The sequence below is a fragment of the Kineosporia babensis genome (genome assembly GCF_021129305.1).
Classification (GTDB): domain Bacteria; phylum Actinomycetota; class Actinomycetes; order Actinomycetales; family Kineosporiaceae; genus Kineosporia; species Kineosporia babensis.
On record NZ_JAJOMB010000010.1, the window covers coordinates 229,805 to 275,100 of the forward strand.

Here is a 45,296-nt window from a genome sequence, read left to right on the forward strand (position 1 = left end):
CGTCGCGCAGCGAGGCCGCCTTCTCGAAGTCCTGCGCGTCGATCGCGGACTCCTTGTCCCGGCGGGTCTGCGCGATCTTCTCGTCGAACTCGCGCAGGTCCGGCGGAGCGGTCATCCGGCGGATCCGCAACCGGGCGCCGGCCTCGTCGATCAGGTCGATCGCCTTGTCCGGCAGGAACCGGTCGTTGACGTACCGGTCGGCCAGCGTCGCCGCCGCGACCAGGGCCGCGTCGGTGATCGAGACCCGGTGGTGCGCCTCGTAGCGGTCGCGCAGGCCCTTGAGGATCTCGATGGCGTGGGCCAGCGAGGGCTCCTGCACCTGGACCGGCTGGAACCGGCGCTCCAGGGCGGCGTCCTTCTCGATGTGCTTGCGGTACTCGTCCAGCGTGGTCGCGCCGATGGTCTGCAGCTCACCGCGGGCCAGCATCGGCTTCAGGATGCTGGCGGCGTCGATCGCGCCCTCGGCGGCACCCGCACCCACCAGGGTGTGGATCTCGTCGATGAACAGGATGATGTCGCCGCGGGTGCGGATCTCCTTGAGCACCTTCTTCAGGCGCTCCTCGAAGTCACCGCGGTAGCGCGAGCCGGCCACCAGGGCACCGAGGTCAAGCGTGTACAGCTGCTTGTCCTTCAGCGTCTCGGGCACCTCGCCCTTGATGATCGCCTGGGACAGGCCCTCGACCACCGCCGTCTTACCGACCCCGGGCTCACCGATCAGGACCGGGTTGTTCTTGGTGCGCCGCGACAGCACCTGCATGACCCGCTCGATTTCCTTCTCCCGGCCGATCACCGGGTCGAGCTTGCCCTCGCGGGCGGCCTGCGTAAGGTTGCGGCCGAACTGGTCCAGCACCAGCGAACCGGACGGCGTGCCCTCGGCCGGACCGCCGGCCGCGGCCGGCTCCTTGCCCTGGTAGCCGGACAGCAGCTGGATGACCTGCTGGCGCACCCGGTTGAGGTCGGCGCCGAGCTTGACCAGAACCTGGGCGGCGACGCCCTCACCCTCGCGGATGAGGCCGAGCAGGATGTGCTCGGTGCCGATGTAGTTGTGCCCCAGCTGGAGCGCTTCCCGCAACGACAGTTCCAGCACCTTCTTGGCGCGGGGCGTGAACGGGATGTGGCCGGAGGGGGCCTGCTGTCCTTGACCGATGATCTCCTGCACCTGCTCGCGGACAGCGTCGAGCGAGATGCCGAGGGACTCCAGCGCCTTGGCTGCGACTCCCTCGCCCTCATGAATCAGCCCCAGCAGGATGTGCTCGGTACCGATGTAGTTGTGGTTGAGCATCCTGGCCTCCTCCTGGGCCAGGACAACAACACGGCGGGCGCGGTCGGTGAACCTCTCGAACATCTGCGCTCCTCGTGCGGTCAGTGGGGGTGAGACTGCGGTCTCGCTCTGACCTTATCGATGCTATCTGGGGCTACGGAAAGAAACACCCTGCGATCTGAGAGTGAGACTGTCCCTACACCCGTGCATCGGCCAACGGAGCTGGAACCTTACGTGTTCCAGGCTCGCTGCACAGCACTTCGATGTTCGCTGTTGGCGGACAGAAGCGGCCCCCTTACGGCCCGCACCGCGGCCCCGAGCCGCCGGGCACCACCGCCGGGCGGTCCTGGGGATCGACCCGCCAGAGGCCGAGGGCCCGGATCGGCGGCCGGGTGGACCGGCCCGGATCAGCTCGGTACCCAGAGTGCCATCCGCCTTCTTCCCGGCGTCAGCCGGATCACCCCTTCGGCGGCACCGCCGGCGCGCGGGCAACAGCAGAACATGACCAACGACACTTCTGCGGAATTCGGCCCGGGCGCATTTCTCATCACCGAACCGGGCGCCGAGCGAACGGGACATTGCACCGTTCACTGCACAAGCAATCCTTGCAAAGCAACGCCCAGCACCGGAACGATCACCGGAAGTACGTTGTCATCGACAACGCCCGCGGACATCTACCAGAAGGCCTTCACCGGGCGAACGCCGCCCCCTTCTGAAGAGAACAGCGCCGACCGCTTTGTCTCCCCCGGGTCACCACCGCGCCGACCGAAGGTTACGGGCAGGTCTAAACCACCGGTTTTTCCCGGCCGGTCCATTCACCACGACCTGTCGATTCGGGAAAATCCCGAATTGCCGGTCGGCCGAAACGCCCGGTCCGGACGCAAGAATCTCCCGGCAAAACGCCGACGGGCGCCGAACCGTCCGGCGGTTCGGCGCCCGTCCACGACTTCACCGTGATTTCCACGGGGGTGGCGCTGTCGTTCACCCTTTCGCCTCGCCCGCAGGCGCGGCGAAAAAGGCCTCAGGAGGGCTTAGTGCGCGCCCTCGTAGGCGGCCATCACCTCGGCCGAGACCCGGCCGCGGTCGCTGACCTGGTAACCGTTCTCGCGGGCCCACGAGCGCACGTCGCCGAGGTCGGCCTTGGCGGCGGAACGGCCTCGCGGACCACGGGTCCCCCGGGCGGCGCGGCCGCTGATCTTGCGGGCGTGCTCCACCCACGGCGTGATCGCTTCCCGCAATGCCTCCGCATTCGCTGCGGAGAGGTCAATTTCATAGTTGACCCCGTCCAGCGAGAACGACACCGACTCCTCGGCTTCGCCCCCGTCCAGGTCGTCAACAAGAATGACCTGCACCTTCTGCGCCATCAATTACTCCTAGAAACGCCACCGGAGTCCACCCCGGGCAGGCGAACCCATTCATCGGAATGATGGAGTCGACATTCCAGCATGTCAAGCCAACACCTCAGTATGGCCATATTTTCCGGCGCTTAGCAGATGTCCCCACCGGCAGCGGCATTCAAACCTTTCACCGCTACTTCGCCGACATGTTCGCCGTTGCGTCACCCGTTCGGCCGAACGGGTGACGCTTAGGTGTGCCCTAATCCTGGGCAGTGGGCCCGGCCGAATCCGGGCTGTCCCCCGGCGCAACCGTGGTTTTCTCGGCTGCTGCGACCCGGCGGTCCTGCGCCGCCTGGGCCAGGCGCTCACGCCGGTCGGCCTGAAAGATGGCCCGGATCGCGATCACGAACAGGAAGAGAACCCCGACCGAGGGAAAAATCGCCGCTACGTACTCCATGTCGACTCCTGTGCCTATTCCGGCTTGACCAACGGGAAGAGAATCGTCTCCCGGATACCGAGGCCGGTGACGGCCATCAGCAGCCGGTCCAGGCCCATGCCCATGCCCCCGGTCGGCGGCATGCCGTGCTCCATCGCCCGCAGGAAGTCCTCGTCCAGGCGCATCGCCTCGTCGTCACCGGCCGCCGCGGCCTGGGCCTGGGCCACGAAGCGCTCGCGCTGGATCACCGGGTCGACCAGCTCCGAGTAGCCGGTGCCGAGCTCGAACGAGCGCACGTACAGGTCCCACTTCTCGGTCACCCCGGGCGTGCTGCGGTGCGGGGCGACCAGCGTGGAGGTCTCCTCCGGGTAGTCGCGCACGAAGGTCGGCGCGTACAGGTCCGGCACCACCAGCTCCTCGAACAGCTCCTCGGCGAGCTTGCCGGGGCCGTACCAGGGCTCGACCTTCACGTCGTGCTTGGCGGCCAGCTCGACCAGCTCGGCCCGTTCGGTGGCGGCGGTGATCTCGCGGCCCGCGGCCTGGCTCAGCGAGCCGTACATGGTGACCTGCTGCCAGTCCCCGCCCAGGTCGTAGTCGGTGCCGTCGGCCAGGGTCACGGTGGTGCTGCCGGCCACCGCGAGCGCGGCGGACTGCACCAGCGAGCGGGTCAGCTCGGCCATCGTGTCGTAGTTGCCGTAGGCCTCGTAGGCCTCGATCATCGCGAATTCCGGGGAGTGCGTGGAGTCCGCGCCCTCGTTGCGGAAGTTGCGGTTGATCTCGAACACCCGGTCGATGCCGCCGACCACCGCGCGCTTGAGGAACAGCTCCGGGGCGATCCGCAGGAACAGCTCCAGGTCGAAGGCGTTCATGTGGGTCCTGAACGGCCGGGCCGCGGCGCCGCCGTGCAGGGTCTGCAGCATCGGGGTCTCGACCTCGATGAACTCACGGGCGTGGAAGGTCTCGCGCAGCGAGCGCACCACTGCCGCCCGGGTACGGACCACATCGCGCGCGGCCGGGCGCACGATCAGGTCGACGTACCGCTGGCGGACCCGGGCTTCCTCGGACATCTCCTTGTGCAGCACCGGAAGTGGGCGCAGTGCCTTGGCCGCCAGGGCCCAGCGGTCGGCCATCACCGACAGCTCACCACGCTTGGACGAGATCACCTCGCCGTGCACCGAGACGAAGTCACCCAGGTCGACGTCGGACTTGAAGGCGGCCAGGGCCTCGGCGCCGACCCCGTTGGCGGTGACCATCACCTGCAACTGGGAGCCGTCACCGTCCTGCAGCACGGCGAAGCAGAGCTTGCCGGCGTCGCGGAAACGCATCACCCGCCCCGCCACCGAGACGATCTCGCCGCTGGAGGCGCCGGTCTCCAGCTCGCCGTGGGCGGCGCGGATCTCGGCGAGGGAATGCGTGCGCTCGACCTGGACCGGGTAGACCGGCTTGCCCCCGGACAGGATGCGCGCCCGCTTCTCCGAGCGGATCCGCATCTGCTCGGGTAGGTCCTCCCCGTTCGGGACGGGCGCTTCTGCCTGGTGGGATGCCTGCTGTTCGGTCACGGCAAGTCATCCTAGACGGCCCGCCTAAGCGTTTTTACGCCCCGCCGTCAACCCCCGGACGCCCTCAGGTCTGCTCCAGGATGGCGCTGGTGGTCAGGGCCGCCCAGATCCGGGCCGCGGTCTCCCGCTCGGCCGGGGTCGGGCGGACCACCAGTTCCGGGTCCTCCGGGTGCTCGGCATCCTGGCCGCCGACGTGCTCGACCAGCGCCACGGCCAGATTCCGCAGCCGGATGTTGAAGTGCTGGCTGGCCCGGGCCAGGGCCGCGAAGGCGGCCGGGGCGTCGGCCCCGATCGCGCCCATCACCAGCCCTTTCGCCTGCTCGATGACCCGGCGGTACTGGGTCATCTGCAGCATCTGCTGGGCCACCTGCTCCTCGCCGGCGCAGTACTCGACCACGGCCAGGGCCTGGGTCACCAGCGGCTCGTAGCGGTCGATCTCGCGCAGCACCCGATCGTCCGGCGCCCGGTCCAGGTAGACCGAGAACACCGTGGGCAGGTCGGAGCCGAACTCGCCGGGCACGAAGATCGCCCCGCGCACCTGCTCCAGCACCGACTCCTGGACGTCGGGCAGGCCCTCCAGACCGGTGCTTTCGCCCTCGCCGGCGGGCCGGCTCACCACATTGTCCTTGCGGAACGACTCCCAGATCGGCCCGTGTGCATGTTTCCACTGCGCGGTGTCGAGCTCGGTGGCCACCCCGATCGCGGCCACCGTCTTGGGGGTGCCGCCCTCGTCCCGGCTGTCCGTCGCCACACTCAGCCCGACACCCAGACTTCCCGGCACGGACTGCAGCGTGAACTCGAGAAGGCTTGTCAGCAGTTCGTTCCCGAACTCGCGGATGGTCAAAGAAGATCCTTTCGCCGCGGCGGCCGGACGACCGCCGGTAGTCAAGCATCGGGCTTCAGCGCGCGCAAAGCGATCACAGCTGCCAGGCTCGAACGGTAAGGAAGGTCCGGCGGCCGACTTCCGCTGCGACGCAGCTTCGGGTCGAAGAGAGGAAGTTGATCAGGTTATGGTGACCACCTCGTCCAGGACAGGCGCGAGTTCCTCACCCGTCGGTGTCAGCAAGACCTCCCGAGAGGCGCCTGTGTCCCCCTCCCGTAAGCGACGTCGTGCATCTCCCGAGTGGGAGGGTCGCACGATCATCCGCGTCGCCGCACTACCCGGACGTGGTGTGTACGTCCGGCACCTGGGCCATCCCGAGGGTGTGGACGGTGTGCACCGGCCCACCGTGCAGATGCCCGGCTCCGCCCCGCGCCCGCCCGCGGCGTTCGATCCGGCCTGGCTGGCCAGCAATCTCGACGACATGCAGGTCGTCCACGTGCACGCCCTGGCCCCCCGGATGAACGCCGAGCACGCGCAGGCCGCGGTCGAGGCCACCCGCCGGGCCGGCCGTCCGCTGGTGGTCACCGCGTACCACCTGAGCGATCCGACCGGCCTGGACGAGGCGGGGTACGCGCAGCAGCTGGACGTGCTGCTGCCGGCCGCGGACCAGGTGATCACGCTGACCGAACCGGCCGCCGCGGAGATTGCCCGGCGCTGGTCGGTGGCCGCCGACGTGCAGCCGCACCCGCACGCCGTGGACTTCGTGCGGATGCGCCGCGAGCGCCCGGCCCGCAGCCAGAACGGCCCGTTCGTGGTCGGGGTGCACCTGGGCAGCCTGCGGTTGCCCAGCGACCCGGTCGCAGTGGTGGCGGCGCTGGCCCAGGCCGCCCGGGAGGTGGCTCAGGTCCGGCTGGTGGTGTTCGCCCACGACCACCTGCTGGACTCCGACTCCACCCGCTACGACCCGGCCACCATCCGCGAGATCGACCGGCTGGTGCAGGCCGCCGGGGGCACCGTGAAGGCGCACCGGCCGATGACCGATTCCCAGCTCTGGGACAACATCTTCGGTCTCGACGCTGCCCTGGTACCGCCCTTCTTCGGCTCGCACTCGGTGTGGCCGGAGGCCTGCTTCGACCTGGGTACCCAGGCGATCATGCCGGCCGCCAACCACGCCGCCCAGCAGCAGCCGCTGGCCGGGGGCCTGGCCTACGCCTGCGACGGCGCCGGAGTGCCGGACGTGGCCTCGCTGGCCGCCGCCTTCGGCAAGGCGGTGGCGGCCGGCGAGGTTGTCCGCGCCGACCCGACCGCCCGGTTCAACGAGCGGGTGAAGGTGGCCGAGTGGCTGCGCAACAACTACGAGCGGCTCCTGGCCGAAAAGGCCTGAGAACCGCTCCAGGCCTAGCAGTCCCGTCCGCCGAACCCGGTGGACGGGACCGCTGAGGTCACTCGTCGAGGAGGTCCACGGCGAGGTCGAGAATCGGGGACGAGTGGGTCAGGCCGCCGACCGAGAGGTAGTCGACGCCGGTGCGGGCGTAGGCGGCGGCCACCTCCAGCGTGAGCCCGCCGGTGGCCTCGATCTCGATCCGCTCCGCGGTGGCCTGCCGGGCCTGCTGCACGCTTTCGGCCAGGACCGCCGTGGACATGTTGTCCATCAGCAGGAACCGGGCGCCCACCCGCACCGCCTCGACCGCCTCGGCCGGGGTGGTCACCTCGACCTGCACCGCGACCTCGGGGAAGCGCTCGCGCACCCGCCGGTAGGCCCCGGCCACCGAACCGGCCGCGATCTTGTGGTTGTCCTTCACCATCGCGACGTCGTACAGGCCCATCCGCTTGTTCGTGCCGCCGCCGCAGCGCACCGCGTACTTCTCCAGCATCCGCAGGCCGGGCGTGGTCTTGCGGGTGTCCAGCACCTGCGCCCCGGTGCCGGTCAGCTCGTCCACCCAGCGCCGGGTGTGGGTGGCGATCCCGCTGGTCCGGCAGACCAGGTTGAGCAGGGTGCGCTCGGCGATCAGCAGTACCTGCACCGGGCCGTGCAGCACCGCCAGCACGTCGTCCCGCACCACCGCATCGCCGTCCTTGCGCAACAGCTCGACCCGCGCGGCGGGCAGCCCGGTCCAGGCCGCCACCTCGGCGAGAACCACCGGGATCAGCGGAATTCCGCCGATCACGCCCGGCGCCCGGGCCACCACGTGCGCGGTGCCCTCGGCTTCCGCCGCGATGGTCGATTCGCTGGTCACGTCATGCCCCGCAGCGGCCCCGGCCACCGTGGCCCCGCCGATGCCCAGGTCCTCGGCCAGCGCGTCGCGGACCACCGAGCGCACCCGCTGCGCGTCCAGCCCGGCCGCAATCAGCGCCTCCAGGGTGCCCTCGGGCCAAGCGGTTTCGGATTCCCAGCGGTTCACGATCAGCCTTCCAAGGGTTCGTACCGGGTGACGAGCTCGCCGTCCGGGTTCAGCCGGCTGATCAGCCGGCCGCGCCAGGCCGCATCGTCGCGCTGCGGGAAGTCCTCGCGGTAGTGCCCGCCCCGGGTCTCCTCGCGCAGGGCGGCCACCTGGGTCAGGGCAGTGGCGACGGAGTGCAGGTTGGTGGTCTCCCACTCGGCGGTCCCGTGGGCGATGTCGATCTTGTCCGCACCGGCCGGCACCTCCGTGCCACCGGCAGTGGAGAGCCGGGCCAGGCTCGCGGTGGCCTTCGTCAGGCCCTCCGCAGTCCGGATCACGCCCGGGCCGGAGGAGGCCGCGCGCTGCACCTTCACCCGCGCCGTGGCGGCGATCAGCCCGGCCGGACCGGGCCGGGGCACCGGCTCCAGCTGCGGTAGTTCCCCGCGCCCGAGCCGCGCGCTGACATCGTCCGCAATTCTGTGCGCAAAGACCAAACCCTCCAGCAGCGAGTTGCTGGCCAGCCGGTTCGCCCCGTGCACTCCGGTGCACGAGCACTCCCCCACCGCGTAGAGCCCGGGCACGCTGGAACGGCCGTCGGCGTCCACCCGGATCCCGCCGGAGTGGTAGTGCTGGGCCGGAGCCACCGGGATCAGGTCCTCGGCCAGGTCGAAACGGTGCCCGGCCAGGGCGTTCACGATCGTCGGGAACCGTTTGCGCAAGAACTTGCGGCCCAGGTGCCGGGTGTCCAGGAAGACGTGAGAAGTGCTGGTGGCGGCCATCTGCCGGACGATCGCCTTGGCCACCACGTCGCGCGGGGCCAGTTCGGCCATCTCGTGCACGCCGGTCATGAACCGCACGCCGTTCACGTCGAGCAGCTGCGCACCTTCGCCACGCACCGCCTCGGAGATCAAAGGCTGCTGCCCGCGGGCGTTCTGGCCGAGCCAGAGCACGGTCGGATGGAACTGCACGAACTCCAGATCGGCCAGTTCGGCACCCGCCCGCAGCGCCGCGGCAATACCGTCACCGGTGGCCTCGCGGGGGTTGGTGGAGGACTGGAACACCTGCCCGATACCGCCGGTGGCCAGCACGACCGCCCGGCCCAGGGCCGCCCCGACCCCGTCCCGGCTTCCCTCGCCGATGACGTGAAGGGTTACCCCGCAGGCGGTTCCGTCGGCACTGGTGAGCACGTCGAGCACCAGGGCCTGTTCCAGCACCTCGATGCCCGGATCGTCGCGCACCGCCTCCAGCGCGGCGATCAGCGCCCGGGAGATCTCGGCTCCGGTCGCATCCCCACCGGCGTGCGCGATCCGGTCGCGGTGATGCCCACCCTCGCGGGTCAAGGCGATCTCGCCGCTCGGCGTGAGGTCGAAATTCGCACCCAGCGCGACGAGTTCGCGCACTCGCTGGGGGCCTTCGGTGACCAGGGCGCGTACGGCGTCCTCGTCGCACAGCCCGACTCCGGCCACCAGCGTGTCGTCGAGGTGCTCGGCCGGCGAGTCCTCCGGGGCCAACGCCGCCGCGATTCCGCCCTGGGCCCAGCGGGTAGAACCAGAATCGAGGACGGTCTTGGTCACCAGAAGCACCCGGGGCACCCGGCGTCGCAGTTGCAGAGCGGCGGTCAGACCGGCGATGCCGGAGCCGACCACGACCACGTCGGCCTGGCTGGTCCAGCCGATCGCCGGCGTGGCCAGCCGGGTCGCCAGCCGCACCGGCGAGCCGGTGCTCACGCCGGGCCCCCGACCACCATCGGCAGGTTGTCGATCAGCCGGGTGGTGCCGACCTTGGCCGCGACCAGCAGCACCGCCTCACCCTGGAACCACTCCGGCACGTCGTCCAGCGAGGCCGGATCGACCAGCACCAGGTAGTCGACCAGCACCAGCGGCTCGGCCACCAGCACGTCCCGGGCCGCCCGCCGCACCGCGCTCGGCCCCTGCCTGCGCACCGCCTCGGCGGCCCGCAGCGCCCTGGACAGGGCCAGCGCGGTCTGCCGGTCCAGCTCGGTCAGGTAGCGGTTGCGGCTGCTCAGGGCCAGACCGTCGGTCTCCCGCACGGTCGGCACGGCGACGATCTCGCAGCCGAAGTCCAGGTCCTGCGACATCCGGCGGATCAGCAGCAGCTGCTGGGCGTCCTTCTGCCCGAAGAACGCCACCTGCGGCCGGGTCAGATGCAGCATCTTGGCCACGACCGTGAGAACTCCGTCGAAATGCCCCGGCCGGGAGGCCCCCTCGAGCTTGGCCCCCAGCGCACCGGCCGAGATCTTCACCCCCGGATCTCCACCGGGATAGATCACGTCCGGCGAGGGCGTGAACACCAGGTCCACCCCTTCCCGATCGCACAGCTCGAGGTCTGCCTCGAGGGTGCGCGGGTACTTGGCCAGGTCCTCGTTCGGGCCGAACTGCAGCGGATTCAGGAAGATCGTGACGATCACGCTGTCGGCCCGTTGCCGGGCCCGGCGGACCAGCTCGGCGTGCCCGGAATGCAGCGCCCCCATCGTCATCACGACGGCGACGGTGCCGGTCAGCTTCTCGCGGGCTACGGTCAGCTCGTCCCGGGTGCGAGCCACAACTGTGGACATGGCCTTAACCTACTCGCCGTCTTTCGCCCACCTGCCGGCCAGGCGCGTGACGCGCGCTACTCACCCGGCTGCGAGTTCAGCGCCGAAAGCAGCGCCTCGGCACTGGTGACCGGCAGCCGCCCCGAGGCCAGGGCCCGATCCGCGGTGGCCCGGGCCATCGCCCGGTAGGTCTCCAGCGTGCCCTCGCCGTTCTCGCCCGTCGCCCGGATGGCCGCCAGGTGCGAGGTCAGGGTGCCCGCATCGCCCCGCGCCACCGGACCGGTCAGCGCGCTGTCCCCGGCCCGCAGCGAGTTGTCCAGCGAGGCCGACAACAGCGGCGCCAGCAGCCGGGCCGGATCCTCCACCCCCGCGTCCCGCAGCAGGTCGAGCGCCTGAGAGACCAGGGTGACCAGGTGGTTCGAGCCGTGCGCGAGCGCCGCGTGGTAGAGCCCGCGCATCTGCTCGGCGATCACCACCGGCTCGGCGCCCATCTCCACCACCAGGGCCTGGGCGATCGGCAGCACCGGGCCGGGGGCGCTGACCCCGAAGCAGCAGTCCACCAGGCGGCTCAGGTCCAGGCTGGTCCCGGTGAAGGTCATCGCCGGGTGCAGGGCCAGCGGGATCGCCCCGCGGCCGACCGCCGGCTCCAGCACCTTCCAGCCGAAGCGCCCGCTGGTGTGCACCAGCAGCTGGCCGGGCTGCCAGGCCCCGGTCTCGGCCAGGCCGGAGACCAGCACCGGCAGAGCGTCGTCCGGGATCGCGATGAGCACCAGCTCGGCGCGCTCCACCACGTCCGGGATCTCCAGCACCGGCACCCCGGGCAGCAGCGCGTTGGCCCGCTCCAGGCTGTCTTCGGACACCGCGCTCACCCCGACCACGGCATGCCCGGCCGCGCGCAGGGCCGAGCCGAGTACCGCCCCGACCCGGCCGGCCCCGATCACGCCTACCCCGAGTCGGCCCGGGCGGTCAGCAGGATTATGGGTTTCAGACACCTCCGCAGAGTAACCGCCGGTCGGCGCCCGGTACGGCTGCCTGGCCGGGCAGCGGCACGGGCCGGACTCCGTACGAACAGGGCAGGGCGGGCTTCCTGGTCGGCCGCGTAGGGTTGCCGCGTGGGACGTCACGAACGCATTGCCGAACTGGCCGGCCTGGATCGACCGGGCCTGGAGATCGCCGATCTGGCCTCGGGGGCGGGGCGCACGGTCAGAGCCCTGCTGCGGGCCACCGCGACGACCGGGAACGAGCCGGGGCGGGTACACGCGGTCGATGCGGCCTCCAATCTGGACGACGAGGTGTTGCACGACGCCCGGGTCCGCTCCGTGCTGGCCGACCTGGACGAGCCGCTGCCGTTCGCCGACACCTCACTGGACCGGGTGATCTCGCTGAACGCGGCCGAGCACCTGGACGATCCGACCGCCCACCTGGCCGAGTGCTACCGGGTGCTGCGGCCGGGCGGGCTGCTGGTGCTGGCCCACAGCGACTGGGACACGGCGTTGTTCGCCAGTGCCGACGACGCGCTGACCCGGCTGCTGGTGGACCGTTTCGTCTCCACCGTGCCGCAGTTCGCCGAGCGGGCCGACGGTTTCATGGGCCGCAAGCTGCTCGGCCTGGCCACCCGCTCGCCGTTCGAGCTGGTCAGTGCGGACACCTGGGCGGACTGCCACCGGCGCTTCGACCAGGGGTCGGTCAGCTGGAAGGTGGCGATGGGGGTCCTGGCCGCCACCAAGAACGATCCAGAACTGGCCACCCGCGCGGTCACCTGGGTGGAAGGGCTGGCCGAGCTCGCGGCGGAGGGCAAGTTCCTGTTCGCGGTCACCGATGTCGCCCTGGTGCTCCGCCGTCCGGAGTGATGCTGCAGTGGCAAGACGCCTGGCAGAGAGCGCTTTACGGGCCGGGCGGCTTCTACCGGCGACCGGAAGGGCCGGCCGGGCACTTCCGGACCGCTTCGCACGCGGCCCCCGACGAGCTGGCCGAGGCGATCGCCCGGCTCGCCGTTTCGGTGGGGGCAAGCCGAATTGTAGACGTCGGTGCTGGGCGGGGTGAATTGCTCACCTCCCTGGTTTCCCAGGATCTGAAAGAGCTTTGGGGCGTCGACGTGGTGGCCCGCCCGCCGGGCCTACCCTCGTCCGTCCAATGGGCCGCGGGGCTGAACGTGCTGCCGGACGAAGCCTTTGAAGACGCTCTGGTGATCGTCTGGGAGCTTCTCGACGTGGTGCCGCTGCCGGTGCTGGAGATCGACGAAAGGGGTTGCCCGTCGCTCGTTCTGGTCGACCCGAGAACCGGACGCGAGAAACTGGCGGGACCACCTCGTCCGCAATTTCGGCTCTGGATCGACGAATGGTGGCCGCCGGACGCCCTGGAGGAGGGCGATCGGCTCGAGGTCGGCCTGCCCCGCGATCTCTTCTGGCGCGACCTGACCGAGCGCGCCTGGCGGGCCGGGGCCCGAGCCGCACTCTGCGTCGACTACGCCCACACCCGCTCCGAACGCCCTGCTCAGGGCAGCCTGACCGGTTTTCGCAGCGGCCGCGCGGTGCCGCCGCGACCGGACGGATCGATGGACCTCACCGCGCACGTCGCCATCGACTCGATCGCCGGGACGACCATGTGGACCACTCAGGCCGACGCCCTGGCCGAACTGGGCGTACGCGATCAGGAACTGCTCGACCCCGGCGGCCTAGGTGGGTTCGCCTGGCTGCTGCAGATGCCCTGACGCCTGGGGCCCGGACCTCTCCATCCAGCGTTCCGGGCCGGACGCCTTGCGCGCTTGCTCGGCCCGGATCGACTGCACCGCAATGAGTTCCGAGGCCTCGGCCTGATCCAGGTGCGAGGCGGTGGGCGAGACCGGGCCGGCGGTGGAATGCATGGTGAAAGACGCCAGCCCGAGCCGCCGCTGCAACGGGCCCTGGGTCAGGCCGAGGCTCTGGGTGCGGGCGTGCGGGACGATGTCGAGGTGCCGGTAGATCCGGCCGCTGCGGATCAGCACGGCCTGGTCGGTGACGCGAACCCCGGAGCGCCCCCAGGAGATCGGGTCCACCCAGCGCGAACGCCTCGGCGCGGTGAGGAAATTCGCGGCCGGCCCGGCCCCGGTCAGGCCGGCGTCGACCACGTCCCACGGGTTCTCGCCCGGCCGCACCCCCAGATCGGGCAGGACCAGCGCGAGCACGCCGACCGCCTCGACCTTGGGCCCGACCGGCAGCAGGGTGCTGCCGGACTCCGAGTCGTTGTCGTCGCCCCCGTACCCGGCGATGTTCACGTGCACCGTCCACCAGCCCAGCTGCCGCCAGAGCAGGCCCTGGCTGAGCCGGACCGCCTGCACCCGGCCCGGCGGCACCGTCTGGGTACGCTGCTCGAGCAGGCCGTAGCGCAGGCGCAGACCGTCGGGCGAGTCGGCGATCCGGAAGCCGAAGCCGTTGCTGAACCGGGTCCAGAGCATGCCCGCGGCGCCCAGCAGCGGGGCGAACGAACCGGCCAGCGGGCCCGGATGCCCGATCCACAGGCTGATCCCGGCGAGCACCAGCACCCCGCCCACGAAGCCGATCGCCGGGCCGCTGACCAGCAGCGAAAGGATCAGCCGGCCGACCGGGACCTCCAGGGTGGAGCGCTCGGGCGCCTCCGGGGCCTCCGGCCCGTCGTAACGCACCCCGGCGGCCGAGGCCAGCAGATGGTTGCGCAGCACCCGGGCGTCGTCCTCGCGCAGGAACGAGAGCGCGACGTTGGACTCCTTGCCGCCGGCCACCTCCACGGTGAGCCGGGCCAGGCCGAGCAGCCGGGCCAGGAACGGCTGCACCACGTCGACCGCCTGCATCCGGTCCAGCCGGGCCCGGCGCTGCTGCCGGAACAGGATGCCGGTGTGCAGTTCCAGCGCCTCGTCGAGCACCCGGAACCGGGTGGCCCGCCAGGACGCGAAGGCCAGGCCGACCCCGGCCAGCACGATCAGCAGCAGGACCGCCCCGCCGCCGAGCAGCCAGCGCCCGGCCACGTGCGGGCCCTCGAAGTCGGCGTCACCGGCGATGAAGTCGTTGCCGAAGCTCTGCACCACGAACAGCAGCACCACGGCGATGACCTGCCAGGAACGCAGCAGCGGGGTGGCCGGGTGCATCAGGTGCCACTCGCCGTCGGCCAGGCCGGAGTACGCCGGCAGCCCCGGTTCCGGCGGCGGCGGTGCGGTGCTGGAGCCGGGTTCGGGCGGCTGGGTCACAGCCCCGCCAGCCGGGCCTCGCCGCGGGAGGCCAGCCGGTCGCGTAACCGGGCCGCCTCCTGAGCATTCAGCCCCGGGATGCGGGCGTCGGTACCGGCCGAGGCGGTGTGCAGCTGGACGTGCGCCACGTCGAACAACCGGTCGATCGGGCCGGCCTGCACGTCCACGAACTGCATCCGGCCGTACGGCACCACCACCAGGGCCCGGAACATCACCCCGTGCCGGATCATCAGATCGTCGGCCCGCTCTGCGTAACCCCAGGCCCCGACCTGGCGCCCGATCAGCCACCATTCCCAGGCGAACGTGGCCACGAGCAGCGCGCTGCCGATCCACAGCCAGGGGGTGAACAGCACCGCGAGAACGCTGAACACAACCACGCCAACGGTGTTCAGCAAGGCCGCGATCAGGCGTCTGACCTTGGCCAGGCCCGGCGAGATCGGCGTCCAGACCACACCGTCGGCATCGAACACGTCGCCCAGAGTCCCGGCCATAGTCGCAGGATGTCACACCCGCCCCGGCATACCTATAGGACGGCTATGTACCCGTCCCGACGCCCGGATCGCACCTCCCGGCGCCTTCTGCGGCCCGGGTATCCCGCTTCCTGCTGCCGGATCCGCTCCATCCGGGTGGATGCGTGACAGACTCGTCCGGGTGACCTCGACGGAGCCGGCGAGCAGCAGCACGGACCCGCGCGCGCTGACCGTGGCGCTCGGCTCCACCGGCCTGAGCACCTCCGACATGGTCCTCAACATCGGCCCCCAGCATCCGGCCACGCACGGCGTGCTGCGGCTGCGGATCGTGGTGGACGGCGAGCGGGTGCTGAGCGCCGAGCCGGTCGTCGGTTACATGCACCGCGGCGCCGAGAAGCTGTTCGAGGTGCGCGACTACCGGCAGATCATCGTGCTGGCCAACCGGCACGACTGGCTCTCGGCGTTCGCCAACGAGCTCGGCGTGGTGCTGGCCGCCGAGCAGCTGCTGGGCACCGAGGTACCCGAGCGCGCGGTCTGGGCCCGCACCCTGCTGGCCGAGCTGAACCGCATCCTCAACCACCTGATGTTCCTCGGCTCCTACCCGCTCGAGCTGGGCGCGATCACCCCGGTCTTCTACTCCTTCACCGAGCGCGAGGAGCTGCAGGCGGTGATGGAGGAGATCGCCGGCGGCCGGATCCACTACATGTTCAACCGGGTCGGCGGGCTGAAGGAGGACCTGCCGGCCGGCTGGCTGGCCCGGGTGCAGAAGACCAGCGCTTCGGTGCGGCGGCGGTTGCCCCGGCTGGAGGGCCTGATCGTCGGTAACGAGATCCTGCAGGCCCGGACTCGAGGGGTCGGGGTGCTCGACCGGCAGACCGCGGCGGCCTACGGGGTGAGCGGACCGGTGGCGCGAGCCAGCGGGCTGGACGTGGATCTGCGGCGGGACGACCCGTACCTGGCCTACGGCGAGCTGTTCGCGCCGGGTGGGCCGGGCCGGGTGGTCACCCGCACCGAGGGCGACTGCCTGGCGCGGTTCCAGGTGCTGCTGGAACAGGTTCACGTCAGCCTGGACCTGGTGGATGCCTGCGTGGACCGGCTGCGCTCACTGCCGCCGGGGCCGATCAACGTGAAACTGCCCAAGGTGCTGAAGGTTCCGCCGGGTCACGTCTACCGGTGGACCGAGAACCCGCTGGGCCTGAACGGGTACTACCTGGTCTCGAAGGGCGACAAGGTGCCCTGGCGGCTGAAGCTGCGCTCGGCCTCGTTCAGCAACGTCCAGGTGCTCAGCCGGCTTCTGCCGGGAACCCTGCTCTCCGATCTGGTCGCGATCCTGGGGTCCACCTTCTTCGTGGTGGGGGACGTCGACAAATGACAACTGGGGACGCGGTCGAGGGTTGGTCGCTCAGCAACCCTCGACCGCGTCCCCAGTTCCCGGATCATTTACGGCACTTGACCGTGCTCGCCCCTTCGCCCGCGTTTCGCGCAGTGTTGTTGCAGCGCACCACGTTCCCGCTGTGCCGTTTCGTCACGTTGATCGCGTAGCCGTTGCCGCGCACGGTGGACCGGTTGGCGCTGAACAGGTTCCGCCAGCCCCAGCCGTCCAGGATCTCGATCACCTTGTAGCCGTCGGCCCGCGAGTCCACCCCGATGTTGCCCGAGATCAGCCAGCCATTGCCCTTCACGTCGACCCAGCTGTCGCCCTCGGTCATCGCCGAACCGTCGAAGCGGTTGCCGTTCAGCACGCCGCCGCTGGTGCCCTCTTTGATGTCGACGTTCTCGGCGGTGGTGCCGGAGATCCGGTTGTTCAGGATGAAGTTGTCGTTGCTGGGATCGGGCTTGCAGTCGGTGTACTCGCACCAGTTGCTCTCGGCCGTGCCGATGTAGATGCCCTCGCCGAACTTCGGCTTCCGGTTGCCGGTGTCGCGGATCGTCAGCCCGCGCACCACATTGCGCCGGCTGCTGGTGCGCAGGTGCACCGCCTCGTCACCGATCCGCTCGACCAGGAGGTTCTGCAGGCCGATCCCGCGCCCGCGGTCGACCATCACCCCCTTCTGCCCGTTGCGCACGGTGAAACCGTCCACCCGCCAGTTGGTCGCGCCGTCGAAGTGCAGCGCGTAGCCGCCCTTGATCGCCCCGGCGTCGATCACCGCGTTGCGGCTGCCGCACAGGTAGATCGGCTTGGCCGCGGAACCGTCGCGGGTGGTGCGGAACTCGCCGTTGTACAGACCGTCGGCGAGCTGGATCGAGGCACCGGGCTCGGCCGTGTCCAGGGCCTTCTGCAGCTGGTCGCTGGTGGCCACCTTGACCGTGGCCTTGGGGCAGGTGAAGACCCCGATCGGCGCCTTCTTCCACTTGTTCACGGCGGGGAGTTTGGCCCGGGCAGCGGCGGTTCCGACTTCCTCGCCACTGCCGTCGTCGAGTTGCTCGTACTCCATCGCGTCGCCGGAGCCGTCGGTGCTGCTGCTCTCGGTCGGAGCTGGGGTGGGAGGCATCACCGGGGCGGGGGTGGCGACGGTTCGCTCGGCGCTGTTCTTCTCGTCGTCACCGCTGTGCCCGACCGCCCAGCCGGCGCCGAACGTCACCACCATGCCAAGGGCGGCAGCGGCCATCAGGGGACGATTGACCGGGCTGCTCATCGGCCCACCACCCGACGGCGGCGCGGCGGCACCGGGTTGCGGCGGGACTCGGCGATGGCCAGGTCGATCACCGTGGTGCCAACCGCCGGGGTCAGTTCCGGCGAGGCCGCCTCCCGGCCCTCACGCACGTCGACCTCAGCGTCGGGCTGCTGGCGCGGCCGGGTGACCTGGTTGCGCCAGTCCGCGGCCACCGGAGGCTCCAGGTCCAGATCCAGGGCCGGGCGATGGGTGGGGTTACGCCGCGGTTTCAGCTTGGGCACCGAACGGCGCAGCGTCTCGTTCCGGGCGACCGCGGGTTCACGGGTCGGCTCGGGCTGTGGTTCGGGGTGACGGGTCGGCTGCGGTTCTGCCCGGCGCACCGGCCTGGACTCGGGCATGGGGGTGGTAGCGGGGTTGCGGGCCGGAGTCGGCTCCGGGGTGATGGGGTTCCGGGGCGGGGCGGCAGGGTTGCGGGGCAAGGTGGTGGGGTTGCGAACCGGGGTCGGTACCGGGACGGCCACCGGGTTCGGGGCCCAGGCGTCCGGGTCCTGCACCGAATCCGACGACGCGACCGGCTCGTTGGCCGGGTGGGGTGCGCGCATCGGCCGGGTGCCCCGGACCGGCCGGGGCTCCGGAACCTGTGCGTACTGATGCTGGTCGGGCCGATCGGGCTGGTCGAAGGGCAACAGGGTCGCGGGCTCCGGCTCGTACGTCCGCTCCTCACGCCGGCGCCGGTCGCGCTTGGCGGCCGGTTCTTCCTCGGGCTGCGGCATTTCGTACTGCGGCAGCTCGGACGGCTGAGGCTCGTCCTGGGGTGTTTCGTACGGCAGCTTCTCGTAGTGTGGCACTTCGGGCTTTTCGTGGGTCTGCACCGGGTTCTCCCGTTCCCGGGCGGCTTCGCTCGCCGGTGGGTGCTCGCCGGTCGGTCCGCCCTTACCCAGCAGTGGATCAGCCAGGTAGGGGGTTCGGGTACCGCCACGCCGGGGACGGCTCATCAGCAGCAGCAAAAGACCGACGCCGATCCAGACCATCGTGAGCGGATGCAGAAGAATGCTCAGGAGCGAGTCTTTCGTGACCGTCCGGGACCAACCGGAATCATCGATCTCGATCAGCTGCGGCTGGTCACCGGAAACCCGCACGGTGTCGATCGCCGAGGTGCCCGAACCACGTAACTGGTTCCCGTTGGCCACACTTCCGGCCACCGCCCCCACGAAGGTGAACGCGTGCAGGGTGGCGCCGGAGGTGGAGTTGTCCCGCAGCGTGGCCACCGCGTCCCGCACGTGCACCCCGGTCGCCGCGCCGATCACGTTGTTCGAGGTGAGCTCCACCTTGGACTCGTCGCGCACCTGGATCCCGTTGACCTTGGCGTCCTTGACCGTGTTGCTGCTCAGCAGGATGTCCTTGGCCCGGTCGGAGACCACGATCCCGGAGTGCCCGCCGGTGACCGTGTTTCCCTGCACGGTGAGCGCCACCCCACCGGCCACATGCACCCCGATCCGGCCGTTGTTGCTGCTCTTGCTCGTGGTCAGGACGTTGTTGCCGAACGGGCGGACCGCGGCGCCGCTGGGCGAGGGGCCGTCGGCCATCGGGCTGCCGGAGATCACCACCCCGTCGCGGCCGTTCTCGCGCACGTCCAGCAGATTCAGCACCGAGCCCTCGACGTTGCGGTTGATCACCACGCCGTCGACCGCCGATCGTTCCACCCGGACCCCGGTGACCGTCGCCGAGTCCACGTTCCGGTGCAGCACCAGGCCGTCGACCAGGCTCTTGCTGATCACCGAGTCGGTCACCCGGGGCCCGGAGGAGCCGGAGATGAACAGCCCGAAGGCGTTTCCGGTCATCGTGGCGTTCTGGATCGCGGAGGCGAACGAGCCGGACTCGTCCTCCTGCAGGGTGCTGGGCAGTTTGCCCGCGGGCAGGATGTCGGTGTGGCTGGTGGCCCGCTTGGCCACCGGATCGTCGGTGACCCCGGTGGCGGCGTTGCCGTTGAGTTCGGTGTTCGGCGTCGAGCTGGCCGAGACCACCGACACCCCACCGGTGCGCCCGCTCCAGAACCCGAGCCGGTTGAACTTCGTGTACGAGACCACCAGCTGGCCGCTGGCCCGCACGTAGGCCCGGCCGTCGGACAGCCGGGTGTCCGGCCGGCCGTGCGACTCGTCCCAGCTCTGGATGCTGATCGGCGCGGTCGCCGAGCCGTTCAGCCGGATCCGGCCGCCGTCGGTCACGATCGAGGTGAAACCCTCCGGCCCGGAGGACATCTTGATCTTCAGCGGGCGGCTGGGGCTGATCGACAGCGTGGCCCCGGGCCCGACCAGGATGTGCTCACGCAGCAGGAACGAGCCGTCGGCCTGCGGAACCAGCTTGTCGGCGGACAGCTTTCGCAGGTCGGTCCAGCTGTAGGGCTTGCGCCGGGCGGTCAGCACCAGGGTGAACTGGCCGTTCGGCTGGGCCCGGTACGGCCCGGTGATCTTCTTCTCCTTCTTGACCTGGGCGTTCAGCAGCGCCTGGGTGACCCGCCGGTCCTCCCCGGCCACGATCTCGGCCTGCCGGTCCGGATCTACTCGCGCAGACCGGGCCGCCAGCCCTTCGACCTCTTTACCCCCGGCGGGCCGCTCGGCCGCCGTCACCCCGGAGACCCCGAACGCGGTGACCAGACCACCGGCCAGCACCACCGCGGCCAGCCCCGAGATCACCCGAAAACGTTTAGCGGACATCGAGAACCACCCCGCGCCGCGGCTCGTCGAGCTGCTCCAGGCCGAGCGAGGCGTTGTCCTGCCCGTCGCCCCCGACCTGGTCGGAGTGCCGGGTCAGCCAGCCCTGCTTGTTCATCGTGACGAAGGCGTAGAGCTTGATCGGCAGCGAGATCATGATCACCACGAGGGTGACCACCGGCAGCAGGAAGATGTCGGCCGGGTGCCGGCGCAGGTGCGAGACGCTGCGCACCAGCCGCCCGGCCATCAGCCAGCACAGCGCCAGCAGCACGCCGCCCCAGCCCGGCGTCATCCGGGAGAGCACCAGGTAGGTCAGGGCCATGCCCATGGTCACCGGGGTGAGCAGGATCTGCAGCACGGTGATCTTGGAGACGAACGGCACGTCGCGCAGCCAGCCCTTCCACAGCGCGGTCAGGTAGCAACGGTAGGAGTTGCGACTCCAGCGCACCCGCTGCTTGACGAAGGCGCTGAAGGTGGCCGGGAACATCGACAGCGCCTGGGCGCTGGACTGGAACACGGTCTGGTAGCCGGAGGCCAGCACCAGCCAGGTCAGCCGGCCGTCGTCACCGGCCACGCAGCGCCGGCCCAGGAAGAACTCGTGCTCCAGGTTCTCCAGCACCGGCAGCACCGCCGCCCGCCGGTAGGCCGCGGTGCGGCCGGACACGCAGATCACCCCACCGGCCCGGCCCATCGCCGGCACGTAGTCGTAGTAGCGCAGGTCGATGATCCAGTCGGCGATCACCCGCCAGACGCTGGACCAGCGCTTGTACACCTTCTGCTGGGTGGCCACCGCCCCGACCTGCGGATCCTGGAACGGCATCTGCACGGCGGCGAGAAGGCCCGGCTCCCAGGCGGTGTCGGAATCGGTCAGGACCAGCACCTCGCCCCGCGCGGCCCGGATGCCCACGCCCAGCGCGGAACGCTTGCCCCGGTGCTCGAACGGCAGCACCCGCAGCCGGGGGTCGCCCACCCGGTTGAGCATCTCGATGCACTCGACGTCCTCGACGTCCGGCACCACGATCAGTTCGGAGGGCCCCTGCGACAGCCAGGTCGCCAGGCAGCGCTTCAGGATCTCGACGTCCTCCCGGAACGACGGCACGACCACCGACGTGGTGGTGACGAACTGATTGCTGACCGGCCGGTAGACCCGGGACAGCAGCCAGCGGTAGATCCACAGGCTCCAGACGATGACCCCGGCCACCCCCAGGGGCATCCAGGCCCGGGCGTCCTGCACCGAGTCCCAGGGCACGAGGGCGTTGACGACCTCCAGGGGCCTGGCCGCCACGGGCACGGTTGCGAGCACGGGCGCGACTGCGAACGGCAAGACCTCTCCTGGGGCTCTACGACCTGGGTGCTGACGATCGGGTACCCAGCGTAGTTAGGAGAGCGCGCCCAAACGGCCGTACCGGCAGGAATGTCCGTTCGGCTGATGTTTGAGTCACCCTAGCGCCCAGGGGTTTTCCTACTGGCGCAGAGTTCCCTCCGAGCCCGTCGGATCCCAGCCTTCACACCGGCAACCGGTGCCTCAGCGTTACCGCTCGGAGGGGTCCCGGGGCTGGTCCTCGTCGTCCGGGGGAACCCGGCACCAGCGCTGGACCACGAACCCGGCCACGCTCAGGGCGAGGGCCCCGGCCGCCGCCACCAGCGCGGTCACGAAGCGGGTGAGCCGGTCACCGAGCAGGTCGGGCAGCAGGACCAGGCCCTGGCCGAGGTACCAGCCCAGGATCAGCGCCCCGCCGTAGGCCGCGGCCTTGGCCAGCACCGCGGTACGGGCGGCGACCAGCGGATCGATCGGGCGGCGCACGCCGGAGCGCTCGGCCGGAGCGGTGCGCTGCCAGCGGCGCATCGGCAGCCCGGCGGCGATCATCACCAGGACCAGGACGACCAGGCCGGCCACCGCGGTCCAGGGCAGCGGCGGAGCCTGGTGGCCCTGCCCCGTCCAGGTGTCCAGCAGCACCCAGCAGACCGCCGTGGAAACCACCCCGATCAGCAGGGTGGTGCCGAGTTTGGCGCCCTTCACCGGATCACGACCAGTGCTCGAGCGAAAGTTCCGGGCGGTGCCGCAGCGAGAGCCGGTCGGGCGCCTCCTCCAGCAGCGCGGCCACCTTCTGCGGCCCGCTGTCGGTGAGCAGTTCGGCGTGCCCGTCCAGCGCGTGCCAGGGGGCCAGCACGAAAGCCCGCTCGTGGGCCCGGGGGTGCGGCAGGGTCAGCGTCTCGTCGTAGCTGCGCAGGTTGCCGTAGCTGATCACGTCGATGTCGAGGGTGCGCGGGCCCCAGCGCTCGACCCGCTCGCGGCCGTGGTCGGCCTCGATCCGGTTGGCCAGGGCCAGCACGTCGCGGGCGCTCAGCGTGGTGGTGGCCAGCACCACCGCGTTCAGGTAGTCGGGCTGGTCCGGGCCGCCCACCGGATCGGTCTGGATCACCGGGGACACGGCGGTGAGCTCGACTCCCTCGGCGGCCCGCAGCTCCTTCACCGCGTCGCGAAGGATCATCAGCCGGTCGCCCAGGTTGGTGCCCAGCGCCAGGACGATCGGCACCGGTTCCTTGGGGGCGCGCTCCAGGGTGATGGTGCGCTCGCGGCGCAGGGCCACCACCACGTCGGCGAACGACTCGGTGATCGGGGCCTGGGGCTTGTGCACCGCGACGTCGGCGGCCAGCACCCCGTCCGCCTCCAGGCAGGCCAGGGCGATCCGCTCGGCCAGGGTCTCGATCAGGTCGACCGGCTCACCGCGCACGATCTCGGCCACCGTCCCGGCCAGCACGCCGTAGTCGGCGGTCTTGCTCAGGTCGTCCCCAGCCGCGGCCGCCGTGACGTCGGTGTGCAGCACCACGTCGACGGTGAAGTCCTGGCCCTCGCGGCGTTCGAACTCGAACACCCCGTGGTGGCCGCGGGCCGTGACCCCGAAAAGCCGGATCTGGTCCAGCAGCCGCCCGGAGGCTGACGTCATCGGGCCGAAGCCCAGTCCCGCACTCACAGTGTCCCCGCTGTCCTTCCCGAACGCGTGTGCTCCCGGACCACGGCCCCGACCCGCACGGCGTCCACGCTGGCGCGCACCGCGTGCACCCGGACGCACCAGACCCCGGCGAGCGCCGCCAGCGTACTGATCGCCGCGGTGGCATCGTCGCGTTGGCCGACCGGGGCGGGCGCGGCGTCCGGCCCGGCCAGCAGGCTGCCCAGGAATCGTTTGCGCGAGGCCCCGACCAGCACCGGCCGGCCGAGCCCGGCGAAGGCCTCCAGCCGGGCCAGCAGTTCCCAGTTGTGCTCGGCGTTCTTGGAGAAGCCGAGGCCCGGGTCGAGGATCACCTGGTCCGGGTCCACCCCGGCCGCGACCAGCGCGTCCAGGCTCTGCAGGAGTTCGGCCGAGACCTCGGCCAGCACGTCGTCGTAGCGCGCGGCCAGGTCGTGCTCGGCCCGGCCGAGCGCCTGCACCCCGCGCCAGTGCATGGCCACGAACGCGGCTCCGGACTCGGCCACCAGGGCCGGCATCGCGGTGTCCCACCGGCCGCCGCTGACGTCGTTCACCAGCACCGCGCCGGCTTCCAGGGCGGCCCGGGCCACGCTTGCGCGCATCGTGTCGATGCTCACCGCGATGCCCTCGGCCGCCAACCGCCGGACCACCGGCACCGTGCGGCGCAGTTCCTCTTCCTCGGACACCCGCTCGGCGCCCGGGCGGGTGGACTCGCCGCCGACGTCCACCAGGTCCGCGCCCTCGGCCCGCAGCTCCAGACCATGGCGCACCGCGGCGTCCGGATCGAGCCAGCGGCCGCCGTCGCTGAACGAGTCGGGCGTGACGTTCAGGACGCCCATCACCAGGGTTCGTTCCAGCCTGCTCCCGTTCGGCAGACCGGGCAGGCTCCCGGCGGTACCCCCTGTGTGCGTCACGGCCTTTTCCTCTATGTGCTTGAAGTCAGCGAACGTGCCCGGCGATCAGGCTCATCGCCTCGGCCCGGGTGGCGGGGTCGCGCAGCTGCCCACGCACCGCCGACGTCACCGTACGCGAGCCCGGCTTGCGGACGCCACGCATCGACATGCAGAGGTGCTCACACTCGAGTACCACGATCACTCCGCGTGGTTTGAGGTGTTCAACCAGTGCATCGGCGACCTGGGTGGTGAGCCGTTCCTGGACCTGCGGTCGCTTTGCGTACACGTCGACCAGCCGGGCCAGCTTGCTCAGCCCGGTGATCCGGCCGTCGGTGCTGGGGATGTAGCCCACGTGCGCCACCCCGTGGAACGGCACCAGGTGGTGCTCGCAGCAGGAGTAGAGCTCGATGTCGCGGACCAGCACCATCTCCTCGTGCCCGAGGTCGAAGGTTGTGGACAGCACGTCGGCCGGGTCCTGCCGCAGCCCGGCGAACATCTCGCCGTAGGCCCGGGCGACCCGGTCCGGGGTCTCCAGCAGACCGTCGCGGTCCGGGTCCTCCCCGATCGCGAGCAGGATCTCCCGGACGGCTGCTGCGATCCGGGGTGTGTCGACGGCCGCCTCTAGGGGGGTGTCCAGCTCGTGTGCCACGTCAGTTCTCCAGATGCTTTCCGGCCGCGCTTCCCCCTGCGTCGCCACGGCCCGGTTCAGATGAAAATCCCCGCAGATCCCGAAGGATCTGCGGGGACTCGTTGATCGAAGAACTTAGTTCAGATCTCCGTAGTCGGCACCATTCGCGCTCCCGTTGGCCGAACCGTTCGCCGAGGCGGTGGCACTGCTGCCGTTCGCCACCGCGCGGCGCTCGGCCGGGCTGAGGACCGGCGGGATGTCGGAGACCGCGCGGCGCTCGCTGGAGAGCCAGACCGGCCGGACCGGGCGCTTGCGCACCCCGGCGAAGATCTCGGCCAACTCGCCCCGGTTCAGGGTCTCCTTCTCCAGCAGCGCCAGCACCAGCTGGTCCAGGATGTCGCGGTTCTCGACCAGCGCCTCCCAGGCCTCGTCGTGCGCCGCCTCGATCAGCCGGCGGACCTCGTCGTCGACCACTCCGGCGACCTCTTCGGAGTAGTCCCGCTCGTGGCCCATGTCGCGGCCCAGGAACACCTCACCGCTGCCCCGGCCCAGCTTGATCGCGCCGACCCGCTCGGACATGCCGTGCGTGGTCACCATCGAGCGGGCGATCCCGGTGGCCTTCTCGATGTCGTTCGAGGCACCGGTGGTCGGGTCGTGGAAGATGATCTCCTCCGCCACCCGGCCGCCGAGCGCGTAGGCCAGCTGGTCCAGCATCTCGTTGCGGGTGGTCGAGTACTTGTCGTCCTGCGGCAGCACCATGGTGTAGCCGAGGGCGCGACCGCGCGGCAGGATCGTGACCTTGGTGACCGGCTCGGTGTTGTTCATCGCCGCCGCCACCAGCGCGTGCCCACCCTCGTGGTACGCGGTGATCTTGCGTTCCTTCTCGCTCATCAGCCGGGTGCGCTTCTGCGGCCCGGCGATGACCCGGTCGATCGCCTCGTCCAGCGCCCGGTCGTCGATCACCCGGGCGTTGGCCCGGGCGGTCAGCAGCGCGGCCTCGTTCAGCACGTTGGCCAGGTCGGCACCGCTGAACCCGGGGGTCTTGCGGGCCACTCCCTCCAGGTCCACGTCGGGCGCCATCGGCTTGCCCTTGGAGTGCACCGAGAGGATCTTCGTGCGGCCCTTCATGTCCGGCGGCTCGACCGCGATCTGCCGGTCGAAACGGCCCGGGCGCAACAGCGCCGGGTCCAGGATGTCGGGCCGGTTGGTGGCCGCGATCAGGATGACGTTCGTCTTGACGTCGAAGCCGTCCATCTCGACCAGCAGCTGGTTCAGGGTCTGCTCGCGCTCGTCGTGACCGCCGCCCAGGCCCGCACCACGGTGCCGGCCGACCGCGTCGATCTCGTCGACGAAGATGATCGCCGGGGCGTTCTCCTTGGCCTGGGTGAACAGGTCACGCACCCGGGAGGCACCGACACCGACGAACATCTCGACGAAGTCGGAACCGGAGATCGAGTAGAACGGCACCCCGGCCTCGCCCGCGACCGCCCGGGCCAGCAGGGTCTTACCGGTACCGGGCTGGCCGTACAGCAGCACGCCCTTGGGGATCTTGGCGCCGACCGCCTGGAACTTGGCCGGCTCGGCCAGGAACTCCTTGATCTCGTGGAGCTCCTCGACCGCCTCGTCCGCACCGGCCACGTCGGCGAAGGTCACCTTGGGGGTGTCCTTGCTGACCAGCCGGGCCCGGGACTTGCCGAAGTTCATCACCCGCGAGCCGCCGCCCTGCATCTGGCCCATCAGGAACCAGAACACGGCCAGCAGCAGGATCAGCGGGAGGATGCCGATCAGCAGGCTCGACCACCAGGACGAGCGCGGTACCTCGTCGTTGAAGCCCTTGGCGGGCTCGTTGGCCTTCAGCAGCTCGATGATCTCGTCACCGCGCTGCGAGATGTAGTTGGCCTCGACCTTTTCGTAGTCGTCGATCTCGTTGCCGGGCTTCAGCGTGAGCTCGAGGCGCTGGTCGCCGTCGATCACCACGGCGCTGTCGACCTTGCTCTGCTCGATCAGCTCGATGGCCCGGTAGGTATCGATCTTCTTGAACTGGTCGGGCGCGAACACGCGGGCCCCGATGATGAGCAGGACCACGAAGACGATCACCCAGATCGCCGGCCCCCGCGTCAGTCGTTTGACGTCCATGCCGTGTGTTCACCTGGGGCCGCCAAGGCCCCGACCCTCCTGCTCGTGCTCAATAGGACGACGGTACACCGATGCCCACAGACCTACCTGTGTCAACCCGGTTCGGCCCGTGCGCATCTTGCTGAATGTCGCCGCTGCGCCGGTGTGGACCCTGGCGTGAAAGCACGGGCGTCCGGCGGGCAGCTATCAGGGGAACGGAGGAACCTGCCCGCCTGTTCCGCCCGGCAACTGCCCGGCCGCACTTCACAGCTACTTGCTCAGCTCGAGTACACGTGCTCCGCCAAGGTGCCCACCACCCGCAGGTTGCGGTACTGCTCGGCGTAGTCGAGGCCGTAGCCGACCACGAACTCGTTGGGTATGTCGAACCCGACGTAGCGGACCTTGAGATCCACCTTCATCGCGTCGGGCTTGCGCAGGAGCGTGCAGACCTCGACCGAGGCCGGCCCGCGTGAGCTCAGGTTGGCGATCAGCCAGGACAGGGTCAGCCCGGAGTCGACGATGTCCTCGACGATCAGCACGTGCCGACCGCTGATGTCGCGGTCCAGGTCCTTCAGGATGCGGACCACGCCGGAGGACTTGGTGCCCGAGCCGTAGGACGAGACCGCCATCCAGTCGGTCTCGTAGCTGCGGTGCAGGGTGCGGCTGAGGTCGGCCATCACCATGATCGCGCCCTTGAGCACACCGACCAGCAGAACCTCCTGCCCGGCGTAGTCCTTCTCGATCTGCGCGGCCATTTCGGCCAGACGATCCTGGATCTGCTCCTCGGTGAGAAGGACCTTCTCCAGGTCAGACCCCATGTCGGAGGCGTCCACAAGTCTCCCAGGTACGTTCGGAGGTGGGGCGCGCCGGATCCGGCGGCCCTTCAGCCTGCCACAATCCGCCGACGCAGGCAGACCCGGGCCCCCGGCCCCCCGGGCGAGGCTCGCATCACCTCGGCCAGCACCCGGCCCGGCAGCGCCACCTGACCTCGCCGGTCGGCCACCAGCTTGTCCAGGGCGAGGGCGTGGCGATGGGTCAGCGAGCCCGCCGGGCAGCCGGCTCGCGCAGCGGCGGCCAGCAGTGCGCGACGGCGGATGGCCGGCAGGGCGGCCAGCAGAGGTTCGACGGCCAGGAGCAGAGCAGAGGACGTGGGCGGCCCGGTGACGGTGCTTGTGGCAGTGAGGTGGTGAGTGACGGCAGGCGCCGGCCCGTGGATCGGGGCAGCTCCGATTTCGCTATCAGCGTCATCCGCAGACCCCCGGACGCTTCGTGTACCCGTGGTGCCATGCGTACCGGGTGTACACGTTTCCGAGTCTTCAGTGGTGCCGCTCCGGGCCCGGGCGAGCGCCTCGGCGAAGAGTTCGGCAGCCAACGTGTCCAGGGCGTCGGCGTCTTCGCGCAGCAGATCCGCGCTCCGGGCCAGGGCCTCGGCCGTGCCCGAGCCCAGGGCCTTCTCCAGCTCGCCGGACAGCCGCCGCACCCGCACCCGGGTATAGGCCGGGTCCTGATTCGCGGGATCGTGCCAAGGGTGCAGCCCGAGGGCCGCCCCGGCACCCGCGACGACCTCACGCCGCACCCCCAGGAAAGGCCGCCGGAATAACCCTCGCCGCACTGGCATCCCCGCCAGGCTGCGCGCCCCCGACCCCCGGCCGAGCCCCAGCAGCACCGTCTCGGCCTGATCGTCCAGGGTGTGCCCGAGCAGGACCGCCGCCGCGCCGTGCCGCGCCGCCGCCTCTTCCAGCGCGGCGTACCGAGCCGCCCGCGCCACTGCCTCCGGCCCTCCCCCACCACCGGAACCGCCACCGGGACCACCGGCGTCCACAGCCAGAAACTCGACCGGCGCCAGCCCCAACCGACGACACTGCTGCGCCGCCCGCGCCCCCGCCGCCGAACCCTCGGCCGACCAGCCGTGATCCACCACGACCGCCCCGGCCCGAAAACCGTGCGCCCGGGCCGTGGTCAGAGTCACCGCGGCCAAGGTCAGCGAATCAGGCCCACCGCTGCAGGCCACCAGAACCAGCGCCGGCCCTGCGTCCGAGCCGCCCGAGCCGCCCGAGCCGCCCGAGCCGCCCGAGCCGCCCGAGCCGCCCGAGCCGCCCGAGCCGCCCGAGCCCAAGGCGCGCCGACCCCCGCCGGCGCCCACCCCGTCCTCAGTTACCCGACCACCGCCAAAGCCGCGCCGACCCCCGCCGGCGCCTACCCCGTCCTCAATTTCCTGGCCGCCGCGAGAGCCGCGCCTACCTGCCCCGGTGCTGCGAGCGTCCCCCGTCAGCCTTTCGGCGAAGACATCGCGCAGACTGTCCCGCACCGCCACGTGGACGGCCGTGAGCACGTCATCCATGCACCCGCCGCACCCAGGCGTTCGCGTCGTTGATCTCCTCGGGCTGAGGCAGCGTGTTCGGCGAGGTCCAGACCGCGTTGAAGCCGTCCATGCCGACCTGGTCCACCACGCCCCGCACGAACTTCGCCCCGTCCGCGTACTGCCGGGCCTTGGCGTCCAGCCCCAGCAGCCGGCGCAGGATCTGGTCCACTGCGCCCCGGCCCGCCCGCCGCCGGGTGAACCGCTGGCGGATCGTGGCGACCGTGGGCACCACCTGCGGGCCGACGTCGTCCATGATCACGTCCGCGTGGCCCTCCAGCAGCGACATCACCGCGGTGATCCGGGCCAGCCGGCGGCGCTGCTCGGGAGTCTGCACGGCGTCCAGCACCGAGCGGCCCTCGCCCTCCCCGCGGATCACGTCCGGCAGCCCGCGCAGCGCCTGGGTGAGCCGGTCGGTCACCTGGCCCGGCTCCAGCATCAGCTCGCCGATCAGGCCGCGGACCTCGGACAGCAGGTGCTCGGTGAGCCAGTCGGAGGCGGTGAACTGCACCCGGTGGGTCTCCTCGTGCAGGCACACCCAGAGCCGGAAGTCCTCGGGCACGACCTCCAGATCGCGCTCCACGGCCACGATCGTGGGCGCGATCAGCAGCAGCCGGCCGGGCTGGGCGAAGGCGTCGTACTGGCCCAGCACCCGGCTGGAGAGCACCCCCAGCAGCGCCCCGATCTCAGCCCCGGTGACCCGCGCTCCGATCGCGCTCTGCCGCGTACCGGGCAGCGGTTTACCCCGCTCCTCGTTCTTCTCCTGCAGGTCTTTCATCACCGGCGCCAGCAGGGCCCGGAACGCCGCGATGTTGGCCTTGGCCCAGCCCGGCCGGTCGACCACCAGCACGCCCTCGCCGGGGGTGGCGTGCAGCCCGGTGACCGACTGCACGTGCGGGTGCGCGGTGATCGCGGCCTGCCGCAGCTCGCCGACGATCTGCTGGGCCTCGGCGGTGCTCACCTCGGGGCCGGAGCGGCCGACCCGGGCCGCGGTGCGGGCCGCCAGGTCCCAGTTGATCATCGTGTCGACCGGTTCGGGCGCCAGAGTGCTCGGGGAATCCGCTGCCATGGATCAACGGTACGTGCATCCGGGTGAGGCCGAACCTCCAGTCTCTAGCAGCCGCACCCGGCGAGTTCGGCGGCGAACGCGTCGAGCGCCTCGCGGGCGGCCACGGTGGAGGGCACCTGGTCGGCCATCACGGCGAAGGTCAGCAGCCGGCCGTCGGTCACCACCACGGTCCCGGCCAGCGAGCTGACCCCGCTCAGGGTGCCGGTCTTGGCCCGGACCAGGCCGGTCGCGGGCTTCTCGGACTTGGCCTCGAAGCGCTCGGCGAGGGTGCCGGAGACCCCGGCGATCGGCATCCCGGTGAGCACCGGGCGCAGGCCCTGGGACTCGTCGGAGGCGGCCAGGGCGAGCACCGCGGTCAGGGTCTGGACCGGAATTGCGCTCTGAGCGGAAAGCCCGCTGCCGTCGGCCAGCGAGGTCTCGTCCACCGGTACGTCGTGCTCGGCCAGTTCGGCCAGGACCGCCGGGCCGGTGTCGGTGAAGGTCGCACCCTCACCACGCTCGATCGCCACCAGCCGGCCGAGCGCCTCGGCCGCGGTGTTGTCACTGTGGTCGAGGGTGAACTCCACCTGGTCACCGATCGTGGCCGACTTCACCTCGCCGAGCGGGGTGGCGCCCTCGGGAGCCTCGCCCCGGGTGACCTTCTTCGACACTTTCAGGCCCTGGTCGGCCAGGGCCTCGGCGAACACCTTGGCAGCGGCCATCCCCGGATCCTGCGAGCGGGGCACGTAGTTGCCCTCCTTGAGCCGGCCCGCGCTGATCTCCACCGAGTAGACCGGCGCCACGTAGCCGATGTTCACGTCCGACTGGTCCCAGCCCGCAGCCATCGCCGGCCCCTCGAACAGGGTGTCGTCGAGGATCACCCGCACGCTGCTCTGCCCGGATGCCTCCAGCGCAGCGGCAGTCTGCTCGGCCAGCGTGGCCAGCCCGGCATGCCCGTTCACCGCACCTTCGTCGCTCTCCCCGGCGCCCAGCAGCACGTCTCCGCCGCCGACCAGGTAGACCGTGCGGCCCTCACCCACCGTGGTGGTGCTCAGGGTGTGCTGCGAGCCCAGCGCCGACAGCGCGGCCGTGGTGGTCAGCAGCTTGGCGGTGGAGGCCGGGGTCCGGGCGGCGCCGGCCGCCCGGCTGAGCAGGTGCTCCCCGGTCAGCGGGTCCAGAACGTCCACCGAGACCGATTTGCCCAGGTCCTTGCTGGCCATCAGCTCACGCATGCGTTGTGTGAGCTTCGTCGCGGAGATCTCCGGGGCATCGGTACTGACCGCAGGCAGAACCGCACGTGACTGTTGCTGCGGGAGCACGGCTCCGGGCACCCGATCGGTCAAGGGACCAATGGCCTCTTGGGGGGATCCGGACTGCCGATCGCCGAAAGGACCAAGTACCGTCAGGGCGGCGATCAGTGCGGCGACGAGAACAGCGAGAACGACGGTGAGGCGGAGCACCAACCGCTTGGCCGTCCGCTGGGTGACGTCAGACACGCCGGTCACACCTCATGATCCATCGGTTCGAGAATACTCTGGGCCGCTCACTCACATGCCGGAAGGTAGCGAACAACCCGTGGACTTCGACGTCACCATCGAGATTCCCAAGGGACAGCGGAACAAGTACGAGGTCGACCACGAGAGCGGCCGGATCCGCCTGGACCGGATGCTCTTCACCGCGACCCGTTACCCGGCCGACTACGGCTTCATCGACGGCACCCTGGGCGAGGACGGCGACCCGCTGGACGCGCTCGTGCTGCTGGAGGAGCCCACCTTCCCGGGTTGCCTGGTCAAGTGCCGGGCGATCGGCATGTTCCACATGCGCGACGAGAAGGGCGGCGACGACAAGATCCTGTGCATCCCCTCGGGCGACCCCCGCCTCGAGGTGTTCCAGGAGCTGACCGACGTCAACGAGTTCTACCGCCTGGAGATCCAGCACTTCTTCGAGACCTACAAGGACCTCGAGCCGGGCAAGTCCGTCGAGGACGCCGCCTGGGCCAGCCGGGCCGCCGCCGAGGCCGAGATCGAGAACTCGCGCAAGCGGCTGCTCGACGCCGGTGGCGTCTACCCGCACTGATCTCTGATCTGACGCGGCTGAGGCGGGGCTCCCCTTCGTAGGGGCGCCCCGCCTCAGTGGTTTTGCTTACGGACGCTCTCAGCTGCGGCTTTTGCGGATTTCAGACCCGCCCGGCGTAGGGCATGGCCCCGGAGCTGCGCAGCGGGACGATCCGGATCTGGGCGCCGGTGTAGGGCGCCTCGATCATCTGGCCATTACCGACGTACATGGCCACGTGGTGGATGCTCTCCGGGTTGCTCACGCTGGTGCCGAAGAACAGCAGGTCCCCGGGGCGCAGGTTGCCGTACGAGACGTGCTCGACCGACTGGTACTGCAGCCGGGACGAATGCGGCAGGGCGACGCCTGCCTGAGCCCACGCCTTCATGGTCAGGCCGGAGCAGTCGTAGCTGCCCGGCCCCTCGCCGCCCCACTGGTAGGGCAGACCCAGACGGCCTTTGGCCCAGGCCACCGCCGAGGCGCCGGCCGAACTGCTCCCGCTGGACGAACCCGAGCTGTTCGAACTGCCCGAACTGCCTGAACTGCTCGAACCAGAGGACGCTTCGGCGCCACTTCCGCTTCCGGTCCCGCTGCCGTTGTGGCCGGCCGGTCGGTCGTTGTCGACGGCTTCTCGGGCCGTGGCCTCCCGCTGCTGCTCGGCCTGCCGGCGCAGCCCTTCCTCGCGCTGCCGCTCGACCTCGATCGAGGTGCGCCGGGTCTGCGCCAGCTCGGCCAGCAACTGGTTCTTCTGAGCGGTGTCGGCGGCCAAGGCATCGCGCGCCACCCGGGAGCGCTGCGCGGCCTCCTGCTTGGCCTCCGCCAGCTCGTCGGCGGCCGCCTGCCTGCGCTTCAGGGCCTCTTCGGCCTGCGCCGTGAGGCTGTTGGCGACCACCCGGGCCGAGTCGGCCTTACGTACCGTGCGCTGCTGCTGCCCGGCCACGATCTGCATCATCGAGGCCCGGGCCAGCACGCTCTGCGGCCCCTTGGGCGAGAGCAGCACCTCCAGGTCAGCCAGATTCCCGCCGTTGCGGTAGGCCTGCGCCGCCAGCTTCCCGACCTGCTCCTGGGCCCCGTCCAGGCGCTCGCCGGCCTGCTTCGCCACGACCTGGGCAGCGTCGGCCGTCTTCTGCGCCTCGGCCAGCTTCACCTGAGCCTGGTTGAACCGCTCGGCCGCCTGGCTGAGGGCAAGCTCGGCCGCCTCCACCCGTTGCTGCGACTTACGCAGCTGAGCCTGGATCACCGCCACCCGCGAGGCCACCGCGTCGGCCTGCTGCTGCGCCCGCCGCACCTCGCCCGGACCCGGAATCGGTTCGTCCGCCGCCGCACTCAGCGCCGGACCGGTCACCAGTGCCGCCGCCAGGACGAGCACCCCCGCCACGTCCCGTACCCGTCGAGTTCGCACCTTGCCGCCTCTCTCCGCCTGGCATCTCACAGCGAAGTTCGACGGCCTCCCCCACCACCTTTAGCCCGCCCGGGTGACGCCCGAACGGGTCCCAGCTCACCGTCCCCCACCCAGCCCCACCTCGGCCAGTCCCATCAGCGCCACCCCCAACCAGCTCCACCAACGCAAGAGCCCTGGTCCCGCCGAACCCTCCAACCGCAATCCCGGGTGCAGTCCCACACAACCCACACCGCCCCGCACCGCCCCCAGCCCCACCAGCACCCCGCCCGTCCCCGCCAAAACGCCTCGTGGGCGTCACCTTCGGAAGGTGACGCCCACGATGTCGGCCGTTGGTCGGACGGCTCTCACAGCACTAGATCCTGGTTCCGCCACGGCGGCCCACCAGAGCCAGAACAGCGGCGATCACGACCAGCGCGACACCCAGCCAGATCAGGATCTGACCGACGCCACCGAAACCGATGACCGCGAGAACAACACCGACGATGATGAGAATGAGCCACAGAGGCATGAACAGCTCCCAGTTACGCTAAGCGGCGTCTAAGCGCCATCCCGTTCTTTCCGACACCAAGATCGAATCACGGGGCGCGTGGGGCGGCATGTCGAGATGTCCCTCCCTGCACCGAATCACCTGCTGTGGCGGATTCGGGAAAGCTACGTCATCATTCGCCGCAAAGGTCGACCAGCAGCCCGAGCATGGTGACCACTTCCTCGGGTGAGCCGACCCGGTACTGGGCCTGGGTCTCCCCCGGCCCGACCCGCACCGAAACGTCGCCCTCCTGAGCCCGCAGCACCGCGAAACCCCGCTCGTCGGTGACATCGTCGCCCACGAAGAGCACGGCGTCGGCCCCGGTGATCGAGCGCAGCCGCCGCAGCGCAGTGCCCTTGTTGATCGAGACCACCGACAGCTCAACCACTTCCTTGCCATGGGTGAGATGCACCCCGGGCAGCGCGGCCGGACCGTCCAGCGCTTCCTGGGTGGCCGCTGCGGCCGCCGGGCGCTCGGCGCGACGGGTGTGCAGCACCACGCCGGTGGGCTTGACCTCCACGTGCGTGCCCGGGTGCCGGGCGCTGATCGCCTCGAGCTCGGCGGTGGCCTTGGCCAGCAGCGCGGCCTGGGCCTCGTCGGGCGCGGAGTTCACCACGGCATCGCCCAGCGGGTCACGGAACTCGGCGCCGTGGCTGCCCACCAGCAGCGCGCGGGCCGGCGGGTTGGCCACCCGGACCAGATCGTCCAGCCGACGGCCGGAGACCAGCGCCACCCGTACCCCGGGCAGGGTGGACAGCTCGTTCAGGTGCCGCAGGGCGCGCGGCAACGGCCTTGCGGCGTCCGGGTTCTCGACGATCGGCGCGAGCACCCCGTCGAAGTCGAAGGCCAGCAGCAGCGATGGGTGCATGGCGAAACCCTCGAGCGCGGTGACCAGTCCGAGCGAGAGTGGCAGACGCCGGTCGGGCTGGTCGATCAGCACCAGCGGGTCGTCCAGCACGTGGCCCGGCTCCTCCAGGTCCTCCGCGTCGTCGAGATCCGGCTCGGCGATCACGGTTCCACCCTCGGGCACGAAATCGCCCTGGTGCGCCACGTTCTCCACCGGAGTAGCCTCGGTGGCCTCGTTCTCCGAGCGCGCCTCGGCCAGGATCGCCGACAGCTCGATCGACTCGGTGGGCGGGGTGGTGGCCCGGCGCGGGACGGCCGGCTCGGCCGCGGCGGAGGCGGCGACCTTGAGGAAGGTGGAGGCCCAGCGGGCCACGTCGAACTCGAACACCCGCCGGCGCATCGCCCGCATCCGCCGGGTGGCCTCGCGCTCGGAGATCTGGGCGGCCCGCACGATGGCGGCCTTGACCCCGTCGATGTCGTGCGGGTTGACCAGGAAGGCCTGCGGCAGCTCGATCGCGGCCCCGGCGAACTCGCTGAGCACCAGGGCGCCCTGCTCGTCGTGCCGGGTGGCCACGTACTCCTTGGCCACCAGGTTCATCCCGTCGCGCAGGGCGGTGACCAGCATGACGTCGGAGGCGAGGTAGAGCGCGGCCAGCTCCTCGCGGTCCTGGGACTGGTGCAGGTAGTGCACGGCGGGGTGGCCGAGCTGGCCGTAGTCGCCGTTGATCCGCCCGACCGTGACCTCCACGTCGCGGCGCAGCTTCTCGTACTCCTCCACCCGGTCCCGGCTGGGCGTGGCCACCTGCACGAATACCGCGTCCGGAGGGCTGAGCACCTCCTCCGCGAACAGCTCCTCGACCGCCTTGAGCCGGTGCAGGATGCCCTTGGTGTAGTCCAGCCGGTCAACCCCCAGCAGCACCACCTTGGGATCGCCCAGCTCGCGCCGGATCTCGCGGGCCCGCTCCTGGATGTCCTCGCGGCGCCCCAGCGAGTCGATCAGCTCGGCGTCGATCGAGATCGGGAACGCGGCCGCGCGCACCTCCCGCGGCGGGTGGTGGTCGGCGCTGCCGAAGCGCGGCTCGGCCGGCAGGTGGACCATGCCCCGGCGGGTGGACAGGCCGTTGCGCCGGCAGGCCCGCAGGAAGTTGTTGGCGTCGGCCGGGCGCTGGAAACCGAGCTGGTCGGCGCCCAGCAGGCCGTCCAGAACCTGCCGCCGCCAGGGCAACTGGGCGAAGATCTCGTAGGGCGGGAACGGGATGTGGTTGAAGAAGCCGATCCGCAGGTCGGGCCGCAGGGCCCGGAGCATCTGCGGCACCAGCTGCAGCTGGTAGTCCTGCACCCAGACCAGCGCGTTCTCGGCCGAGAACTGCGCCGCCTTCTCGGCGAAGCGGCGGTTGACCCGGACGTAGGACTCCCACCAGTGCCGGTGGAACTGAGGCTGGGCGATCACGTCGTGGTACAGCGGCCAGAGCGTGCCGTTGGACATGCCCTCGTAGTAGTCCTCGACCTCTTTCTTGCTCAACTCCACCGGGATCAGCTGGATGCCGCGGGCCTCGAACGGCTCCGGCGCGTCCCCGGCGGCCCCGGTCCAGCCCACCCAGGCGCCGGAGTTGGACTGCATCACCGGCTCCAGGGCCGAGACCAGACCGCCCGGGCTGGGCTTCCAGGTGGTGCTGCCGTCGGGGTTGCTCTGGCGGTCCACCGGCAGCCGGTTCGCGACCACGACGAGATCACTGAGATGGCTGGGCTCTGGCTGCTCCTGCGACACGGGGTCGGCCTTCCTGGTCAAGGTCCTCGGTCCGCGTGCCGGACGCACACCGGGTGACGATGAGGAAGCTCACCCGGCGTGATCTCATTCACGCCTTGTAACCCTAGGCACGTTGGGCACCGCACGCCTCCTGGAGGCGCGTGGCACTGGTCTCGCCCTTAAGTGAGTTTAGTCCGATTTTGACCGTATTGCGTGGTTAAAATCCCCCGCGCTCAGGAAAGAGCTCTACCGACCCATCATCCTCGATCACCCAGAGCAACCAGCCGAAGGGCCCGCCCCTACTCCACCGTGACGGTCTGCCCCAGATCGTTCAGCCCGGTCTGCGCGTCCCAGGTGCCCTCGTTCGCCAGCTGGATCGCGAACCGCGGATCGTCGGCCACCGCCTCCTGAGCCGCCGGGATCGCCAGGTGCACCTGGTACTCACCGGCGGGCAACCCGTCCACCGTGGCCGTGAGCTCGACGCTCTCGCCGGCCGCCCACGTCCGTACGTCCGCATCGCTCTCGAACTCCACGGTGTGGCTCGTGGAGCCGTTGGTCAGCACCAGCCGGGCCTGACGTTCCGCATAGGGAGCGGCCCAGCCGTCGTTGCGCACGCCCACCCAGATCTGCGTGCTGCCGTCGTCCTTGGCGGTCACCGTGCTCTCGGTCGCCACGAACCGGTAGCCCAGGCGCCGCTGCGTCTCGGCCAGGCCGTCGGCGCCCCAGGAGTCCAGCACGTCGGTGTTGTAGTCACGGTTGAGGTAGCTGTAGTGATACCGGGCCATCTCGGCCGAGGCACTCGCCCACTCCGAGCGCGGCGCGTTCACCGCACAGGTCTCGCCGCCCATCGGCAGGTACCGGGTCTCGGCCTCCAGGTACTCCTGGTCCAGCGACAGCGGGTTGGACAGGAACGTGCCGAAGTCGTCCGGGGAGGCCAGGAAGCAGTCGTTGTGATGGCCGATCCGGGCCGCGTCCGAGCCGTCGAAGGGCTCCTCGAGCGGCTGCGACGTCCCGGTGAACTGCTGCTTGGAGAACATCGTGCGAGCGGCCACCATCCGCTCGTCCGGCACCGCTGCCAGCAGCGCCGCCACCACGGCGTTGCGCTTGCGCCAGTCGGCCTCGGTGACCACACCCGGGTTCGCCGGGTCGGCCGCGAAGTGATCGGTGTAGTAGCCCTCGCCCCACAGCCCGATGAAGCCCTGCTGCACGAGGGGAATCACGTCGGCGTACTCGTGGAACACCGGCTCGAGCTGCTCGATGTGGGCCAGGACGGTCTCCAGCGGGGCGTCGCCGTAGGGCGGGCTGTACGGGAAGTCGCCGCCCTGGGCGTAGGCGAACCGGGTGATCACCGAGACGCCGGCCTCGCGGGCCGTGTCCAGGTCGGCCTTCACCAGGTCCAGGTACTCCTGGTCCAAGGTCGGCTCGGATGCGAACTTCTCCAGGTAGAACACCCGCAGGACCTGCGTGACACCCTGCTCGCGATACCCGGCCAGGGTCTGCGCACTCAGCGGTGTGTAGCCGGAACCGTCAGCCCGGTAATGGGTTTCGGTGTGCTTGTAGAAACCCCGCTCCGGATTGGCGATGTTCTGGGTGCTGGCCGGGTAGGTGACGGTGGCCGGCTCACCGGCCCGCGCCGAGACCGCCGCCCCGGCGCAGAGAATCAGGCCGGCCGTGGCCCCGGCGATGATCCGCCTGGTGTTTCGCATCGTTTCTCGCCCTCTGATCCGCTCGACAGGTCTCGACGCTAGGCCGCCGCGAATCAGGCGGAGGTTAAGGGGATGATGAGGGGCACCGATCGATCACCGAGCGACAAGGAACGGCATGCCAACCATCGCCACCGCCCGGCGCGTGGAGCTCGAGGAGCTGCTCGAGTTCATCCGCCCCCGGCACCGGGCCACCCTGGTCACCACCCGCTCCGACGGCAGCCCGCAGCTGTCGCTGGTCACCTGCGGGGTGGACACCGAGGGCCGGATCGTGATCTCGACCTACCCCGAGCGGGCCAAGGCGATCAATCTGCGCCGCCGCCCGAACGCCTCGGTCTGCATCCAGTCCGACGAGTTCAACGGCGCCTACGTCCAGGTCGACGGCCCGGCCGAGGTGATCGACCTGCCGGACTCGGTGGAGCCGCTGGTGGAGTACTTCCGCTGCATCTCCGGCGAGCACCCGAACTGGGACGAGTACCGGGAGGCGATGCTCAAGCAGGGCAAGTCGCTGATCCGGATCACCCCGCAGCGCTGGGGCCCGATCGCGACCGGTGGGTTCCCGCCGGACCGGGTTCCCCAGAGCTAAGGCGACTTTGGGACGTTCGGGGCCCCCGACGTCCGTAAGCGGGCTTTGAAGGCGACCTACGGACGCTGGTGGCACCGACGTCCTTAAGTTGCCCTAGTGACAACCACCCGCCCTCCCCCACCCACCCGGGAAGACGTTCGTCGACCAGGCAAACGTGAGGTGTGTTGCGGCACCCCGGCAGTTACGCCTCGGTCACCACTTCGAAGGCCCAGATGCTCGACCCGGTCGCGGCCGGCCCGTCCCCGGTCGGCCGCGAGGCCCCCTTGTGACCGCTCTGGAAGGCCTGGGAGGACTGCCAGGCGTCGAAGTCCTCCTTGGTCTTCCACCGGGTGTAGACCAGGTACTGGTCGGTGCCCTCGACCGGGCGCAGCAGCTCGAAGTGCTCGAATCCCGAGGAGTTCTCCACCATCCCGGCGCGGTTGGTGAACCGCTGCTCCAGAACGTCCCCGCGCCCACCGGGCACGGTCAGCACATTGATGACCACATAAGACATGCACCCAGTCTCTTACACAGCGCAATCTCCCCGGTAGGCACCCGCCATGAGACGGCGGTGAGATCCGCGCAGGTCGTCCCATTAGAGTGCGTAGCCGTGAGCAGCATCCTGTCCGGCGCGGTGATCGCCGTGGGCCTGGTCTCCTCGATCTGGAGCGTCGTCCTCTTCGCCCGCGCCCGCCGGGCCAGCAACGTCATGCTGCTGGTCCTGCTCGGCCTCGAGCTGCTGCTGCTGATCCAGCTGGTGATCGGCATCGTGCGGGTCGCCGGGGGCGAGCGGCCGGAGGAGACCGCCACCTTCCTGTCCTACGCCGCCAGCCTGCTGCTGCTCCTGCCCGCCGGGGTGTTCTGGTCGGCCGCGGACAAGTCCCGCACCAGCGTCCTGGTGATTTTCATAGCCTGCTTTGCCGTGGTCGTGATGACGGCCCGGATGTTTCAGATCTGGAGCACCGTCGGTGGATGAGACAAGCCGTACCTCCGGACCGGGACGGCTGCTGGTTGCCGTCTACGCGGTCTTCGCCCTGGCCGCCTGCTCGCGGGCGATCGTCCAGCTGATCACCAGGTTCGACGAGGCCCCGGTGGCCTACCTGCTCTCGCTGCTGTCCGGCGTGGTCTACGTGATCGCCACCCTGGCGCTGGCCCGGCCGGGTCCGCTCTGGCGCCGGGTCGCGCTGATCACCTGCACCTTCGAGCTGGTCGGGGTGCTCGCGATCGGGGTGCTGACCCTGATCGACGACGGCGACTTCCCGGACGAGACGGTGTGGTCCAACTTCGGCCAGGGCTACCTCTTCATCCCGCTGATCCTGCCGGTGATCGGGCTGTACTGGCTGCGCCGCACCGCCCCGGCGGACCGTCTGACGCAGGGGTAGCGGCCTGAGGTAACGGTGTCGCATTCTCCCTGGCGATTCCGGATATACCCGGCATAAGTTGCGAGGCGCACCATCCGTGTCAGGCCCTCCCGCAGGGCCTGCTTCAGCTCCGGCGCCGAAGCCGGGCAGAGGGAGGACCGGATCCATGCGCAGACAGCTTCTCGCCGCACTGGCCATCGGCTCGGCGGTTGTTCTTTCACTCAGCGCCTGTGGCGAGGACAGCTCCTCGAACGACGACGGCGGCACCGATCCGGCGGCCGAGGGCAAGGTCGGGGTCATCCTGCCCGACGCCGCCTCCTCGCCCCGCTGGGAGAACGCCGACCGCCCGGCCCTGGCCGAGGCTTTCGAGAAGGCCGGGGTGGAGGCCGACATCCAGAACGCCGGCGGCGACAAGACCAAGTTCCAGACCATCGCCGACGGGATGATCAGCTCCGGCGTGACGGTACTGCTGATCACCAACCTGGACAGCGACTCCGGGGCCGCGGTGATCAAGAAGGCCACCGACGCGGGCATCCCGGTGATCGACTACGACCGGCTCACCCTGGGCGGCGGGGCGCAGTACTACGTCTCGCTGGACAACGTGCGAGTCGGCCAGACGATCGGCGAGGGCCTGGTGAAGTGCCTGCAGGACGCGGGCACCACCAGCGGGGACGTGGTCGAGCTGAACGGCTCGCCCACCGACAACAACGCCACCCTGTTCAAGGAGGGCTACGACAAGGTGATCCGCGACGCCGGCTACAACGTGGTCGCCGACCAGGACGTGCCGGACTGGGACGCGCAGCGCGCGGGCGTGCTCTTCGAGCAGATCGACACCGAGCTCAAGGGCAAGTTCGTCGGGGTGGCGGCAGCCAACGACACGCTGGGCGGCGCGGTGATCGCTCGGCTGGAGTCCAGCGGGCGGGCCGGTTCGGTCGCGGTCACCGGGCAGGACGCCAGCGACGCCGGACTGCAGCAGTTGCTGCTGGGCAACCAGTGCGTCACGGTCTACAAGTCGATCAAGCTGGAGGCCGGGGCGGCCGCCGACCTGGCGGTGAAGCTGATCAAGGGTGACACCGCCGGGGCGGATGCCTCGGCCAGCGGCTCGGTCACCGACACCAAGACCAACGCGGCGGTGAAGTCGGTCCTGCTGGAGCCGCAGGCGATCTATGCGGACAACGTGCAGGACGTGATCGACGACGGCGCCACCACGGCGGAAAAGATCTGCACCACAGCGGAACTGAAGAAGGCCTGCGAGAAGTACGGGGTGCAGTAACTGGAGACGAGGCACTCACCCACCGCTGACGTCTCCAGTTGGGTTCGTTCGGGCCAGAACCGAACTGGAGACGTCGGCGCTCGCCTGACCGGCTCGGATCGACAGAGCAGCTGTCTTGTAAACAGCAGGTCGCCGGTTCGACCGGGGTTGCGCCACCGCGGCAACCGCAACCCGGTAGAGTCGTCCGTGCAACACCTCGCCTCCTTAGCTCAGTTGGCCAGAGCAGCTGTCTTGTAAACAGCAGGTCATCGGTTCGAATCCGATAGGGGGCTCCGCTGCCCGGATCCACCTCAGCCACTGACGAAGGGCTGCAGGTGGCGGGTGATCAGGGTTTCCACGTCGCCGGGCGGGCCGGTCAGGTATTCGCGCACGCGCTCGCGGAAGGTACTGCTCCAGTTGCCGTAGCGCCGGATGTAGGGGCGTTGCACGGCTGAGCTGAGCACCGCCGGCAGTTCGGCGAGCTGGGTCTGCACGGTGGCCTCGAAGAAGTTCGGCCGGAGCGTGGGCACGTAGCCGCCGACGTGGAACAACTGGGACTGGCTCTGCCCGCCGGCCAGGAAGATTGCCAGGTCGACGGCGGCGTCGCGGGCGGTGGACTCCTGGGCCACCGCAGCTACCTGCCCGCCGAGCACTCCGCCGGGGATCGGCACCGAGGTGTACACCTCGCTGCCGCGCTCTGCCTTGGCCGAGTCCAGGAGCAGCTGGCGCACCTGGGAGGGCCAGAGCCGGGCGAAGGCGGCGCCGTGCTCGCGCATGGTCCCCAGCGTGTCGGTCTCGTCGCCGTCGCCGGTGGGCACGCGGAACATGTCGGGCGGGAAGGTGCCCTTGAGCCGCTCCAGGGCGTCACGTCCGGCCTGGGTGCGCAGCGTGGGGTCGTTCTTCACGTCACCGCCGAAGGCATGAATCAACTCGACCAGGCTCACCGTCATCCCCTCGTAGAGCCCGGCCTGGATCAGGATGCGGCGGCCGGAGCGAGCCAGGCCGGTCAGTTCCTGGGCCCGCGACCAGAACTCGGCCGGCTGCCCGGCCTTCCGGAGGTTCCACAGCTGGCTGTGGACCTGCTCGCGATCGGCCACCGGGAACAGCGACAGGTCGATCACCAGCAGCGGCGCGTCGGCGTTCACCGGCAGGGCGTACAGCGGGGCGTCGGCGCTGTTCTGGGCGCGGCAGCGGGCGATCAGCGGGGCGAAGCAGCCCTGGTCCTCGAGCCGGCGGGTCAGGGCGGCGCTGTCCGGCAGGATCGAGACCAGGTGGTCCTCGACCAGGCCGGGCAGGAACTCGGGGTCGAGGACCACGAGGTCGGACTCGGGCGTGGCCGCGGAGAGCTTGTTGCGGATGATCCCCACCTGGTCGTCGCTGTTCGGGCCGACCGAGTTGTAGCTGGCGGCCCGCCGGGCCCGGATCGTGGTCGGGGTGTTCTCCCACACCTGCAGGGCGTTCGCCCGGGCGGTGCTGCTGTCGTCCCCGCCGTGAACCCGGACGTTGACCTCCTTGGTGCCGAACTGATCGGCCACCCAGCGGGCCGGTTCCAGGTCGTGCAGGGCCCACTGGCCGATGCTGCCGCCGATCGCTCCGGCCGCGATCCCGAGCAGCATCGCGCGACGGCCGGGCCCTTCGTCCGGGTCCTGCCCCGCCGATGGGCCGGGTGTCTCGGTCTTACCTGGTCCCGGCGGTTCCCCCTCCGACTGCTGCCCGTTGGGCGAGGCGGCTGTCTCGGCCTCGGGTGCGTGCTGCGACATGGTCACGGGACTACTTCTCCTCGGCGAGAAGGGTCAGCTGGTCGGCGACGTGCTGGGAGTTGATGTCGATGCTCCGGCAGCGCGCCTGCGCCCAGGTCGGCTGCCGGGCGCAGCCCGAGCCGATCACCACGACGTTCAGCCCTCGGCGGCTGCCGGGCGAGATCGGCTGCTCGGTAAGCACATTCATCCCGTCCGTCAGAAGCACGGTCACCGACCGGAACGGCGGGCCGGACTGAACCGGCAGCAGCTCGGCCAGGCCGGTCTTCCCGCCCGGGCCCTCCGGGAAGAGCAGCTCCCGCCCCGGAGCGACGTCTCCGGGCATGCTGAGCGAACGATCGGCCGGTGGACCGGCTCCGGTGCGGGCCTGCACGACGGTGAGCTGGTCCTGCGGGTCGAGCGGCTTGGTCGAGGCCCAGGCCCGGACCCCTTGCCGGGCCGCGGCGTACGGCGTGGTGTCTCCCTCCTTGACGGTACCCATGCTCTGCGAGGCATCGATCAGCACGGTCAGGTGGAGCGGACGCTCGATCGTGGCCAGGGCAGGCGGCCGGTCGGCAACCTCCTGCGGTGGGGTGCTGGCGGCGACCAGGCCCAGATCGTCGCGGGCCTCCGAGCGTTTCAGCCAGGACAGGAAGGAGCGCACCGCCTGCGCGCTGGTGCGCTGGCTTTCCGGGATCAGCGGAATGGCCAGCACTTCGGCACCGATGGTGTTGCCGTCCGAATCCTCCAGCTTCAGCTCGCGCAAACCGTTGTCCCGGCAGGCGGATTGCGTCCCGGCCGGAAGCACGACGCCAAGGCAGGCCCGCTCGTCGTCGAGATCCACCGTCCGCCGCTCGATCCCGAGCTCCGGGGCGGCGTACTCCACCGCGGCGGCCACCGGATCGCGCGGGACGACGTCGCGGAAGCCCAGTTCTATTCCCTGCCGGACCAATTCGGCAGCGGGCACGGCAGCGCGGGAACGGAAGGCTTCTTCCTCGAGGAGAACCACCGCCGGGACCATCCCCAGCAGTTCCCAGTTCGGCAGGGGCGCCACCCCGACGGTCAGGTCGGCCCACTCGCCGCCGAGCCCTCGGATCGTGGCCGGGTCGGAAGTGATCACCCCCGCGACCGGGGTCTGCGCGATCCGGAGGTCATGGTGCGGATCAGTGCCCAGCGCAGCAAATTCCACCGTCTGAGCGCATTCTCGGCCGTTCTCCAGCCGGGAACTGTTGGCCGCGAACAGCGACTGCACGGTGGACAGCAGAGCCTGGTCCACCTCGATCCGCGCCGCCCCGCACCGATCCCGCTGCTCGTCCGGCAGCGGCAGCACGTCCCAGGTGGCCGCGGTGAGCGAGAGCACCAGCATCGGCAGGGCGATCGAGCGGAACAGGTACTCGGCTCCCCGCCGCGGCCGGCGCAGACCGGGCCAGAACACCACCACCGGCAGCGCGATCGCGAGAACCCCGAACACGTCGTAGAGATCGACCCCGGGCCGGCGCAGCACCCAGACGCCGAGCACCGGCAGCAGCACTACTTCCACCCGGGTCAGCCAGCGCCAGACCGATTCCGGGAAGAGCTGCACGTGCTCTTTCGGGTCACCCTGGGGCAGGGGCAGGGTGCGGCGCAGATCCCCGAACAGGACGATCAGCGCGATGATCAGACTCATGACGTTGACCACGGACTCGATCCCGTCCAGGGTCTCGGTGCCGGACGCCACCCAATAGACCATCAGGCCGACCAGGCAGATCA

38 protein-coding genes, 1 tRNA gene and 1 pseudogene (1 of these 40 cut by a window edge) are annotated in these 45,296 nt (G+C 70.4%); 10 read left to right on the top strand and 30 right to left on the bottom strand.

Going from position 1 to position 45,296, the window contains the following annotated elements:
• The 5 genes and pseudogenes from LR394_RS19955 to LR394_RS19975 all read right to left on the bottom strand — a co-directional run.
• Window positions 1–1,345 (bottom strand): annotated as a pseudogene (locus LR394_RS19955) (ATP-dependent Clp protease ATP-binding subunit) (its annotated part extends 1,107 nt beyond the left edge of the window); the annotation flags it as partial.
• 947 nt (window positions 1,346–2,292) lie between these two features.
• Window positions 2,293–2,625 carry a histone-like nucleoid-structuring protein Lsr2 gene (locus LR394_RS19960; protein WP_231444144.1) on the bottom strand — a complete coding sequence of 111 codons (333 nt, stop codon included), beginning with the start codon at window positions 2,623–2,625 and terminating at the stop codon, window positions 2,293–2,295.
• A gap of 232 nt (window positions 2,626–2,857) precedes the next feature.
• Window positions 2,858–3,055 carry a hypothetical protein gene (locus LR394_RS19965; protein ID WP_231444146.1) on the bottom strand — a complete coding sequence of 66 codons (198 nt, stop codon included), beginning with the start codon at window positions 3,053–3,055 and terminating at the stop codon, window positions 2,858–2,860.
• Window positions 3,056–3,069: 14 nt separating this feature from the next.
• Window positions 3,070–4,524 carry a lysine--tRNA ligase gene (gene lysS, locus LR394_RS19970; RefSeq protein ID WP_269329476.1) on the bottom strand — a complete coding sequence of 485 codons (1,455 nt, stop codon included), beginning with the start codon at window positions 4,522–4,524 and terminating at the stop codon, window positions 3,070–3,072.
• Window positions 4,525–4,657: 133 nt separating this feature from the next.
• Window positions 4,658–5,437 (bottom strand): ANTAR domain-containing protein, encoded by a 780-nt coding sequence (locus LR394_RS19975; protein WP_231444150.1) that lies wholly within the window; start codon window positions 5,435–5,437, stop codon window positions 4,658–4,660.
• 328 nt (window positions 5,438–5,765) lie between these two features.
• Between LR394_RS19975 and LR394_RS19980 the strand changes: the two genes are divergently transcribed.
• Window positions 5,766–6,800 carry a glycosyltransferase family 4 protein gene (locus LR394_RS19980; protein WP_231444152.1) on the top strand — a complete coding sequence of 345 codons (1,035 nt, stop codon included), beginning with the start codon at window positions 5,766–5,768 and terminating at the stop codon, window positions 6,798–6,800.
• 58 nt (window positions 6,801–6,858) lie between these two features.
• Here LR394_RS19980 and nadC read toward each other — a convergent pair whose 3' ends face one another.
• The 4 genes from nadC to LR394_RS43060 are packed head-to-tail and all read right to left on the bottom strand — an operon-like array spanning window position 6,859 to window position 11,343.
• Entirely contained in the window at window positions 6,859–7,818 is a 960-nt protein-coding gene (nadC, locus tag LR394_RS19985) for a carboxylating nicotinate-nucleotide diphosphorylase (RefSeq protein WP_231444154.1), read from the bottom strand.
• A gap of 2 nt (window positions 7,819–7,820) precedes the next feature.
• Window positions 7,821–9,524 carry an L-aspartate oxidase gene (locus tag LR394_RS19990; protein ID WP_231444156.1) on the bottom strand — a complete coding sequence of 568 codons (1,704 nt, stop codon included), beginning with the start codon at window positions 9,522–9,524 and terminating at the stop codon, window positions 7,821–7,823.
• Window positions 9,521–10,372 (bottom strand): pantoate--beta-alanine ligase, encoded by an 852-nt coding sequence (gene panC / locus LR394_RS19995; protein WP_231444158.1) that lies wholly within the window; start codon window positions 10,370–10,372, stop codon window positions 9,521–9,523. Before panC ends, LR394_RS19990 begins: the two co-directional genes overlap by 4 nt.
• Before the next feature lie 56 nt (window positions 10,373–10,428).
• A complete protein-coding gene (locus LR394_RS43060) occupies window positions 10,429–11,343 on the bottom strand; it encodes a Rossmann-like and DUF2520 domain-containing protein (protein ID WP_231444160.1) in 915 nt (304 codons plus the stop codon).
• Window positions 11,344–11,463: 120 nt separating this feature from the next.
• Here LR394_RS43060 and LR394_RS20005 point away from each other — a divergent pair, with 120 nt between their 5' ends.
• Together LR394_RS20005 and LR394_RS20010 are read left to right on the top strand one after the other, a co-directional pair.
• Window positions 11,464–12,201: a methyltransferase domain-containing protein gene (locus LR394_RS20005; protein ID WP_231444162.1), complete on the top strand. Its 738-nt coding sequence runs from the start codon at window positions 11,464–11,466 to the stop codon at window positions 12,199–12,201.
• Window positions 12,201–13,061, top strand: a complete 861-nt coding sequence (locus LR394_RS20010; protein ID WP_231444164.1) for an SAM-dependent methyltransferase — start codon at window positions 12,201–12,203, stop codon at window positions 13,059–13,061. The genes LR394_RS20005 and LR394_RS20010 overlap by 1 nt, the downstream gene beginning before the upstream one ends.
• Here LR394_RS20010 and LR394_RS20015 read toward each other — a convergent pair.
• Both LR394_RS20015 and LR394_RS20020 read right to left on the bottom strand, forming a co-directional pair.
• A complete protein-coding gene (locus tag LR394_RS20015; protein WP_231444166.1) occupies window positions 13,026–14,549 on the bottom strand; it encodes a PH domain-containing protein in 1,524 nt (507 codons plus the stop codon). The two genes, LR394_RS20010 and LR394_RS20015, sit on opposite strands and share 36 nt — an antisense overlap.
• Window positions 14,546–15,040 (bottom strand): PH domain-containing protein, encoded by a 495-nt coding sequence (locus LR394_RS20020; RefSeq protein WP_231444168.1) that lies wholly within the window; start codon window positions 15,038–15,040, stop codon window positions 14,546–14,548. The genes LR394_RS20015 and LR394_RS20020 overlap by 4 nt, the downstream gene beginning before the upstream one ends.
• Window positions 15,041–15,287: 247 nt before the next feature.
• Here LR394_RS20020 and LR394_RS20025 point away from each other — a divergent pair, with 247 nt between their 5' ends.
• Window positions 15,288–16,391 (top strand): NADH-quinone oxidoreductase subunit D, encoded by a 1,104-nt coding sequence (locus LR394_RS20025; RefSeq protein ID WP_407937088.1) that lies wholly within the window; start codon window positions 15,288–15,290, stop codon window positions 16,389–16,391.
• Window positions 16,392–16,455: 64 nt separating this feature from the next.
• Here LR394_RS20025 and LR394_RS20030 read toward each other — a convergent pair whose 3' ends face one another.
• The 12 genes from LR394_RS20030 to dacB form a co-directional block, all read right to left on the bottom strand.
• A complete protein-coding gene (locus tag LR394_RS20030; RefSeq protein WP_231444170.1) occupies window positions 16,456–17,655 on the bottom strand; it encodes a right-handed parallel beta-helix repeat-containing protein in 1,200 nt (399 codons plus the stop codon).
• Window positions 17,652–20,348: a right-handed parallel beta-helix repeat-containing protein gene (locus LR394_RS20035; protein ID WP_231444171.1), complete on the bottom strand. Its 2,697-nt coding sequence runs from the start codon at window positions 20,346–20,348 to the stop codon at window positions 17,652–17,654. Before LR394_RS20035 ends, LR394_RS20030 begins: the two co-directional genes overlap by 4 nt.
• Window positions 20,338–21,558, bottom strand: a complete 1,221-nt coding sequence (locus LR394_RS20040) for a glycosyltransferase (protein ID WP_407937089.1) — start codon at window positions 21,556–21,558, stop codon at window positions 20,338–20,340. The genes LR394_RS20035 and LR394_RS20040 overlap by 11 nt, the downstream gene beginning before the upstream one ends.
• Window positions 21,559–21,876: 318 nt before the next feature.
• A complete protein-coding gene (locus LR394_RS20045; protein ID WP_231444173.1) occupies window positions 21,877–22,365 on the bottom strand; it encodes a DUF3180 domain-containing protein in 489 nt (162 codons plus the stop codon).
• A 4-nt stretch (window positions 22,366–22,369) separates the two neighbouring features.
• The gene (folK, locus tag LR394_RS20050; RefSeq protein WP_231444174.1) at window positions 22,370–23,320 is read right to left on the bottom strand and encodes a 2-amino-4-hydroxy-6-hydroxymethyldihydropteridine diphosphokinase; all 951 of its coding nucleotides are present in this window, start codon (window positions 23,318–23,320) and stop codon (window positions 22,370–22,372) included.
• Window positions 23,317–24,153 carry a dihydropteroate synthase gene (folP, locus tag LR394_RS20055; protein WP_269329485.1) on the bottom strand — a complete coding sequence of 279 codons (837 nt, stop codon included), beginning with the start codon at window positions 24,151–24,153 and terminating at the stop codon, window positions 23,317–23,319. The genes folK and folP overlap by 4 nt, the downstream gene beginning before the upstream one ends.
• Before the next feature lie 100 nt (window positions 24,154–24,253).
• Entirely contained in the window at window positions 24,254–24,856 is a 603-nt protein-coding gene (gene folE / locus LR394_RS20060) for a GTP cyclohydrolase I FolE (protein ID WP_231444177.1), read from the bottom strand.
• 114 nt (window positions 24,857–24,970) lie between these two features.
• Entirely contained in the window at window positions 24,971–26,971 is a 2,001-nt protein-coding gene (ftsH, locus tag LR394_RS20065; protein ID WP_231444178.1) for an ATP-dependent zinc metalloprotease FtsH, read from the bottom strand.
• Window positions 26,972–27,228: 257 nt separating this feature from the next.
• Window positions 27,229–27,783 (bottom strand): hypoxanthine phosphoribosyltransferase, encoded by a 555-nt coding sequence (hpt, locus tag LR394_RS20070; protein WP_331283086.1) that lies wholly within the window; start codon window positions 27,781–27,783, stop codon window positions 27,229–27,231.
• Window positions 27,784–27,833: 50 nt separating this feature from the next.
• Window positions 27,834–29,291 carry a tRNA lysidine(34) synthetase TilS gene (tilS, locus tag LR394_RS20075; RefSeq protein WP_231444179.1) on the bottom strand — a complete coding sequence of 486 codons (1,458 nt, stop codon included), beginning with the start codon at window positions 29,289–29,291 and terminating at the stop codon, window positions 27,834–27,836.
• A complete protein-coding gene (locus LR394_RS20080; protein WP_231444180.1) occupies window positions 29,284–30,378 on the bottom strand; it encodes a zinc-dependent metalloprotease in 1,095 nt (364 codons plus the stop codon). Before LR394_RS20080 ends, tilS begins: the two co-directional genes overlap by 8 nt.
• Window positions 30,379–30,422: 44 nt before the next feature.
• Complete coding sequence (gene dacB, locus LR394_RS20085) at window positions 30,423–31,853, bottom strand: D-alanyl-D-alanine carboxypeptidase/D-alanyl-D-alanine endopeptidase (protein WP_231444182.1); 1,431 nt, start codon at window positions 31,851–31,853, stop codon at window positions 30,423–30,425.
• A 79-nt stretch (window positions 31,854–31,932) separates the two neighbouring features.
• Between dacB and LR394_RS20090 the strand changes: the two genes are divergently transcribed.
• The gene (locus LR394_RS20090) at window positions 31,933–32,433 is read left to right on the top strand and encodes an inorganic diphosphatase (protein WP_231444184.1); all 501 of its coding nucleotides are present in this window, start codon (window positions 31,933–31,935) and stop codon (window positions 32,431–32,433) included.
• A 100-nt stretch (window positions 32,434–32,533) separates the two neighbouring features.
• Here the strand turns inward: LR394_RS20090 and LR394_RS43065 are convergent, their stop codons facing one another.
• The 4 genes from LR394_RS43065 to LR394_RS20120 all read right to left on the bottom strand — a co-directional run bounded on the left by LR394_RS43065 (window position 32,534) and on the right by LR394_RS20120 (window position 38,636).
• Complete coding sequence (locus tag LR394_RS43065) at window positions 32,534–33,811, bottom strand: C40 family peptidase (RefSeq protein ID WP_231444186.1); 1,278 nt, start codon at window positions 33,809–33,811, stop codon at window positions 32,534–32,536.
• Between the two features lie 352 nt (window positions 33,812–34,163).
• The gene (locus tag LR394_RS20105; RefSeq protein WP_231444188.1) at window positions 34,164–34,319 is read right to left on the bottom strand and encodes a hypothetical protein; all 156 of its coding nucleotides are present in this window, start codon (window positions 34,317–34,319) and stop codon (window positions 34,164–34,166) included.
• A gap of 151 nt (window positions 34,320–34,470) precedes the next feature.
• The gene (otsB, locus tag LR394_RS41825) at window positions 34,471–36,951 is read right to left on the bottom strand and encodes a trehalose-phosphatase (RefSeq protein ID WP_331283087.1); all 2,481 of its coding nucleotides are present in this window, start codon (window positions 36,949–36,951) and stop codon (window positions 34,471–34,473) included.
• Window positions 36,952–37,229: 278 nt separating this feature from the next.
• A complete protein-coding gene (locus LR394_RS20120) occupies window positions 37,230–38,636 on the bottom strand; it encodes a DUF4832 domain-containing protein (RefSeq protein WP_231444190.1) in 1,407 nt (468 codons plus the stop codon).
• A gap of 115 nt (window positions 38,637–38,751) precedes the next feature.
• On the opposite strand from LR394_RS20120, the gene LR394_RS20125 reads away from it, so the two are divergent.
• On the top strand, window positions 38,752–39,219 hold the full coding sequence (locus LR394_RS20125; RefSeq protein ID WP_231444192.1) for a PPOX class F420-dependent oxidoreductase: 468 nt from the start codon (window positions 38,752–38,754) through the stop codon (window positions 39,217–39,219).
• Between the two features lie 181 nt (window positions 39,220–39,400).
• On the opposite strand, the gene LR394_RS20130 is transcribed toward LR394_RS20125, so the two are convergent.
• Window positions 39,401–39,712: an antibiotic biosynthesis monooxygenase family protein gene (locus LR394_RS20130; RefSeq protein ID WP_231444194.1), complete on the bottom strand. Its 312-nt coding sequence runs from the start codon at window positions 39,710–39,712 to the stop codon at window positions 39,401–39,403.
• A 96-nt stretch (window positions 39,713–39,808) separates the two neighbouring features.
• Here LR394_RS20130 and LR394_RS20135 point away from each other — a divergent pair, with 96 nt between their 5' ends.
• The 4 genes from LR394_RS20135 (at window position 39,809) to LR394_RS20150 (ending at window position 42,104) form a co-directional block, all read left to right on the top strand.
• On the top strand, window positions 39,809–40,174 hold the full coding sequence (locus tag LR394_RS20135) for a hypothetical protein (protein WP_231444196.1): 366 nt from the start codon (window positions 39,809–39,811) through the stop codon (window positions 40,172–40,174).
• A complete protein-coding gene (locus tag LR394_RS20140) occupies window positions 40,167–40,580 on the top strand; it encodes a hypothetical protein (RefSeq protein ID WP_231444197.1) in 414 nt (137 codons plus the stop codon). The genes LR394_RS20135 and LR394_RS20140 overlap by 8 nt, the downstream gene beginning before the upstream one ends.
• Before the next feature lie 145 nt (window positions 40,581–40,725).
• Complete coding sequence (locus LR394_RS20145; protein ID WP_231444199.1) at window positions 40,726–41,832, top strand: sugar ABC transporter substrate-binding protein; 1,107 nt, start codon at window positions 40,726–40,728, stop codon at window positions 41,830–41,832.
• Between the two features lie 198 nt (window positions 41,833–42,030).
• A tRNA-Thr gene (locus tag LR394_RS20150) sits at window positions 42,031–42,104 on the top strand.
• Window positions 42,105–42,122: 18 nt separating this feature from the next.
• Here LR394_RS20150 and LR394_RS20155 read toward each other — a convergent pair.
• Window positions 42,123–43,571: an extracellular solute-binding protein gene (locus LR394_RS20155; RefSeq protein ID WP_231444216.1), complete on the bottom strand. Its 1,449-nt coding sequence runs from the start codon at window positions 43,569–43,571 to the stop codon at window positions 42,123–42,125.
• A 10-nt stretch (window positions 43,572–43,581) separates the two neighbouring features.
• Window positions 43,582–45,296 (bottom strand): vWA domain-containing protein (locus LR394_RS20160; protein WP_231444200.1); only part of this gene is annotated, 1,715 nt, incomplete at its 5' end.

Bases quoted from the DNA above. Each gene is read 5' to 3' on its own strand.
- LR394_RS20120 (WP_231444190.1), bottom strand. From the start codon at position 38,636: ATGCGAAACACCAGGCGGATCATCGCCGGGGCCACGGCCGGCCTGATT.
- lysS (WP_269329476.1), bottom strand. From the start codon at position 4,524: ATGCGGATCCGCTCGGAGAAGCGGGCGCGCATCCTGTCCGGGGGCAAG.
- folP (WP_269329485.1), bottom strand. From the start codon at position 24,153: ATGGGCGTCCTGAACGTCACGCCCGACTCGTTCAGCGACGGCGGCCGC.
- tilS (WP_231444179.1), bottom strand. From the start codon at position 29,291: ATGGATGACGTGCTCACGGCCGTCCACGTGGCGGTGCGGGACAGTCTG.
- ftsH (WP_231444178.1), bottom strand. From the start codon at position 26,971: ATGGACGTCAAACGACTGACGCGGGGGCCGGCGATCTGGGTGATCGTC.
- LR394_RS20040 (WP_407937089.1), bottom strand. From the start codon at position 21,558: ATGCCCCTGGGGGTGGCCGGGGTCATCGTCTGGAGCCTGTGGATCTAC.
- LR394_RS20125 (WP_231444192.1), top strand. From the start codon at position 38,752: ATGCCAACCATCGCCACCGCCCGGCGCGTGGAGCTCGAGGAGCTGCTC.
- LR394_RS20130 (WP_231444194.1), bottom strand. From the start codon at position 39,712: ATGTCTTATGTGGTCATCAATGTGCTGACCGTGCCCGGTGGGCGCGGG.
- LR394_RS20145 (WP_231444199.1), top strand. From the start codon at position 40,726: ATGCGCAGACAGCTTCTCGCCGCACTGGCCATCGGCTCGGCGGTTGTT.
- LR394_RS20020 (WP_231444168.1), bottom strand. From the start codon at position 15,040: ATGGCCGGGACTCTGGGCGACGTGTTCGATGCCGACGGTGTGGTCTGG.
- LR394_RS20080 (WP_231444180.1), bottom strand. From the start codon at position 30,378: ATGGCAGCGGATTCCCCGAGCACTCTGGCGCCCGAACCGGTCGACACG.
- LR394_RS20010 (WP_231444164.1), top strand. From the start codon at position 12,201: ATGCTGCAGTGGCAAGACGCCTGGCAGAGAGCGCTTTACGGGCCGGGC.
- LR394_RS19965 (WP_231444146.1), bottom strand. From the start codon at position 3,055: ATGGAGTACGTAGCGGCGATTTTTCCCTCGGTCGGGGTTCTCTTCCTG.
- LR394_RS19960 (WP_231444144.1), bottom strand. From the start codon at position 2,625: ATGGCGCAGAAGGTGCAGGTCATTCTTGTTGACGACCTGGACGGGGGC.
- LR394_RS20025 (WP_407937088.1), top strand. From the start codon at position 15,288: ATGGTCCTCAACATCGGCCCCCAGCATCCGGCCACGCACGGCGTGCTG.
- LR394_RS20035 (WP_231444171.1), bottom strand. From the start codon at position 20,348: ATGTCCGCTAAACGTTTTCGGGTGATCTCGGGGCTGGCCGCGGTGGTG.
- panC (WP_231444158.1), bottom strand. From the start codon at position 10,372: ATGTCCACAGTTGTGGCTCGCACCCGGGACGAGCTGACCGTAGCCCGC.
- LR394_RS20030 (WP_231444170.1), bottom strand. From the start codon at position 17,655: ATGAGCAGCCCGGTCAATCGTCCCCTGATGGCCGCTGCCGCCCTTGGC.
- LR394_RS20105 (WP_231444188.1), bottom strand. From the start codon at position 34,319: ATGCCTCTGTGGCTCATTCTCATCATCGTCGGTGTTGTTCTCGCGGTC.
- LR394_RS20155 (WP_231444216.1), bottom strand. From the start codon at position 43,571: ATGTCGCAGCACGCACCCGAGGCCGAGACAGCCGCCTCGCCCAACGGG.